51 protein-coding genes (1 of these 51 only partly in view) are annotated in these 57671 nt (G+C 40.6%); 44 read left to right on the top strand and 7 right to left on the bottom strand.

Annotated features, from left to right (window positions below):
* Positions 1-3 precede the first annotated feature (3 nt).
* The 4 genes from tig to yihA all read left to right on the top strand — a co-directional run bounded on the left by tig (position 4) and on the right by yihA (position 4962).
* On the top strand, positions 4-1287 hold the full coding sequence (gene tig, locus IGI66_RS07805) for a trigger factor (RefSeq protein ID WP_010780619.1): 1284 nt from the start codon (positions 4-6) through the stop codon (positions 1285-1287).
* A gap of 239 nt (positions 1288-1526) precedes the next feature.
* The gene (locus IGI66_RS07800) at positions 1527-2912 is read left to right on the top strand and encodes a GH25 family lysozyme (RefSeq protein ID WP_438848376.1); all 1386 of its coding nucleotides are present in this window, start codon (positions 1527-1529) and stop codon (positions 2910-2912) included.
* A 152-nt stretch (positions 2913-3064) separates the two neighbouring features.
* Positions 3065-4312, top strand: a complete 1248-nt coding sequence (clpX, locus tag IGI66_RS07795) for an ATP-dependent Clp protease ATP-binding subunit ClpX (RefSeq protein WP_010780621.1) — start codon at positions 3065-3067, stop codon at positions 4310-4312.
* 53 nt (positions 4313-4365) lie between these two features.
* The gene (yihA, locus tag IGI66_RS07790; protein WP_086303703.1) at positions 4366-4962 is read left to right on the top strand and encodes a ribosome biogenesis GTP-binding protein YihA/YsxC; all 597 of its coding nucleotides are present in this window, start codon (positions 4366-4368) and stop codon (positions 4960-4962) included.
* Here the strand turns inward: yihA and IGI66_RS07785 are convergent.
* Positions 4959-5111, bottom strand: a complete 153-nt coding sequence (locus IGI66_RS07785) for an SPJ_0845 family protein (protein WP_010780623.1) — start codon at positions 5109-5111, stop codon at positions 4959-4961. The two genes, yihA and IGI66_RS07785, sit on opposite strands and share 4 nt — an antisense overlap.
* 133 nt (positions 5112-5244) lie before the next feature.
* On the opposite strand from IGI66_RS07785, the gene IGI66_RS07780 reads away from it, so the two are divergent.
* Together IGI66_RS07780 and IGI66_RS07775 are read left to right on the top strand one after the other, a co-directional pair.
* On the top strand, positions 5245-6573 hold the full coding sequence (locus IGI66_RS07780; RefSeq protein ID WP_438848373.1) for a hypothetical protein: 1329 nt from the start codon (positions 5245-5247) through the stop codon (positions 6571-6573).
* Between the two features lie 101 nt (positions 6574-6674).
* Complete coding sequence (locus IGI66_RS07775; protein WP_010780625.1) at positions 6675-6860, top strand: hypothetical protein; 186 nt, start codon at positions 6675-6677, stop codon at positions 6858-6860.
* Between the two features lie 50 nt (positions 6861-6910).
* On the opposite strand, the gene IGI66_RS07770 is transcribed toward IGI66_RS07775, so the two are convergent.
* From IGI66_RS07770 to IGI66_RS07760, 3 genes are read right to left on the bottom strand one after another with little or no spacing between them, the layout of a single operon-like run.
* On the bottom strand, positions 6911-8836 hold the full coding sequence (locus IGI66_RS07770) for a PTS fructose transporter subunit IIABC (RefSeq protein ID WP_438848371.1): 1926 nt from the start codon (positions 8834-8836) through the stop codon (positions 6911-6913).
* Positions 8837-8892: 56 nt separating this feature from the next.
* On the bottom strand, positions 8893-9807 hold the full coding sequence (gene pfkB / locus IGI66_RS07765) for a 1-phosphofructokinase (protein ID WP_438848369.1): 915 nt from the start codon (positions 9805-9807) through the stop codon (positions 8893-8895).
* On the bottom strand, positions 9804-10556 hold the full coding sequence (locus IGI66_RS07760) for a DeoR/GlpR family DNA-binding transcription regulator (protein ID WP_367378006.1): 753 nt from the start codon (positions 10554-10556) through the stop codon (positions 9804-9806). The genes pfkB and IGI66_RS07760 overlap by 4 nt, the downstream gene beginning before the upstream one ends.
* Positions 10557-10712: 156 nt before the next feature.
* Between IGI66_RS07760 and IGI66_RS07755 the strand changes: the two genes are divergently transcribed.
* Entirely contained in the window at positions 10713-12173 is a 1461-nt protein-coding gene (locus IGI66_RS07755) for an alpha-amylase (RefSeq protein WP_438848367.1), read from the top strand.
* 133 nt (positions 12174-12306) lie between these two features.
* Here the strand turns inward: IGI66_RS07755 and IGI66_RS07750 are convergent, their stop codons facing one another.
* Entirely contained in the window at positions 12307-13881 is a 1575-nt protein-coding gene (locus IGI66_RS07750) for a ClC family H(+)/Cl(-) exchange transporter (protein WP_431378116.1), read from the bottom strand.
* A gap of 198 nt (positions 13882-14079) precedes the next feature.
* Between IGI66_RS07750 and pcrA the strand changes: the two genes are divergently transcribed.
* The 31 genes from pcrA to IGI66_RS07595 all read left to right on the top strand — a co-directional run bounded on the left by pcrA (position 14080) and on the right by IGI66_RS07595 (position 48000).
* Positions 14080-16335 (top strand): DNA helicase PcrA, encoded by a 2256-nt coding sequence (pcrA, locus tag IGI66_RS07745; protein ID WP_438848365.1) that lies wholly within the window; start codon positions 14080-14082, stop codon positions 16333-16335.
* A gap of 39 nt (positions 16336-16374) precedes the next feature.
* Positions 16375-18393 (top strand): NAD-dependent DNA ligase LigA, encoded by a 2019-nt coding sequence (gene ligA, locus IGI66_RS07740; RefSeq protein WP_438849284.1) that lies wholly within the window; start codon positions 16375-16377, stop codon positions 18391-18393.
* Positions 18394-18587: 194 nt separating this feature from the next.
* Positions 18588-18893 (top strand): Asp-tRNA(Asn)/Glu-tRNA(Gln) amidotransferase subunit GatC, encoded by a 306-nt coding sequence (gene gatC / locus IGI66_RS07735; RefSeq protein ID WP_114524504.1) that lies wholly within the window; start codon positions 18588-18590, stop codon positions 18891-18893.
* Entirely contained in the window at positions 18893-20362 is a 1470-nt protein-coding gene (gene gatA / locus IGI66_RS07730; protein WP_314581738.1) for an Asp-tRNA(Asn)/Glu-tRNA(Gln) amidotransferase subunit GatA, read from the top strand. The genes gatC and gatA overlap by 1 nt, the downstream gene beginning before the upstream one ends.
* Entirely contained in the window at positions 20362-21792 is a 1431-nt protein-coding gene (gene gatB / locus IGI66_RS07725) for an Asp-tRNA(Asn)/Glu-tRNA(Gln) amidotransferase subunit GatB (RefSeq protein ID WP_288228053.1), read from the top strand. The genes gatA and gatB overlap by 1 nt, the downstream gene beginning before the upstream one ends.
* A gap of 11 nt (positions 21793-21803) precedes the next feature.
* Positions 21804-22823, top strand: a complete 1020-nt coding sequence (locus tag IGI66_RS07720; RefSeq protein ID WP_010780636.1) for a diacylglycerol kinase — start codon at positions 21804-21806, stop codon at positions 22821-22823.
* A gap of 173 nt (positions 22824-22996) precedes the next feature.
* Positions 22997-24361, top strand: a complete 1365-nt coding sequence (gene rlmD, locus IGI66_RS07715) for a 23S rRNA (uracil(1939)-C(5))-methyltransferase RlmD (protein ID WP_086303713.1) — start codon at positions 22997-22999, stop codon at positions 24359-24361.
* 2 nt (positions 24362-24363) lie between these two features.
* A complete protein-coding gene (locus IGI66_RS07710) occupies positions 24364-24492 on the top strand; it encodes a hypothetical protein (RefSeq protein ID WP_010780638.1) in 129 nt (42 codons plus the stop codon).
* Positions 24493-24515: 23 nt separating this feature from the next.
* Entirely contained in the window at positions 24516-24929 is a 414-nt protein-coding gene (locus IGI66_RS07705; RefSeq protein WP_438848362.1) for a hypothetical protein, read from the top strand.
* A 50-nt stretch (positions 24930-24979) separates the two neighbouring features.
* Positions 24980-25648, top strand: a complete 669-nt coding sequence (locus IGI66_RS07700) for a 2,3-bisphosphoglycerate-dependent phosphoglycerate mutase (RefSeq protein ID WP_316406727.1) — start codon at positions 24980-24982, stop codon at positions 25646-25648.
* Positions 25649-25678: 30 nt separating this feature from the next.
* Positions 25679-26284, top strand: coding sequence for an HAD-IA family hydrolase (locus IGI66_RS07695; RefSeq protein ID WP_438848360.1), 606 nt, complete (start codon positions 25679-25681; stop codon positions 26282-26284).
* 110 nt (positions 26285-26394) lie between these two features.
* On the top strand, positions 26395-26778 hold the full coding sequence (locus tag IGI66_RS07690; RefSeq protein ID WP_010780642.1) for a DUF1149 family protein: 384 nt from the start codon (positions 26395-26397) through the stop codon (positions 26776-26778).
* A 240-nt stretch (positions 26779-27018) separates the two neighbouring features.
* On the top strand, positions 27019-28410 hold the full coding sequence (locus IGI66_RS07685; RefSeq protein ID WP_010780643.1) for an L-cystine transporter: 1392 nt from the start codon (positions 27019-27021) through the stop codon (positions 28408-28410).
* Positions 28411-28579: 169 nt separating this feature from the next.
* A complete protein-coding gene (locus IGI66_RS07680; RefSeq protein ID WP_086303716.1) occupies positions 28580-28951 on the top strand; it encodes a VOC family protein in 372 nt (123 codons plus the stop codon).
* 30 nt (positions 28952-28981) lie between these two features.
* On the top strand, positions 28982-29710 hold the full coding sequence (locus IGI66_RS07675) for a metallophosphoesterase family protein (RefSeq protein ID WP_438848357.1): 729 nt from the start codon (positions 28982-28984) through the stop codon (positions 29708-29710).
* 139 nt (positions 29711-29849) lie between these two features.
* The gene (locus IGI66_RS07670) at positions 29850-30752 is read left to right on the top strand and encodes a DMT family transporter (protein WP_438848355.1); all 903 of its coding nucleotides are present in this window, start codon (positions 29850-29852) and stop codon (positions 30750-30752) included.
* Between the two features lie 106 nt (positions 30753-30858).
* Positions 30859-33039: a Tex family protein gene (locus tag IGI66_RS07665; protein WP_438848353.1), complete on the top strand. Its 2181-nt coding sequence runs from the start codon at positions 30859-30861 to the stop codon at positions 33037-33039.
* Positions 33032-33481, top strand: coding sequence for a SprT family protein (locus tag IGI66_RS07660; RefSeq protein WP_010780648.1), 450 nt, complete (start codon positions 33032-33034; stop codon positions 33479-33481). Before IGI66_RS07665 ends, IGI66_RS07660 begins: the two co-directional genes overlap by 8 nt.
* Before the next feature lie 101 nt (positions 33482-33582).
* Complete coding sequence (murC, locus tag IGI66_RS07655; protein ID WP_010780649.1) at positions 33583-34917, top strand: UDP-N-acetylmuramate--L-alanine ligase; 1335 nt, start codon at positions 33583-33585, stop codon at positions 34915-34917.
* 137 nt (positions 34918-35054) lie between these two features.
* A complete protein-coding gene (locus IGI66_RS07650) occupies positions 35055-35534 on the top strand; it encodes a MaoC/PaaZ C-terminal domain-containing protein (protein WP_044926163.1) in 480 nt (159 codons plus the stop codon).
* Complete coding sequence (locus IGI66_RS07645; protein WP_438848350.1) at positions 35527-36210, top strand: Bax inhibitor-1/YccA family protein; 684 nt, start codon at positions 35527-35529, stop codon at positions 36208-36210. The genes IGI66_RS07650 and IGI66_RS07645 overlap by 8 nt, the downstream gene beginning before the upstream one ends.
* Before the next feature lie 213 nt (positions 36211-36423).
* Positions 36424-39063 carry a DNA polymerase I gene (polA, locus tag IGI66_RS07640; protein ID WP_438848348.1) on the top strand — a complete coding sequence of 880 codons (2640 nt, stop codon included), beginning with the start codon at positions 36424-36426 and terminating at the stop codon, positions 39061-39063.
* A 268-nt stretch (positions 39064-39331) separates the two neighbouring features.
* Positions 39332-40165: a DNA-formamidopyrimidine glycosylase gene (gene mutM / locus IGI66_RS07635; protein ID WP_438848346.1), complete on the top strand. Its 834-nt coding sequence runs from the start codon at positions 39332-39334 to the stop codon at positions 40163-40165.
* A gap of 2 nt (positions 40166-40167) precedes the next feature.
* On the top strand, positions 40168-40767 hold the full coding sequence (coaE, locus tag IGI66_RS07630) for a dephospho-CoA kinase (protein ID WP_438848344.1): 600 nt from the start codon (positions 40168-40170) through the stop codon (positions 40765-40767).
* 185 nt (positions 40768-40952) lie between these two features.
* Positions 40953-41426, top strand: a complete 474-nt coding sequence (gene nrdR, locus IGI66_RS07625; RefSeq protein ID WP_438848342.1) for a transcriptional regulator NrdR — start codon at positions 40953-40955, stop codon at positions 41424-41426.
* A gap of 11 nt (positions 41427-41437) precedes the next feature.
* Positions 41438-42751, top strand: a complete 1314-nt coding sequence (locus IGI66_RS07620) for a DnaD domain protein (protein ID WP_438848340.1) — start codon at positions 41438-41440, stop codon at positions 42749-42751.
* Entirely contained in the window at positions 42751-43677 is a 927-nt protein-coding gene (dnaI, locus tag IGI66_RS07615; RefSeq protein WP_010780657.1) for a primosomal protein DnaI, read from the top strand. The genes IGI66_RS07620 and dnaI overlap by 1 nt, the downstream gene beginning before the upstream one ends.
* 116 nt (positions 43678-43793) lie before the next feature.
* On the top strand, positions 43794-44507 hold the full coding sequence (locus IGI66_RS07610; protein ID WP_367377993.1) for a tRNA (adenine(22)-N(1))-methyltransferase: 714 nt from the start codon (positions 43794-43796) through the stop codon (positions 44505-44507).
* Entirely contained in the window at positions 44488-45609 is a 1122-nt protein-coding gene (locus IGI66_RS07605; RefSeq protein WP_438848337.1) for a Nif3-like dinuclear metal center hexameric protein, read from the top strand. The genes IGI66_RS07610 and IGI66_RS07605 overlap by 20 nt, the downstream gene beginning before the upstream one ends.
* 24 nt (positions 45610-45633) lie before the next feature.
* Positions 45634-46863 carry a peptidase T gene (gene pepT / locus IGI66_RS07600; RefSeq protein WP_010780660.1) on the top strand — a complete coding sequence of 410 codons (1230 nt, stop codon included), beginning with the start codon at positions 45634-45636 and terminating at the stop codon, positions 46861-46863.
* Positions 46864-46965: 102 nt separating this feature from the next.
* Positions 46966-48000, top strand: coding sequence for a lysylphosphatidylglycerol synthase transmembrane domain-containing protein (locus tag IGI66_RS07595; protein ID WP_438848335.1), 1035 nt, complete (start codon positions 46966-46968; stop codon positions 47998-48000).
* A gap of 18 nt (positions 48001-48018) precedes the next feature.
* On the opposite strand, the gene IGI66_RS07590 is transcribed toward IGI66_RS07595, so the two are convergent.
* The gene (locus IGI66_RS07590; RefSeq protein WP_438848333.1) at positions 48019-49029 is read right to left on the bottom strand and encodes a zinc-binding alcohol dehydrogenase family protein; all 1011 of its coding nucleotides are present in this window, start codon (positions 49027-49029) and stop codon (positions 48019-48021) included.
* Between the two features lie 157 nt (positions 49030-49186).
* Here IGI66_RS07590 and clpB point away from each other — a divergent pair, with 157 nt between their 5' ends.
* The 6 genes from clpB to tdcB all read left to right on the top strand — a co-directional run bounded on the left by clpB (position 49187) and on the right by tdcB (position 57061).
* Entirely contained in the window at positions 49187-51790 is a 2604-nt protein-coding gene (clpB, locus tag IGI66_RS07585; protein ID WP_438848331.1) for an ATP-dependent chaperone ClpB, read from the top strand.
* A gap of 271 nt (positions 51791-52061) precedes the next feature.
* Positions 52062-52931 (top strand): glucosaminidase domain-containing protein, encoded by an 870-nt coding sequence (locus IGI66_RS07580; protein ID WP_438848329.1) that lies wholly within the window; start codon positions 52062-52064, stop codon positions 52929-52931.
* A gap of 218 nt (positions 52932-53149) precedes the next feature.
* On the top strand, positions 53150-54070 hold the full coding sequence (gene cysK / locus IGI66_RS07575; protein ID WP_010780665.1) for a cysteine synthase A: 921 nt from the start codon (positions 53150-53152) through the stop codon (positions 54068-54070).
* Positions 54071-54172: 102 nt separating this feature from the next.
* The gene (locus IGI66_RS07570) at positions 54173-54610 is read left to right on the top strand and encodes a Fur family transcriptional regulator (RefSeq protein WP_010780666.1); all 438 of its coding nucleotides are present in this window, start codon (positions 54173-54175) and stop codon (positions 54608-54610) included.
* 334 nt (positions 54611-54944) lie between these two features.
* Complete coding sequence (gene ald / locus IGI66_RS07565) at positions 54945-56054, top strand: alanine dehydrogenase (RefSeq protein WP_438848326.1); 1110 nt, start codon at positions 54945-54947, stop codon at positions 56052-56054.
* Positions 56054-57061 (top strand): bifunctional threonine ammonia-lyase/L-serine ammonia-lyase TdcB, encoded by a 1008-nt coding sequence (tdcB, locus tag IGI66_RS07560; RefSeq protein WP_010780668.1) that lies wholly within the window; start codon positions 56054-56056, stop codon positions 57059-57061. Before ald ends, tdcB begins: the two co-directional genes overlap by 1 nt.
* Positions 57062-57198: 137 nt before the next feature.
* On the opposite strand, the gene IGI66_RS07555 is transcribed toward tdcB, so the two are convergent.
* Positions 57199-57671 carry the 3' portion of a magnesium transporter CorA family protein gene (locus IGI66_RS07555; RefSeq protein WP_438848324.1) on the bottom strand. The gene runs 445 nt beyond the window's last position, so the window shows 473 of its 918 coding nt (coding positions 446-918); its start codon lies off the right edge, out of view — the gene reads right to left on this strand; its stop codon occupies positions 57199-57201.

Genomic DNA, 57671 nt, shown 5'->3' with positions numbered 1-57671 from the left:
AAAGTGACTGCAAATTTTGAAAAAACAGGCGCCAACGATGGTGTGTTAACTTTCTCAATTGAACAAACTGAGATTCAAAAAGGATTAACAAATGCATTCAACAAAGTAAAGAAAAATCTTAACGTACCTGGCTTCCGTAAAGGAAAAGTTTCTCGCCAAGTATTTAACCGTATGTACGGTGAAGAAGCGTTATATGAAGATGCTTTGAACGACGTATTACCAGTTGCTTATGAAGCAGCTGTAAAAGAAGCGGGAATCGATCCAGTTTCTCAACCAAAAATCGATGTAGACAGCATGGAAAAAGGCGAAACTTGGGTGATCAAAGCAGAAGTAACTGTAAAACCTGAAGTGAAGCTAGGCGACTACAAAGAATTAGAAGTTCCTAAACAAGAAGTAGAAGTATCAGATGCAGATGTAGATGCACGTTTGAAATCAGAACAAGAATCTCAAGCTGAATTAGTCATCAAAGAAGACGAAGCTGCTGAAAACGAAGATACTGCAGTAATTGACTTTGAAGGTTTCGTTGATGGCGAAGCGTTTGAAGGCGGCAAAGGTGAAAACTATTCACTTGAATTAGGTTCTGGTTCATTCATCCCAGGCTTTGAAGAACAATTAGTTGGTCACAAAGCAGGTGAAAACCTAGATGTAACAGTTACTTTCCCAGAAGACTACCAAGCAGAAGATCTTGCTGGTAAAGAAGCTGTATTCAAAGTAACTATCCATGAAGTAAAAGCAAAAGAATTACCTGAATTAGACGATGACTTCGCAAAAGACGTGGATGAAGAAGTAAATTCTTTAGATGAGTTAAAAACGAAGTACCGTGATGAATTGACAAAACAAAAAGAAGAAGCTGCGAAAGAAGCAAAAGACGAAGCTGCAATCAAGCAAGCCGTTGAAAATGCTGAAATCGTTGAACTTCCACATGTAATGGTGCACGACGAAGTTCACCGTTCAATGGATGAATTCTTAAACAATATGCAACGTCAAGGAATCTCTCCAGAAATGTACTATCAATTAACTGGTTCTACTGAAGAAGATCTTCATACACAATTTGAAGGCGAAGCTGAGAACCGCGTGAAAACAAATCTAGTGATGGAAGCAATCGTTGAAGCTGAAAAAATTGAAGCTTCTGAAGAAGACATCGCGAAGGAAATCAAAGATTTGGCTGAAATGTACCAAATGCCTGAAGACCAAATCAAACGTGTATTGACAGAAGATATGTTAGAACACGATATCAAAATGAAAAAAGCTGTAGAGTTAGTAACAGGTACAGCAGTAGAAAAATAATCAACGAATGATTTTAAGCATGTAGCGCGTTTTGCGCTACATGCTTTTTTGTGTCTAAAGGCTGTAGATTGGGAGCCCATCAAGGGACAAAATTAGTTTTCTCTTTTTTATCGATAATTATAACGAATAACTTCAAAAAATCTCTTAAATTTGGTAAAATTGAATTATTAATGACTTTGGTTAATTGGTAATTTTATACTTTTCGAACTATTTGTGCTTTATACCTTAAGGAGGAGAAAATGAAGAAAAAAATTCTTGGATTAGGTTTTTTAACTATTTTGTGCTTAAATTTCTCAGTATCAGTCTTGGCTGAGGAAAATAAAATAGAGAGTAGTACTCAAACTACAGAAACAGTTCCTGTGGTTGATTCAAGCTCTGAGAACACACAAGAGAGAGACTCGGCGTCAACAGACTCGACAGAAAGTAGTTTGGAGCAAGACGAGGCAACCGAACAAACAGAAGAGGAGACAGCAGCTCCTGAGAGACAGATAGATACGCCGGAAGGAACGATGAACTTACCGACTGGACGCTCAGATCTTTATCCGTCGATTCAGCTATTTGCTTCATTGCCTTCAGTTTCAGCGACAAATACCAATACACCGAGTAAAAGCTTCGTAGATATTTCCTCTCATAACGGAAATATTTCTGTAGCGAATTTCCAAAAAATGATGAGTTATGGTGTTACCGGTGTGGTTGTAAAATTGACAGAAGCTACAAGCTACACAAATCCAAATGCACAATCTCAAATTAATAACGCCATGGCAGCTGGAATGAAAGTTTCGGCATACCATTACAGCTGGTTCACGAGTGATGCTCAGGCAGTAGCAGAAGCAAATTATTTTGCTGCGGCAGCGAAAAGATTTGGCTTGAGTGGCGGAACAGTCATGGTTAACGATATTGAAGAGCCTAAGATTTTAGGCAAAGGAAATCATACGAATAATTCACGAGCATTTGAAAATCGATTGAAATCACTAGGATATGGAAATGTTCGTCATTATGTTGGTTTGAATTGGTTGAATACGGGGAAAATCAATGCTGGAGTAATTGGAAATAAAAATATCTGGGTTGCTGCCTATCCGTATAATCTTTCGACAACGAATTTCTATACGCAATATGGTGCTTGGCAGTGGTCCTCTCAATTATCTTTCCCAGGCGTGAACGGGAATTTTGATATCAATGCTGATTACACCTCTACATTTAGTAATCCAACCCCCAAGCCGCCAGCAAATAGTATCCAAATGTACCGCGTCTATAATCCTAATAGCGGAGAACATTTCTATACACAGAATGTTGCTGAAAAAAACAACCTGGTTTCTAAGGGCTGGAGATATGAAGGGATAGGTTGGAACGGACCGACCTCAGGCAATCCGGTGTACCGTTTATATAACCCGAATGCTGGAGACCATCATTACACACTTCATGCCTATGAGAAAGATAACTTAATCAAAAAAGGCTGGCGCTACGAAGGGATTTCTTGGTATTCCGGTGGGCCGAATGCCTTGCATCGCTTATACAACCCAAATGCTAAAGCAGGCTCGCATCACTACACGTTGAATACAAACGAAAAAAATAACTTAGTGAAGCATGGCTGGAGATATGAAGGATTAGCTTGGTACGCAAAATAGATCAAAAGTTCTCGATTTTTCGAGAACTTTTTTCTTTAGAATTCCTTTCTAATTTCTTTTGGATTCTTTGTGTTTTCAACGCTTTATGTTATTATAGATAAAGACTGCAATCGTGGAAACACTTGTAGAGAAAGAAGCAAGAGGTGAAAGCCATGTATGAGAGCACAGGCGCAGGTGAAACAGTCCGCTGTTCATTTTGCGGAAAGACCCAAGAAGAAGTAAAAAAAGTTGTCGCGGGTCCAGGAGTATACATTTGTAATGAATGTATCGACCTTTGTAAAGAGATTATAGATGAAGAATTCCATGAAGAAGCGATTCGTGAATTTATTGATGTGCCAAAACCAAAAGAACTATTAGATGTGTTAAATCAATATGTGATCGGTCAAGATCGTGCGAAAAAGGCATTATCTGTTGCTGTGTATAATCATTACAAGCGGGTAAATACTGAAAACGACGGCATTGATGAAGTTGAATTGCAAAAGAGTAATATTTGTTTGATTGGGCCTACAGGGTCAGGTAAAACATTCTTAGCTCAAACATTGGCAAGAACCTTAAATGTGCCATTTGCTATTGCGGATGCAACGAGTTTGACTGAAGCCGGCTATGTCGGTGAAGATGTTGAAAATATTCTATTGAAGCTGTTGCAAGCTGCAGATTACAATGTTGAACGTGCTGAAAAGGGAATCATCTACATTGATGAAATCGATAAAATCACACGTAAAAGTGAAAATGTTTCGATTACTCGGGATGTTTCCGGCGAAGGTGTTCAACAAGCGCTCCTTAAAATTCTTGAAGGAACGGTTGCTAGTGTTCCGCCTCAAGGAGGACGTAAGCACCCTCATCAAGAATTTATCCAAATCGATACGACAAATATTCTATTTATCGTTGGCGGTGCCTTTGATGGTATTGAAACAATCGTCAAAAACCGTTTAGGCGAAAAAACGATTGGATTTGGTAAAAACAATAAAAAGATCAATGAAGAAGAAAGCATGATGCAAAAGATCATTCCTGAAGATCTTTTGAAATTCGGGCTGATCCCTGAATTCATTGGGCGTTTACCAGTGACCACAGCGTTGGAAAAACTAACTACTGAAGATTTGGTTCGTATTTTGACTGAACCAAAAAATGCATTGGTCAAACAATACCAAAAGCTGCTTTCTTATGACGACACAGAATTAGACTTCGACGCGGATGCTTTAAGTGCTATTGCGGATAAAGCTATCTCTCGTAACACGGGAGCACGTGGATTGCGTTCTATCATTGAAGATGTCATGATGGATGTTATGTTCGATATTCCTTCAGATGAATCCATTGAAAAAGTTGTTGTGACAAAAGACTCTGTTGAAGGAACAGGAAAACCTATCATTGAGTACCACAACGACAAGAAAAAAGCAGGTTAGTAAGTGAGGGTTCACAAAGTCATTTGTGAACCCTTTTTGAAAGGCGTGAAAGAATGAAAGTCCATAATGCAGAGATCGTTATTAGTGCGGTCTCACCAAAACAATACCCTGAGACGGAGCTGCCGGAAATCGCTTTGGCAGGTCGTTCAAATGTTGGAAAATCTTCCTTTATCAATACATTAATTGATCGTAAGAATTTAGCACGGACTTCCGGTAAACCCGGAAAGACCCAAACGTTAAATTTCTATCTGATTGAAGATGCGCTGCATTTTGTAGACGTGCCCGGTTACGGATACGCAAAAGTTTCTAAAACGGAACGTGCAAAATGGGGAGAAATGATTGAGACCTATATTACCAGTCGTAAGCAATTACGCGCGGTGGTCTCGTTGGTAGATGTTCGCCATGATCCTAGTAAAGAAGACGTACAGATGTATGAATTTTTGAAGTATTATAATATCCCAGTAATCGTGGTTGCTACTAAAGCGGACAAAATCCCTCGTGGAAAGTGGAACAAGCACACGAGTGAAATCAAAAAGAAATTGGACTTTGATCCCGATGATACATTCATTCTTTTCTCTTCCGAAACAAAAAAAGGAAAAGAAGAGGCATGGCAAGCGATTGAAGCAGCAATTGAAAAGGACCAGGCTTAAGCCTGATCCTTTTTTTTATCATTCTGTTCAGTTTTTGGTTTTAAGAACTTTTGAATATCTTCATCTTTTTGCACATCTTTAGTAGGATCTACGACAAATGATTCAAACAACTTGTCTAAATCATCGGTTTTTTCAAATTTTAAGCCCATTTGAACACCTCCATTTTAGTTTTAACACAATCCATTATAGTATACAATTTTTTTCTCCTTAGTAATCAATTTCATAGGGTTTTTTAAATCTTTAAGATATACTTATAATAGAGAGATGAGAAAGGGGAAAGCAATGGAAAGCAATCAGAAAATTTATAGTGTCAGCCAGCTTTATGATTTGAAGCAAGCCGATATCCAATCGAAAACCAATGATTGGTTAACGATGAGTCGCCTATTGCTGGAACCAGACATGATGATTATTAACGGGAAAGAGCAGGCGTTTGACTCGATTCAATTGAAACAAAAGATTGATGGTTTTGGTGAAAAAGAGGATTCTTGGCTTCAATTGAAAAATGCGGAAGAAGAAACCACGATCCATGTATTGGGAGATACGTTGTTTGAGAAGGCTATTCTTAAAGAAAAAAATTTCTATTTTTGGGAAACTGTTTATTTAGATTACTTAAAGACGCGATTGATAGAACATGGCTTCTTTTCATACATTCGGTCGTATGAAGAATATTTGTACCACAATACGAGTGATTTGTCTAAACGTCGATCATTTGAAACCGCTGAAGAGACGAATCTTCTGCCTAAAATGAAAGGGCTTAATGGAGATGTGGTCATAGATTGCAATGCATTTCCTGGATATGATGTCTTTTATAAAGGTGTATGCTTAACCGCGTGCTGGTGGCTGTTCCTAGGAGCGCCCTACAAAAAACTATTTGCAAAACAATTATTATTAGAGATCCAGCAGGTGGAACGAGTGGAGGCGCTTGGTGAGGGAGTTTTCTTCGAGCTATATAAAGATCCTTTCCAATGGAAGGAAGAAGCGAATCTAAGATTTCAGCAGCTATTTCGGGCGCAATTGGGGATCTCGCAATTGTCTTATACGAACGGCGTCGGATTGTTGAAGCAGCCGTATATCGAGTTTGCTTTTGAGGATACTGTCGTTCAAACGGTGCAATATCAAAATGAGCAGTTTCAGCCAACCGAGAAAAGCGAGGCATCCTACTTTGTGACTCGTACCTATAATTTTTTAACCAATCAATACCGCGTCAATCGCATGAAGGGTGGATTGAATGCACTGGCATATTTTCCTTGGATCGATGATGAAAGTGAACGAATGATGAATTATCATATTCTCTACCCGGAGCTGACCTTGGACAAAGGATTGGCCGCGTTTGAATACTACATTCGTGATTCCATCGAATTTGAAATTCAAGATATGCGTTATAAAGATTACACCGCTGTTTTACAATTATTTATCCCTAAAAAAGCTTTTCTGGATTTTCCTTTAGAGGAATTAAAATCGGTATTGAAAGATATGACGATTCATCAGGTTAGCCGAAAAAATGATTCTTTGACTTTTTCTTTAGAGAAAGAGGCGAAGCACTTAACCGTTTCGTTTATTGATCAAAAGAAAGTTTCTGCGAAGAATCAATTAGACATTCTCGAGATTTAAACGAGCAGTGTTTAAAAAGTATTCGTAGTTGTAGGAGAAGTTCTTGTTAGGATAGATAGTTTGAAAGTCATTCTTTAGTATGAAAAAAGGAGAGGTTAGTTATGGATCTGAGATACGTCAAAATTATGAGTAGTTGTTTACTGATTGTCGGAATGATTTTTGCTTTGCCCCTTTCGTCACTAGAGATTCCTTTAGCCATTTTAGTTTTCTTTATTGGGATGATTCTTTTTACGATCAAACCCAAACCACAGCCTGTTCGCGTTCATAGAAAAGATCGTTGGATGTAATGAACAAAAAAAACCCGCACTCTCATTGAGAATGCGGGGTTTTTGTATTTTTATTGTGCGGCAGGTTTTTTAACTAAACCATAGATAACGCCTGAAACGATTGCGCCGATGGCAATGAATAGAAGGTATAACAATGGGTGGCTTAACAATAGAACCACGAAGATCCCGCCATGAGGAGCAAGTAGTTTGATGCCGACAGCACCAACTAATCCGCCAGCTAAAGCAGATCCGACAACGAAACTTGGAATCACGCGAATTGGATCGGCAGCAGCAAAGGGAATGGCTCCTTCAGTAACGAAGGAAAGACCCATAACGATATTTGTTAGACCAGCATCCACTTGGCTCTTTTCAAATTTGTTTTTGAATAAGCGAGTGGCAACGAAAATAGCTAGAGGTGGAACCATCCCGCCAGCCATAACAGCGGCCATAACGATCGAACCGCCTTGTGCGACAGTAGAAGCTAGTGTTGCAGTACCGAATACATAAGCTGCTTTGTTGATAGGTCCGCCTAGATCGACAGCCATCATTCCGCCAAGTAGAGCACCTAACAAGATTGCATTTGAACCGCTAAGACCAGTTAAGAAACCATTTAAGCCATCATTGATTGCTTTCATTGGAATATTGACTAATAACATCAAGAAACCGGTAATCATCAAACCAAAGAATGGGTAGAACAGAATGGCTTTGATTCCTTCAAGTGACTTAGGCAAGTTCTTGAAGATTTTTTTCAAGAAAATAATGACATAACCAGCGACGAAACCACCGATCAATGCACCTAAGAACCCAGCACCACCAGCATTTGCTAAAGCACCAGCAGCAAAACCAGCGATGAGACCAGGACGATCAGCAATACTTGACGCGATAAATCCAGCAAGTACAGGAAGCATAAAGCCGAATGCTGCGCCGCCGATTTGGTTGAACCAGCTAGCTGCTTGGTTGTAATTCCCCAGGTTAGCAAGTTCTGATTGCGGAACACCCATAAATTGGTCGATCATGAATGACAACGCGATCATGATCCCGCCGCCGATAACGAATGGCAACATATGAGAAACACCGTTCATTAAATCTTTATAGATGCGTTGTCCAACAGTACCGTTATCACTTTTTTCTTCATTTGATGCGCTTTCTTCGCCGCTTCCACGGTAGATAGGCGCTTTGCCGCTTAATGCTAAATTGATCAATTCTTCCGGCTTACGAATCCCATCACTTACGGGACGATTCACCAATTCTTTTCCATTAAAACGATTCATTTCGACTTTTTTATCGGCTGCAACGATGACACCATCTGCTCGCGCGATTTCTTCATCCGTCAAACGATGTTTGATCCCTTCGGAGCCGTTTGTTTCAACTTTGATGTCTACGCCCATTTCTTTTGCTTTCTTTTTCAAAGCATCTTCAGCCATGTACGTATGTGCAATTCCGGTAGGGCAGGCTGTTACTGCGACGATGTACCGGCGATTGGTGTCTTTGATTTCTTCTTCTGCCGCCGCTTGCGCTTCGGCTTTTTCTTCCGCTTCTTTTGCTTTTTCTGCTTCTTCAAAAGTCGCTTGTACTTGATCTGGTGTTTCAGCAGATTTTAATTTAGCAACAAAGTCTGGATCGATCAAAAGTCTTGATAAGGCAGCCAATGCTTGCAAGTGCGTATCGTTCGCGCCTTCTGGAGCGGCGATCATGAAGAACAGGTAAGTGGGTTGACCATCTAATGATTCATAATCAACACCATTTTTGCTTTTTGCGAATAAAACAGTCGCTTCTTTTACAGCGCTATTTTTAGCGTGGGGCATTGCGATCCCATCGCCTAAACCAGTTGAAGTTTGTGCTTCACGGTTTAAGATACCTTCTTTGTAAACAGCAATATCTGAGATTCGGCCAGCGTCGTACATTTTTTGAACCATTTCATCAATTGCAGCTTTTTTTGTGGTTGCTTGCAAGTCCATGATCATGGCATCTTTGATCAACAAATCTTTAATATCCATTATAATTCCTCCAAATTCTAAATTGATACATATTTTTCAACAGAAGGGAGATCCTATTACTTAACTTTAGTGATCTCTACTTCTGGTAATAATTCTTGAATAAATTCTGCAGTGGCTAGGTCATCTGAAAAGGTAGTTGCACTACCGCAAGCAACGCCCCATTTAAATGCTTCAACAGGATCTTGACTCTTCGTATAGTTGCCGACGAAACCGGCGATCATGGAATCTCCTGCGCCAACAGAATTTTTAACGGAGCGTTTCAATACGTTGGAACGATAGATCCCGTCTTTAGTAAAGAGCAACGCGCCATCACCAGCCATAGAAACTAGCGCATGCTGCGCGCCTTCATCCAATAATCTTTGGCCGAATGGGTAGATATCCTCAACGGAGCTAAAGGTTGTTTGGTAAAGGTCGGCTAATTCATGGTTATTTGGTTTTACCAATAAAGGTCCTTTTTCTAACGCATCCATCAAGTCAGCTCCGGTGGTATCAATGACAAAAGAGGCGCCTTGAGACTTGATGATCTCGATCAATTCTTGATAAAAGCCGGTTGGAACACTCGCAGGCTTGCTGCCAGATAAAACAACAATGTCTTCGGGGGATAAATGACCCAATACTTTTTTTAGTTCATTCATTTCTTCCGCAGAAACTACTGGGCCTTGACCGTTAATCTCTGTCTCGTCTTTGGCTTTTAATTTGATGTTGATCCGTGTGTCATCGCTAACAGGTGTGAAGTTTGTTTGGATGGTTTCTCGTTCCATCCATTCTTCGATGAAGCGTCCGGTAAAGCCGCCAAGAAATCCTAGCGCGGTCGAATCATTATCAATACGCTTCAAGATTCGGGAAACGTTGATCCCTTTTCCGCCGGGTAGCTTAAAATCAGTTTTCATTCGATTGACATCACCAATCGTAAGTTTATCAACGTGAACGATATAGTCGATAGATGGGTTAAGTGTCACTGTATAGATCATACAGAAACCTCCTTCAGGGTAGTTTGTTCTGTGATTTGATCATGAATAACCAAAGGACAGGTATCTGTGAGGATTGAAGCCGCAGACAATGGAGCAACACTGACAAAGCTCGTTTGATTGAATTTACTATGGTCAACTAAAACAAAAGCTTCTTCAGATTGTTGAATGGCTGTCCGCTTAAGGATCGCTTCTTCAGGATCGGGCGTAGAAAATCCGCTATCGAGATGAATGCCATTCATTCCCATGAAGACCTTATTGAACCGGTATTGTTTCAACTGCTCTAAGGCTTGGGAACCAACAACGGCATCTGTTGTCAATTTTATCCGACCGCCTAAAACGATGGTTGCGATTTGCAATTCAACGAGCCGGGCAGCAAGACCAACGGAATTCGTGACGACAGTGATTGCTCGGTTTGTCAAATAGGGAATCATCTCAGAAGTCGTGGTGCCAGCATCCAAATAAATGACGTCGCCTTCAACAATACATTCTGCTGCTAACTGAGCAACAAGTTTTTTTTGTTGAACGTTTTTGGATGATTTTTCAAAAATCCCCAATTCTTGTTCCAAATGTTGAGGTCGCTTTGCGCCGCCATGAACGCGTTCCAATGTTCCCAAATCTTCCAACTCTTGCAAATCACGTCGTATAGTTGATTCAGAAGCGTCTAAATACTGGATCAAATCTTGTGATTTCACTAATCCATCACGTTCAAGCCATTCAATTATTTTACGGTGTCGTTCTTCTGTAAGCATTTTCAATCCTCCTTCACCTGAAATACTATCACAATTATTTTCTTTTTTCAACCATAAACAGCCATAAACAGTCAAAAACATTTAAAGCGGGTATTTAGGGCGTCATATTTTGAAGGATCTTTCACTTTCGGTATGATAGATATGGAGGTGAAGGTTATGAGAAAACAAACAATTTTACAAGGATTTGAATGGTATCTTCCTGCGGATGGAAATCACTGGAAAACACTGGCTGAAAAAGCAGAAGAATTACGCAACTTTGGTATCAATGCGATCTGGATGCCCCCGGCCTACAAAGGCTCAGAAGGTGCTAATGATGTAGGGTATGGAACTTATGATCTTTATGACCTGGGCGAATTTGATCAAAAGGGAAGTATCGCCACGAAGTATGGAACAAAAGAAGACTATTTGAGCAGTATTGCTGCATTAAAAGAAGCTGGCTTAAAGACTTATGCGGACATTGTATTTGATCATTTTATGGGGGCCGACGAAACAGAGGTTGTTTCGGCAGTATCCTATCACTTTGATGATCGAACCAAGCCAAGCTCTGGAGAAGAAGAAATCGAAGCGTGGACAAAGTTCACATTTCCTGGCCGCAAGGGGAAATACAATGACTATCAGTGGAATTGGAAAAATTTTTCTGGTGTTGATTACGACGCACGGGAAAAGGATCATGCGATCTTTAATTTCGCCGATAAGGGCTGGGAGCCAAAAGTAGATGATGAAAACGGCAACTTCGATTATTTGATGGGGTGCAACCTCGACATGGAAAATCCTGAGACCGTTGAGCAGTTGGACAAATGGGGGAAATGGTACCAAGAACTAACAGATATGGATGGGTATCGTTTAGACGCGGTCAAGCATATTCGTTTTGATTTGTTTGTTGATTGGCTATTGCACCGCCGAGGGGAAAAGGGAGAAGACCTATTCGTGGTAGGGGAATATTGGTCGGATGAATTGGATAAATTGCAGGATTATCTAGATTCATCAGGGAATTTGATTTCACTCTTTGATGTTCCGCTGCATTTTAATCTTTTTCAAGCATCGTCTACGATGGGAGAGTTTGATATGCGTCAGATTTTCTCAGGGACATTGATCGAGACGCGTCCAGACTGGGCGGTCACATTTGTTGATAACCATGATACTCAGCCTGGTCAAAGTTTAGAATCCTGGGTTGAAGGATGGTTCAAACTTCAGGCGTACAGCTTGATTTTGTTGAGAAATGAAGGAACACCCGTAGTATTCTGGGGAGACTTGTATGGAACAGAAAAAACGGAAGCCGTTGGTAACGGATTGAACCGCCTAATTAAATTACGCGACATAGCGAATTTTGGAAACCAAGCGGATTATTTTGATGACTCGAATGTCATTGGCTGGACCTTGACAGGAGCGTTTGACGATGAGGATTCTGGTGCTGCGATTATTATGACCAATGCGACAGGCGGAGAGAAAGAAATGACGATCAGTGCTATCCATGAAGGCAAGACCTTCGTAGACCTGTTAGGCAACAACGACGCACGGGTGACCTTGGATGAAAATGGACAAGGTGTATTCCCTGTCAATGATGGTCAAGTTTCTGTGTACATCAACGAAAACTTAGCCAAAAAGTTGCAGGATTGATACAAAAATAAGAAGATCCGTATTTACCTATAAAATACAAATGAAAAGTCAAACGATAATTTACTTAACAAATGAAAAGTAAAAAGTCGTTTGGCTTTTCATTTGTTAAGAATTTTATGGATTTACTTTCGATTCAATCGCTGATTGCTTTGTCTTGTTTCTTGGCAATTGCTGCATCGGATCGCTCACGAATTTGTTTCTTGATTTTCTGGGTATACCCTTCATCCGTTAAAATCATAAGCAGGTCACCGACTTTCATCACGGTATCTCCATGAGTGAGGATTTCAGAAGATCCTCGCCGAATCGAGATCAACAGCATTTCTTTCGGCCAGTTGAAATCTCTTACCATGGTGCCATCTAAGGTGCTTTCTGCCGTTACGGGAAATTCAATGATCGTCTTGTTTCCTGTGATGCTTGGAAGGTGCCCTTTTAACAGCCGCTCAAGTAACGATTCATAAATCGGATTTCCGCCTAACAAATCATTCACTACATATGCAGTAAGGGAACACACAGCTAAAGGCATCAGATGAGTGATGTTTCCAACCATTTCTGTCACTAAAATAATTGCCGTCAGTGGAGCTTTCCCAATCGCTGTAAAATACCCAGCCATTGCAAAGATCGCGAAGTCCCGAATAAATTGGGCATCTAGTCCGGCCCACTGATGAAGCATTGTTCCATAAATTCCGCCAATCAATGCGCCTAATGTCAAAATGGGAAGAAAAATACCCCCAGGAAGATTCGCACCATAGGACACCATTGAAAAAATGAAGCGCAATAAAAATAGAAAAATCAATAAATTCAATGAAAGATTGCGTTCGCCAAGTGCTAGAACAATTTGATTCCCGCCGCCCAAATAATGCGGAAAAAAGAAGGCGATAGGAACGATCAATAAGAAAGGAACGATCCCATAAAGGTATTCTGGAAGATGAGTATGTTTATACCAACGCGGTAGAGACAACAAAACTAATTGGTAGACATAACCTAAAAGTCCCAGGAGAACCCCCAGTCCAATTAACCAACCATATTCCTTCAACGGCAAAGACGGGACATTTGCGATAAACAGGACAGGTCTTAATCCAAAAAAGTTCAATGAAATTAAATTCGCTGTTAAGGCGGCAGTCAGAGATGTCAGCCAAATCAAAGGAGAGAAGTGATGGTGGACCTCTTCAATTACGAAAAGCAATCCGGCAATTGGCGCGTTAAAGGCCGCACCTAGTCCAGCCGCAGCGCCGCTAGATATGAAAATCTTTTTTTCAGAAGTAGAGGCCTGCGTAATTTCACTAAACCCTTGCCCAACCATCGCACCCAGTTGGATCGAAGGCCCTTCTCGACCTAAAAAGAGGCCTGAACCCACAGATAAGATCCCTCCGATAAATTTTTTCCACAAGACCGAAAACCAGCGCAACGAAATTTCTCCTTGAAGCGTTCCTTCTACTTGGGGGATACCGCTGCCTTTAATATCGGGTTCTGATTTGATCAAAAGCCCAACGATACACGCGAAGCTCAGCATTACGAGAATCCATGGGATCAGCCATAAAGGATTTTCTCGGAACCATAGATAAAAGGTCACTATATGAGCCATCATTTTCTCGATTGCGAGACGAAAAAGACTGACGATAATACCGGCAATCCCTCCGATAAGAATGCCTTTCAAAATAAAAATAACTTTCGTGCTATCTAAACGTTTGATTTCATGTTCTTTTTTCATGCTGTACCTTCTTAAGATGATTGTTTTTTTATGCCATAAAAAGTATAATTTCTGTTTACACCATTAATTAATTTAGCGCGATTTCACATGAAAAACAAGTATGAATGAATGAATCCGTTTTTTTAAATTGTTGCTAGTGTCGCGAAACTTTCCGAGATGCTATAATAAAAAAGATTGAATAGAGAAAGGACGTTTTGCATGCCAAACAAACTGGACTTGTTAGCAGGACTAAACCCTAAACAAAAAGACGCGGTTCTTCATACAGAAGGCCCGCTATTGATCATGGCGGGAGCAGGAAGTGGAAAGACACGGGTCTTGACGCATCGCATCGCTTATTTAATAGAAGAAAAAAACGTGAACCCTTGGAATATTTTGGCGATCACCTTTACAAATAAGGCAGCTCGAGAGATGAAAGAGCGGGTCAATGGTATTCTTGGCAAAGGCGGCGAAGATGTCTGGGTATCAACGTTTCACTCAATGTGCGTGCGCATTTTGCGACGTGACGTGGATGCGATCGGTTATGATCGGAATTTTACGATTTTAGATGGTTCAGACCAGCAAACCTTAATGAAAAGAATCTTAAAAGAATTAAATATTGATCCAAAAAAATATGATCCTCGATCCATCTTAGGTGCGATCAGCAATGCCAAAAATGAGTTGTTGTCACCTGAAACCTATGCAGAACGCCAAGGCTCATTTTTCGAGGAAATTGTTGCGCGTTGTTATGATGCGTATCAGAAAGCGTTACGGAACAATCAAAGCATGGACTTTGACGATTTGATCATGAACACGATCCGATTGTTTGAAGACAACGCAGAAGTATTGACATACTATCAAAACAAATTTCATTATTTGCATGTGGACGAGTATCAAGATACCAACCATGCACAATATACGCTAGTAAATATGCTGGCTGCTCGTTTCCGAAATTTATGTGTCGTGGGAGACGCGGATCAAAGTATCTATGGATGGCGCGGCGCGGACATGCAGAATATTTTAGACTTTGAAAAAGACTATAACGATGCGACAGTTATTTTATTGGAACAAAATTACCGGTCAACCAAAAGTATTCTGGATGCGGCCAACCAGGTGATTCAAAATAACAGCAATCGCCGAGACAAAAACTTGTGGACGGACAATCAAGCAGGGGAACAAATCACGTATTATCGTGCGGATAGCGAGAGAGATGAAGCACAATTTATCGTGAGTAAGATCAAAGAGGAAATCCAATCCAACAACCGCAGCTATAACGATTTTGCTGTATTGTATCGGACAAATGCGCAATCCCGTGTAATCGAGGATACCCTCGTGAAATCAAATGTGCCCTATACCATGGTTGGAGGTCATAAATTCTATGATCGTAAAGAAATCAAGGATATCATCGCGTATTTGAATATCATCAATAATCCTCGAGACGGCGTCAGCTTTGAACGAGTGATCAATACGCCAAAGCGTGGGATCGGTGCAGCTTCTGTTGAGAAATTACGTAATTTTGCAGCGATGCATGATTGGTCGATGGTGGAAGCCTCGCAAAATGTCGATTTAGCCAATATTTCTGGAAAAGCTGGTCGGATGATCGGTGAATTCGGTACGATGATTTCGCAGTTTCAAGAAATGATCGCCTATTTACCTGTGACAGATCTTGTGGATCAAGTTTTAGAACGAACTGGCTACTTGGATGAATTGAAAAACCAGCGAACGCTTGAAGCAGAATCCCGTTTAGAAAACTTAGAGGAATTCCGTACTGTAACGAAAGAATTTGATAAGCGGAATGAGACGCAAGAAGACGATGCAGCAAATGCACCAGAAGAAAAATTGGCGATTTTCTTAAACGATTTGGCGTTAGTCTCCGATTTAGACGATTACCAAGAGGATAGCGCACAAGTAACATTGATGACCTTACACGCGGCTAAAGGCTTGGAGTTTCCAATTGTATTTCTAATTGGGATGGAAGAAAAAATCTTCCCATTGTCTCGGTCTTTAATGGAAGAATCTGAATTAGAAGAAGAGCGTCGATTGGCTTATGTCGGGATCACCCGTGCGGAAGAAAGCCTGTATCTGACCAATGCATTTTCTCGGACGCTTTATGGGAAGACGCAATACAATCAGCCTTCTCGTTTTGTGGCAGAGATTGATGACAGCTTGTTAAATGCTGTGGGGATGCAGCCGCAGCCTAAAGCGACGTTTAGTAATCCTTTCAGTACAGCTACCACTCCTATGAAGCCTAAGTATCAGCATGCTACCCGAGAACCCAAAATGGATAAAACTGCCTCTGGCGGGGAGAACGAAAGCTGGAACCCTGGCGACAAAGTTCAACACAAAAAATGGGGTGTCGGTACTGTGGTGAAGGTCAGTGGGAATGCAAAAGATGTGGAGTTAGATATCGCGTTTCCTCAACAAGGGGTCAAACGATTGCTTGCCGCTTTTGCACCAATTGAAAAAATACAAAAATAATAATAGAAACCAATTTTAGGAGGGATATTCTTGGAAGCTATGACTTTTCAAGCAGCGGAAAAACGTTCAGCCGAACTTCGAGATGAACTAAATCAGTATTCCTATGAATATTATGTACAAGATCAACCCTCAGTGGAGGATTTTGTTTACGATAAGAAATATCAAGAACTTGTTGAAATCGAGACTGAATATCCTGACCTTATCACCCCAGAATCCCCTACACAACGCGTGGGTGGGAAAATTTTAGAGGGATTTGAAAAAGTGGTGCACGATATTCCTCTATACAGTTTGAATGATGTTTTTAACAAGGAAGAATTGATCGCTTTTGATGAACGTGTGAAAAAAGCAGTGGGACATCCGGTTTCTTATTGTGTGGAATTAAAAATAGACGGGTTATCGATCTCATTGAAATATGAGAATGGCGTGTTTGTTCAAGGGGCTACTCGTGGTGATGGCACTGTGGGCGAGAATATCACTGAAAATTTAAAAACGGTCAAGTCCATCCCCCTACGTCTGAAAGAACCCTTGTCCATTGAAGTGCGCGGGGAATGTTATATGCCTAAAGCCTCTTTTGTCAAACTCAATCAGCAACGAGAAGAGGAAGGAAAAGAAGTATTTGCCAATCCTCGAAACGCTGCTGCTGGAAGCTTACGGCAATTAGACACTCGTGTCGCAGCCAAAAGAAATTTGAGTACCTTTTTATACACACTAGCAGATTTTGGTCCTTTAGAATCAACAACACAGGATCATGCGCTCAATGAGATGTCTCGCTTAGGATTCCGAACAAATCCTGAGCACCGTGTCTGTGAGACTATTGATGAGGTTTGGGAATACATTGAGAATTTCCACGAAACAAGAGAGCAGCTGGATTATGAAATTGACGGTATCGTCATCAAAGTGAATGATTTTAGCATTCAAGATGAGTTAGGATTTACGGTGAAGGCACCGCGTTGGGCAACGGCCTACAAGTTTCCGCCAGAGGAAGCACAGACAACATTGTTGGACATTGATTGGACGATTGGCCGGACGGGTGTGTTGACACCTACAGCAATTATGGCGCCGGTTCGTCTAGCTGGCACCACTGTTGGTCGTGCCAGTCTTCATAATAGTGATTATATCGAGAAGAAAGATATACGATTAAAGGACACTATTTTAGTATACAAAGCAGGGGATATTATCCCTGAGGTTTCTCGGGTGATTCTGGAGAAACGGCCATCTGAAAGTGAACCCTACCCGATTCCGACGCATTGTCCGATCTGCGGCAGTGAACTGGTTCATTTAGATGAGGAAGTTGCTCTACGATGTATCAATCCAAAATGTCCCGCACAAATCAAAGAGGGGCTCAGCCATTTTGTATCTCGAAATGCGATGAATATTGAAGGATTAGGGCCTCGCGTGTTAGCACAAATGTTTGATAAAGGGTTGGTTTCAGACGTCGCCGACCTCTATTCTTTGGAGAAAGAGCAGTTACTCACATTAGAGAAGATCAAAGATAAATCTGCAGAGAATATCTTACAGGCCATTGACGCCAGTCGTGAAAACTCAGTGGAACGCTTAATTTTTGGTCTAGGAATTCGCCATGTTGGCGCAAAAGCCGCGGGCATATTGGCAGAGCATTTTGGCAGTCTTGAAGGTGTCAGTCAAGCGACGAAAGAAGAAATTGTAGGCTTGAATACGATTGGAGAAACAATCGCCGACAGTTTAGTGACTTACTTTGAGAACGAAGAAGTACATGAATTGATGCGAGAGCTGAAAGATCGGCATGTAAACCTTGACTACAAAGGCATCCGTGCCAGCCAATTAGCAGAAGTGGAGTCGCCATTTAAAGACAAAACGATCGTGCTGACAGGAAAACTCGTAGACTACACAAGGGAAGATGCAAAGGAAAAGATTCAACTGCTCGGTGGAAAAGTTACTGGTAGTGTATCTAAAAAAACAGATATCGTGGTAGCAGGAGAAGAAGCCGGAAGCAAGCTGACTAAAGCGCAAAATCTTGGAATTGACATTTGGGATGAGAAACAAATGATTCAAGCAATCGAAGAAAGTCATACAGATTAAGTATTTTTGTCTAAATGACGATTGACGATTGGATTCACGAACGGGTATTATAAAAAGCGTTACATCTATTAGAAGCTGTTTTATTTGTGTTTTATTGATGAGAGCGATTTTTCGAAAAATTTCAGGAAAAAAACGTGAATTCTAATAGAGTTATGATAAAATGATTGAAAATTGACAAAAGAAAGAGGGATATTATGGCAATCAATGAAGAACAAGTGAAACATGTCGCGAAACTTGCGAAGCTTTCTTTTTCAGAAGATGAATTGACCGGTTTTACGGATCAATTAGGCAAAATAATCGACATGGTCGAACAACTTGGGGAAGTTGATACAGAAGGCGTGCCATTTACTTCCAATGTATTAGAAACGATCAACGTCATGCGCGAGGATGTAGCTGATGAAGGCTGGTCGCGTGATGAGTTAATGAAAAACGTTCCGGAACACGAAGATGGCTTTATCAAGGTTCCGGCGATCATTGACAATGGAGAGGCTGGTGCATAATGGAAAAATTATACGATAAATCAATCGAAGAATTACACACTCTTTTGGTTTCAAAAGAAATCACGGCAACGGACTTAACAAACGAAACATTCGACCGGATCAAAGAGACTGAAGAGAAAGTCGATGCGTTCATTACTTTAAATGAAGAAAAAGCATTAGAAATGGCTAAAGCGATCGATGCAAAAGGGATCTCTGAAGAAAATGCTTTAGCGGGTATTCCAATCGGTATCAAAGATAACATCGTAACAAAAGGACTATTGACGACCGCTGCATCGAAAATTTTATCTAATTTTGATCCTATTTATGATGCAACAGTCATGGAGAAGGTTTACAGCTCTGACTTGATCCCAGTAGGTAAACTCAACATGGATGAGTTTGCGATGGGAAGTTCGAGCGAAACATCTTACTTTAAGAAAACGAAAAATGCTTGGGATCAAACAAAGGTTCCCGGCGGTTCTTCAGGTGGTTCTGCTGCAGCAGTGGCTGCTGGAGAAGTCCCTGTTTCTTTAGGGAGTGATACGGGTGGTAGTATTCGCCAACCGGCAGCATTTAATGGGGTTGTCGGATTAAAACCAACTTATGGACGTGTCTCTCGTTTTGGTCTGATTGCATTTGCTTCATCGTTGGATCAAATTGGACCCTTTACCCGCACCGTAAAGGATAATGCGTTAGCGTTAAACGCGATTAGCGGATATGACCCTAAAGATGGGACTTCCGCCGGTGTCTCTGTTCCTGATTTTGCTGCTGGTTTAACAGGAGATATTAAAGGAATGAAGATCGCTTTGCCAAAAGAATTTATGGCAGAGGGAATCGAACCGGGCGTCAAAGCAGCAATTACGAAAGCAGTAGAAACCTTCAAAGCACTAGGAGCAACTGTTGAAGAAGTTAGCCTGCCGCATTCAAAATACGGGGTAGAAGTCTATTACATCATCGCTTCATCCGAAGCAAGCTCTAATTTGCAACGCTTTGATGGTATTCGCTATGGATTCCGTTCTGAAGACGTTCAAAACTTAGAAGATGTGTATGTCAACACTCGGACTGAAGGTTTTGGTGATGAAGTGAAGCGTCGGATCATGCTAGGAACATTCTCACTTTCTGCTGGATATTATGATGCATACTTTAAGAAAGCTGGACAAGTTCGGACATTGATCAAACAAGACTTTGATAAGGTCTTTGCAGATTACGATCTGATCATTGGTCCAACCTCACCAACTGTGGCATTTGGCATTGGTGAAAATATCAATGATCCAATCACGATGTATTTGAACGATATTTTGACGATCCCTGTGAACTTGGCAGGATTGCCAGGTATGTCTGTTCCTGCCGGATTCTCTGAAGGATTGCCGGTCGGCCTGCAAATCATCGGCAAGCATTTTGATGAGTCAACGATGTACAAAGCCGCCTATGCCTTTGAACAGGCAACGGATTTCCATAAGCAAAAACCAGTGATTTTAGGGGGGGACAAATAATGAACTTAGAGACAGTCATTGGACTTGAAGTCCATGTAGAATTAAAAACAAACTCTAAAATCTTTTCACCTGCGCCCGCTCACTTTGGTGCGGAAGCAAATACAAATACAAGTATCATCGATTGGGGCTATCCAGGTGTGCTGCCAGTTATGAATAAAGCAGCAATCGAATTTGGAATGAAAGCCGCCCTGGCGTTAAACTGTGAAATTTCAAAAAATATGCATTTTGACCGTAAAAACTATTTTTACCCAGATAATCCGAAGGCCTACCAAATTTCTCAATTTGATGAGCCGATCGGCCATGATGGCTGGATCGAGATCGATGTCAACGGGAAAAAGAAAAAGATTCGTATCGAACGCGTCCATTTAGAAGAAGATGCAGGTAAAAATATGCATGGTATCGGCGGCTATTCCTTTGTCGATCTAAACCGTCAAGGCACGCCGTTGATCGAAATCGTATCTGAAGCAGATATGCGTTCACCGGAAGAAGCAAATGCTTATTTAGAAGCATTACGTTCAATCATCCAATTCACTGGCGTTAGTGATGTGAAGATGGAAGAGGGTTCTATGCGTTGTGATGCCAATATCTCTCTACGCCCCTACGGACAAGAAGAATTTGGTACAAAAACAGAGTTGAAAAACTTGAACTCTATCAGTTTTGTTAAAAAAGGCTTGACCTTTGAAGTACAACGCCAAACCAAAGTATTGTTATCTGGCGGAACGATCCAACAAGAAACACGCCGCTATGACGAAGGAACGAACAAGACCATCTTGATGCGTGTCAAGGAGGGCTCTAGTGATTATCGTTATTTCCCTGAGCCAGATATTCCTCGCTTTGAAATCGATGACGAATGGATTGAAAAAGTTGGGAAAACATTGCCTGAAATGCCCGCTTCGCGTCGCAAACGCTATGTGGAAGAACTTGGGTTGCCTGAATACGATTCTATGGTCTTAACGTTAAGTCGCGAGATGTCTGATTTCTTTGAAGAAACATTAGCAGAAGGCGCAGATGCGAAACAAGCGTCCAACTGGTTAATGGGTGAAGTGTCAGCTTACTTGAATAGTGAAAAGCTGGAATTAGCGGATACTAAATTAACACCAAATAATTTAGCAGGCATGATCACGTTGATCTCTGATGGAACAATCAGTTCTAAGATCGCGAAGAAAGTCTTCCGTGAATTGATTCAAAACGGCGGCGAGGCCAAAGAAGTCGTTGAGGCGAAAGGACTTGTCCAATTATCTGATCCTGCACAATTACTTCCGATGATCAATGAAGTGCTTGATAACAACGAACAATCAGTTGAAGACTTTAAAAATGGGAAAGACCGAGCTGTTGGTTTCCTTGTTGGACAAATCATGAAAGCAACTAAAGGGAAAGCAAACCCTGGTGTTGTAAATAAATTACTTCAAGAGGAATTAGCGAAACGGTAAGGGGCTTGAACATGAGAAAAGCACGACTGATTTATAATCCAGTATCTGGAAAAGAGATCATGCGCAATAATTTGGCAGATATTTTGGATGCCATTGAAAAAGCAGGTTATGAAGCAAGTGCCTTTGCGACGACCCCTGAACCGAATTCAGCGAAAAATGAAGCGACTCGTGCCGCAAAAGCTGGTTTCGAACTAGTGGTTGCGGCAGGGGGCGACGGAACGATCAATGAGGTAGTCAATGGGATTGCCGGGTTAAAAAAACGGCCTAAAATGGCGATTATTCCTGCCGGAACAACAAATGATTATGCGCGCGCGTTAAAAGTGCCTCGCAACAATGTTAAGGCAGCTGCAGAAGTTATTCAAAAACAGCAAACAGTCAAGATGGATATTGGGAAAGCCGCGGAGACGTATTTTATCAATATCGCTGCTGGCGGCTCTCTGACGGAATTGACCTACGAGGTGCCATCTGAATTAAAAAGCATTTTCGGTTATTTAGCTTATTTGGCTAAAGGAGCTGAAATGCTTCCCCGTATTAAGCCAACAAAGATGCGCTTAGTCTATGAAGGCGGCGAATACGAAGGAAATGCATCGATGTTTTTCCTTGGGTTGACCAATTCTATCGGTGGCTTTGAGACGATTGCCCCCGACGCAAAATTGGATGACGGGAAATTCTCGTTGATCGTAGTGAAAACGGCGAATTTATTTGAAATCGTTCGTTTAATTACGCTTGTTTTGAATGGTGGAAAGCACGTCAATGACTCAAAAGTACTGTATGTTAAAACGAGTTTTTTAGATGCTAGTCTAATTGATACGGATAAAAAAATGATGATCAATTTAGATGGCGAATACGGCGGCGATGCGCCAATGCGTTTTGAAAATCTTCATCAGCACATTGAATTTTATGCCAACACGGATGAAATCAATGATGACGCAATTTTAGGTACAGGTGACCAAGACGATCAAAAACGCGAAGCAGGCATCGAGCTCGTGAAAGAATACGAAAAGATCCAAGACGAAGATCTAGAGAAATAAGACAAAAACGTTTCTGTCAAAATGGATAGAAACGTTTTTTGTTTGCAAGAGTATTCACTGTAAGAAAGTTATTAGTCGCTTATGCAACTCTTAAGATTATAACTCTCGGTGTTACCTTGCTTTTTCTAGTAGAATTCATTAGAATAGGTGAATCAGCCTTGAAGGAGAATATAATGACCACAGTAGAAAAAAATAAAACATATACGGTCTCAATCGACGATTTGTCCCATGAAGGACTCGGTGTCGCTCATATTGATGGCTATCCCCTGTTTATCGAAAATGCTTTACCAGATGAAGAAATGACAGTTAAAGCAGTTAAAGTTGGAAAGAAATTTGGTTACGGAAAAGTAATCGAACGATTCACTGCAAATCCTGAACGTCAAGATGTGAAGGATTTAGACTTGTTGAGAAGCGGAATTGCACCGTTAAGTCACATGACTTATGACTATCAATTACGATTCAAGCAACAGCAGGTTGAAAAAGTATTGAAAACAATTGCAAAGTTGCCGGATTTGTCCGTTGCTCAAACATTAGGAATGGATAACCCCTTTGAGTACCGCAATAAAGCACAGATTCCTGTACAAAAAGTCGACAATCAATTAATGACGGGTTTTTACCGTAAAAATTCACATAACTTACTACCGATTGAAGATTACTTGATACAAGATCCAAAAATTGATCAAGCGATTCTAGCTGTTCGTGATATCTTACGACGTTTCAATGTGAAAGCTTATAATGAACGTGAAAATACGGGCTTTATCCGCCACATTATTATTCGTCGTGGGCACTACAGTCATGAAATGATGGTCATTCTGGTAACAAGAACCGAACGTTTCTTTAAAGGAATGGAGATCGCCGAAACGATTAAAAAAGAGTTGCCTGAAGTAGTTTCAGTGATCCAAAATGTAAATCCAGAAAAAACCAACGTGATCATGGGACGAGAAGAGAAGGTATTGTTTGGGAAGTCGACGATCAACGATACATTGTTAGGCAAGACATACCGCATCTCTCCTCAATCATTTTATCAAGTAAATACTCAGCAAACAGAAGTACTCTATCAAACAGCAATTGATTTTGCGGAGTTAAGTTCAGAAGATATCGTAGTAGATGCATACTGCGGAATTGGAACAATCGGTCTGTCACTAGCAGAAAAGGTGAAGCATGTTTATGGCGTTGAGGTTGTCCCTCAAGCAGTTGAAGATGCAAAAGCCAATGCAAAAATGAATGGTATCGAAAATGCGAACTATGAAATCGGAAAAGCTGAAAAAATTATGTCTCGCTGGGCACGCGAAGGGATCGAACCTTCTGTAATTTTTGTTGATCCGCCAAGAAAGGGACTAGATGAAAAATTCATTGAAGCCTCTGTTGCGGTAAATCCTGAAAAAATCGTTTATATTTCTTGTAATCCAGCCACATTAGCTAGAGATTTGAGACGATATGAGGATCTTGGCTATCATGCTGTGAAAGTTCAACCAGTGGACATATTCCCACAAACTTATCATGTGGAATCAGTGACTCTACTGGTAAAGGCGGTGTAAAAATGAATCAAAAAGAAAAAATGCTAGAATTAATAAAGAAGAAACAAGGCGGCGGTCGTTCGGAAAAAATGGAAAAACCGAAAAACGATCGTAAAAATATGCGTAAAGGACCAAAGATCTACAACAAGTAATTTTTTAGAAGGGAGCTTCTCCATTGGGAAATATCTGGATGCAGCGAGTAACGAAGCTTTATCAAAAATATGCACATTTCATGCGTGGGCGCTACGGTCGTTTCGATCAAATCAATAAAGCATTGTTGGTTTTATGGGCTATAATGATGATTACAGATCGTTGGATCCCGTATTATATTGGAAACATTTTGGCAGTCGCGGCATTTGCACTCGTACTTTATCGATTTCTTTCAAAGAAAATCTATCCACGAAGCAATGAGAATCAGAAATTTATTCAATGGATTGCTCAAATGAAAGACGTTTTTAAAGGGGAAAAAGCTACCTATAGCTATTTTAAGTGTCCAGAGTGCAAACAGAAAATGCGTGCTCCAAAAGGACGAGGAAAAATCAAAGTGACATGTAAAAATTGTCATACGCAATTCACGAAAAAGGTCTAGTTTTTAAAACTAGGCTTTTTCTGATATCCTTATAACAAGAGGGTGAGAGAATGAAGTTGATTTTAGTTCGTCACGGAGAGAGTGAAGCCAATTTTCAAAATTACTGGACAGGTTGGTTAGATGTAGATCTGACCGAGAAGGGCATCGAACAAGCAAAAAATGCTGGAAAAAAAATAAAAGATGCAGACCTGTTCATAGATGTTGCGTACGAGTCCGTATTAAAACGTTCGATCAAAACAGCAAAAATGATCTTGCAGCAAGCGGATGCAAGTTTTGTTCCTGAATTTAAGACATGGCGCCTAAATGAGCGTCACTATGGTGCATTAGTTGGAAAAAATAAAGAGACTATCGCCCAGCATTTTGGAAAAGAGCAAGTAAAAAAATGGCGAAGAGGGTTTGATGAAGTGCCGCCATTGACTAAGGACAATCATTTTGATCGCCGCTACGACCAATTAGATCCTAGACTGATACCGACAGGAGAAAGTCTGCATATGACGTTGAAGCGTGTAATCCCTCTCTGGCAGGAGTGTATCGCTCCAGATTTGCTGGATAATAAGACTGTTTTAGTTTGTGGTCACGGCAATAGCTTGCGTGCATTGGTTCAGTTTTTAGAAAATGTGCCAACAGATCAAGTGGATCAAATTGACATTCCTAACGCCGCTCCAATGGTTTACACGATGGACGCACAATTAAGAATTATAAAAAAAGATATTTTATAAAATTATTATGTTTACTTAGAAAGGTTTACGATGAATTATATTTGGGATTTTGATGGGACACTTTATGATACATACCCGATTATGTTAAAGGCATTGATGAAAACTTTTAACGATTTTGATCTTCAAAAAGACGAAAAACTTGTATACAAGAAAATAAAGGAAGAGTCTATTCGTCAAATGATTCTTGATTGGAAGTTGCCTGCACCGGAATTTGATAGAGTTTATCATGCTTATGAGGCGCAGGACAATAAAGATTCCTATCCTTTTGAAGAAACGAAAGACATGCTAAAAGAATTACAAGAAAAGGGCGTGCAACATTTCATTTTGACACACCGAACCGTGGACTCCACTTGGGATTTGTTGAAACGCGATGGGCTGGATTCTTTTATTGTGGATATTATTGGGAGTGACTCCGACTTCCCTAGAAAACCGGACCCGTCTTCCGTTAAATATTTTTTAGATACTTACCAGCTATCCCCGGAAAAAACGGTAATGATCGGGGATCGAAAATTAGACGTAGAGGCTGGAAACAACGCAGGTGTACAAACCGTTTTCTTTGATATCGATCACTTCAATCAAGCAATTCATGCCACTTATTTTATAAATAATTTAAAAGAAATGGTACAAAAATTCTAAGCAAAAAGCTATAATTAAGATAAGCAATAGAAATTTATTTGAGAATCATGCAGACATTAATAAATATTTGAAAATTGATGGATTATTTCTTATGAATGAGGAGTTATGAAATGGAATTACAGCGTGATCCGGAAGTCGTAGAGTCGTTTAATTATGGACTTCCTCCAAAAGACCAAGTGGTCAAACAAAAATTATTGATTAATTTCAGTCCGTTGGAAGCAGTTGATCCAGGGTATCCGGCTGGAAATAGCATCATGGGTGTACGAATTGAATTCGTTATTCCCTTTGAGAAGTTCATTATCGGTGGGGTGTTTTCGCAGGTGATCCACGTCATTGGACGAGAAGTCAAACAGCAAAGCGACCTAACTGAAGCAGAAGCGAACGAGATGATCCGACCAATCTTGCGTTTAATCGAACGAATGGTTTACGAAATAACCGAGATTGCCTTAGATCAACCTGGTGTAAAAATAAACTTCTCCTCCAACACCATCTAACTGTTAAAAACCTCCATTTTTAAAATGGAGGTTTTTTTATGAATATCATTATGAAAATTTCTATGGAACAGTGCAAATCATAAGACAGATTATTTTTTCTAAGTTATAATTTAAAGGTCACTAAAATTTAGGAGTCGCGCAGCTATATTTTAGGGTAGGTCGCTGAAGAGCGGATACCGGGAACCTTTACTTCCTTTGACAGACTTGTCATTATAGAAAGTTATTTTAAGGAGGAATACAATGACAACTCTGTTCACTGTATTAGTGATCTTAGCTTTCGTTGCCTTGCTTGTAGTTTTCTACCAAATGCAAAAGAAACATGTGAAATTTTCTAATCGTGTATTTGCAGGATTAGGAGCCGGGATTCTTTTTGGCGGTATTTTACAGCTTCTTTTAGGAAATGGTAGCAAAGTTATTTCTCAAGCGATGGAATGGATCGGGATCGTTGGTAATGGTTATATTTCATTATTACAAATGTTGGTTATGCCGTTAGTTTTTATTTCAATCGTCGGTGCATTCACCAAGATGAAATCAAGTAAAAAACTAGGGAAGATCAGCGCCAATGTATTAGTTACTTTATTAGCAACAACAGCAATTGCTGCGTTGATCGGAATCGTTGCAGTGATGGTCTTTGGCCTTGATGGTGCAACATTCACCAAGGGTGCGGCTGAAACTGCTCGAATCAACGAGTTGGCGGAACGTCAATCAATGGTTCAAAACTTTTCGATTCCGCAACAAATCTTATCGTTTATTCCAACAAACGTTTTTGCTGATTTTGCTGGAACACGCCCAACAAGTACAATCGGCGTGGTAATTTTTGCGGCCTTTGTCGGCATCGCCTTCTTGGGTGTACGCCGGAAAGCACCAAAAGAAGCAGAATTCTTTTCCAATTTAATTGAAAGTCTTTATAAAGTTATTATGCGTATCGTGACTTTGGTCTTGCGTCTAACACCTTATGGCGTGTTTGCTCTGATGACCAACGTTCTAGCAACAAGTGATTTCGAAGCAATCGTTAACTTAGGTAAATTTATTCTGGCTTCTTATAGTGCGTTGATCGTTGTACTATTGGTTCATTCGTTGATATTGCTCGGCGTCAAAGTAAATCCAGTTACTTTCTTCAAAAAAGCTTTTCCAGCTTTAAGTTTTGCCTTTACTTCTCGTTCAAGTGCCGGAACATTGCCAATGAATATTGAAACGCAAACAAAAGCATTAGGCGTTGATGAAGCAACAGCGAACTTTGCGGGAAGCTTCGGTATTTCAATTGGTCAAAACGGCTGTGCGGGTGTTTATCCAGCGATGCTTGCAACGATCGTGGCGCCAACAGTCGGGGTAAACGTATTTGATTTGAAATTTATCATCATGTTGATCGCAATTGTGACTATCAGTTCCTTTGGTGTTGCAGGTGTCGGCGGTGGGGCAACCTTTGCTTCATTGATCGTCCTTGGTGCCATGAACTTGCCGGTTGCTATCGTAGGATTGGTCATTTCAGTTGAACCTTTGATCGATATGGCACGTACCGCGGTTAATGTTAGCGGCAGTATGGTCGCTGGTGTTGTAACGAGCGAACGTATTCATGAATTGGATCGAGAGATGTTAAAAGATGAGAATGCTTCAATCGAAGTGAATTCTTAATCATAGAAAAGACTTGGCTAGCGCGACCAAGTCTTTTTTTGTTACACTCACTATAGCAGCGCAACTTTGTGCAGATTGTTTTTAAGGCTATGAATTAACAGTCGCTTCAAAAGCTTCTTTTTGTTATATTAACTATATATTTTTAGAAATTTTTCGAGGAGTGGATACCGTGTTCAATGAACAAGTAAAAGTGATTTTGTATGCAAATGATGTAAAAAAAGCGAGCGCATTTTGGCAAAGTCTTGGTTTTGTCGAGATTAGTTTTGAAGAATTAGATGGCTCGCAGGTTGCGGAAGTAGCGATGAGTAAGGAGAGTACGACGCATTTAGTTATTTATGATCGCGCGTTTATTGAAAATAATGATGACGAACTATCTGAACCAGCCCCTGCACTGATTTTCGGAAGTGACGATGTTGTTTCACTATATAAGAAATTGCAAGAAGTGAATGTTCAGTTGGGAGATCTAGCGCAAATCGGTGAAGAATATGTCTTCAATTTTGTCGATACTGATGGAAATTATTTTGTCGTTTCTGGAAGGTAAGATAGTCCTTGGTTGAAGGGGGCAAATAAAATGGATCAAGTTTTTGTAATTGGTGATATTCATGGTGAGTATGAAATGTTTCAACAAGTATTGAAATATTTTCAACCTGAGAAGCAGCAGCTCGTGCTGATTGGGGATTTGAATGATCGTGGACCTAAGAGTAAAGACTGCTGGCTTTTAGGTATGGAACTGGTTGAAAAGTATCAAGCGGTCTACTTAAGGGGAAACCATGAACAATACTTTTTAGAGTTTATGGAAAAACCGGAAGATTGGTTTCCTAGTTATCTTCATAATGGTGGAAAAGAGACCATCGAGAGCTTGCTTCATAAAGGGGCGACAGATGAGTATTCCTCGACTGAAATCGCGATGATGATCCGCAGCCGCTATCGATCATTGGTTTCTTTTTTATCCGAAAGGCCTTTTTATTACGAATGGGGCGACTACCTTTTTGTACATGCGGGAATAGACTTGACGAAGAACTGGAAAGAAACTTCGGAATTTGATTTTCTATGGATTCGTGAGCCTTTTCATGAAGGAAAAAATCGCACGGGAAAAACAATTGTGTTCGGACACACGATTACTCCTATGCTTTACGACGACATGCAAACGACTTCTCTGTGGGAATCAGATGGAAAGATCGGTATTGACGGAGGGGCTGTTTTTGGAGGAAGCTTGCATGGTGTAGTTTTTGACACTAAAGGCATTGTTCAAGATTATGAGCTTCCAAATGAGCATGGGCCGTGGCAGCCTGATTTTTAGCAGCTAAGTGAGATTCGACTAGAATCTCACTTTTTTTTGAATTTTCTTGCATGGTCATTTCTTAAATGGCATAGTGGTTAAGTATACAGAGATCAAATGAATTAAAATATTACAACTGATTGAAAGAAGGAGGGAAAGAATGTCAGAGACGGTCAAAGGGCATTTATCCGCAAGTGTAACGGTCATGATTTGGGCATTAACATTTATCTCTACGAAAGTATTGCTAAAGGATTTTTTACCTATTGAAATTCTTTTTATTCGTTTTTTGATCGGTTTTTTAGTTCTAACGGTTGTTTCGCGTAGGCGACTTTCATTCAATGGATGGTCAAAGGAAAAGTATTCTATGATCGCTGGTTTATTCGGTGTTTTCTTGTACTACTATTTGGAAAATGTCGCGTTGACCTATACGCTAGCAATGAATGTGGGAATCATAGGCTCGGTCAGTCCCTTCATGACTGCGCTGATTAGCCGATTTGTGCTGAAACAAGGAACGATTCCAAAAATTTTTGTTTTAGGATTTATTTGTTCCATGATCGGCATTTCATTGATCAGCTTATCGGGGACACTAAATGTTGACCCCATTGGCGATGGGCTGGCTTTAATAGCAACAGTTTGCTGGGCCTCCTACTCGCTAATCGTTAAAAAGATCAGTACTTTTGGCGAAGGAACGATTGCAGCAACGCAGCGAATATTCTTTTATGGACTGTTATTCATGCTTCCTGTTCTATTCTTGTCGATAGATTCTTTTGATGTTTCTAGATTTGCTCAACTAGGAAACTTTAGCAATTTATTATTTTTAGGCGTGGGTGCATCTGCGTTGTGTTTTGTCACTTGGAACTTTTCAGTCAAAACCCTCGGCGCCGTTCGAGCAACAGTTTATATTTATACGATTCCTATGTTAACAACGATCGCGTCCGTAGCTATATTAGGCGAAACGATCACGATTAAAACAGTTTTTGGTATTTTATTAACTTTAACCGGACTGATTTTATCAGAATTACCAAACCTGTTGAGGCAACGTAAGAATATCATTTCTAAATGACCCTTCACTGCGGATGAACGTGAAGGTTTTTCTATGGATGGATAGAAGCAAAGTTCGCTGAACTATGATAAAATAGATAAGATTTTGGATGAAAAGAGGAATGGAAATGGCAGAAGGTTTAAACCAAGAAATCATTCAATTACTGAATAAAGAATTAACGGATTACCGTCCACAGCAAATCACTGTTGTTTTAACTTTATTGACAGACGGAAATACGGTGCCTTTTATCGCCCGTTACCGAAAAGAAATGACAGGCAGCTTGGATGAAGTCCAGATTCGCGAAATCGAAGAACGTTATAATTATTTAGAGAACCTAGAGAAGCGCAAACTGGAAGTACTGCGTTTAATTGATGAACAAGGAAAATTGACGGAAGAACTAGCACAAAAAATCCAAAAAGCAGTCAAAGTACAAAAAGTAGAAGATTTATATCGTCCGTATAAACAAAAACGTCGGACAAAAGCAACGATCGCCAAAGAAAATGGATTGGAACCTTTGGCTGAGTATTTAGTAAGCTTTCCGCAAAACGGGGATGTTTATACAAAAGCGGAAGAATTTATCAATGAGAATGTCGCCAATGCAGATGAAGCCTTGCAAGGCGCGCATGAGATCGTAGCCGAACAAATCAGTGACAATCCGGATTTCCGTACATGGATTCGCACCTTCACGAAAAATAAGGGCGTCTATCAAAGCAAAGTCAAAGATGCCGAGAAGGATGAAAAGGGCGTCTATGAAATGTATTATGATTTCGCTGAGCCTATTAATAAAATGGTCTCCCACCGTGTATTAGCGTCTAATCGTGGGGAAAAAGAAGAGGTTCTAAAGGTTTCAATCGTCGTTGAAGAGGACAAAGTCTTTGACTACTTGGAGCGCCAACTGGTACAAAATAGTCGTTCAATCACCGCAGAATTTGTTCGAGAAGCCTATAAAGACAGCTACAAACGGTTTATTGGCCCGGCTATTGAGCGAGAGATTCGAAACGAATTGACCGAAGATGCCGATGAACAAGCCATCAATATCTTTGGCGAGAATTTACGCAACTTGCTTTTGCAACCTCCTTTAAAAGGAAAAGTCGTGTTGGGCTTTGACCCCGCGTACCGTACTGGCTGCAAACTAGCAGTCGTAGATGAAACAGGGAAAGTGTTGGCCATCGAAGTGATCTATCCCCATAAGCCAGCACCTCAAGCCAAACGCCAAGCAGCCGGCCCAGCCTTTCAAGCGTTGATCAAAAAGCACGGCGTCGAAATGGTTGCTATTGGGAACGGGACAGCAAGTCGTGAATCTGAATTATTTGTTTCAGAGCAGTTGAAACAAGTACAACAAGAAGTGTTTTATGTCATCGTGAATGAAGCAGGAGCTTCCGTGTATTCTGCCAGCGATGTAGCACGCGCAGAGTTTCCAGAATTACAAGTAGAAGAGCGCAGTGCAGTCAGCATCGCGCGACGCTTGCAGGACCCTTTATCGGAATTAGTGAAGATCGATCCAAAGGCGGTAGGTGTAGGGCAATACCAACACGATGTTTCGCAAAAACGGTTATCTGAACGACTTGATTTTGTCGTTGAAACAGCCGTTAACCAAGTGGGTGTCAATGTCAATACAGCGAGTCCGCAGTTGCTGCAATATGCTTCTGGACTAAATAAGACCACTGCGCAAAATATTATGACGTATCGTGAAGAAAATGGCGCGTTTACATCACGTCCGCAATTAAAAAAAGTGCCGCGCTTAGGACCGAAGGCTTATGAGCAAGCCATTGGATTTTTACGGATTCCCGATGCAAAAAATATTTTGGATACAACAGCGATCCATCCGGAGAGTTATGCTAGTGCGAAAGAGATTTTGGCTCTAGCAAATGTGGAGCTTAAATCTTTAGGCTCTGAAGAAGCAACAGAGAAAATCAAAGGGTTGCAGTTAAGCCAATTGCAGCAAGCGCTGGAAATCGGAAAAGAAACAATCAAAGATATTCTTCAAGCGTTGCTTCAGCCTGGTCGTGACATGCGTGATGAAATGCCCGCACCGTTATTACGCCAAGATGTTTTGACAATGGAAGATTTACAAGCAGGGATGGAACTGCAAGGAACCGTCCGCAACGTAATTGATTTCGGTGCATTTGTCGATATCGGCGTAAAACAGGACGGGTTGGTCCATATTTCTAAATTGAGCAAAAAATTTGTTAAACACCCAACGGACGTTGTATCGGTCGGAGATGTGGTAACTGTCTGGGTTGAAGCGGTGGACGTCAAAAAAGGCAGAATCAGTTTGACAATGGTTCAAAGTGACAATCATGACTAATCAAGAATTACAGGTTCTCGTCGAAAAGATTTCTCAGGAATTTTTTCGACGTCCCTTTTGTCATCGAGCAACATTTAACAAGCGATTAAAAACAACAGGTGGTCGTTACCATCTAAATAGCCATGATTTGGATTTCAATCAGTTGGTCTTTCAAAAATATGGGGAAGAAGAATTGATCAAAATCATCAAGCATGAACTTTGTCATTATCATTTGCATATAGCTGGACGAGGGTATCAGCACAAGGATAGAGAATTCAAACAACTGTTGAAGCAGACAGGAGGTTCACGGTTTACACCGCCGCTAGCTGTGAAAACGTATCAAGTGTACCAGTGCTTAAAGTGCCAACAAGAAGTCATTCGTCGTCGAAAACTCGACACGAAAAGGTATGTATGCGGAAGATGCCAAGGGGAACTAAAATTTTTGAAGATGATTGAAAAATAAGGAAATAAAAACATCTTGAAGAATAAAAGATTGCTATTTTTACGGATTTATATGATAATGTGAACCGCAAACAATTTTGTACATATAAGGAAGAGGATTAAATGAATAATAAAGATACACTTTATCATTTTGTTGGAATCAAGGGTTCTGGAATGAGCTCATTAGCTTTAGTTTTACATGAAAAGGGCTATCGTGTACAAGGTTCCGACGTTGAAAACTATTTCTTCACTCAACGTGATTTAGAAAAAGCTGGCATTACTATTTTGCCATTTAGTAAAGACAACATTAAAGAGGGTATGAAAATCATTCAAGGAAATGCGTTTCCTGATACCCATGAAGAAATTGCTCGAGCGAAAGAACTAGGTCTGGAAATCGTTCGTTACCATGACTTTATTGGAGAATTTATCCAGCCTTACACGAGTATCGCAGTGACAGGGTCACACGGAAAGACGAGTACAACAGGCTTGCTTGCCCATGTATTAAATGGATTGGCGCCTACGAGCTATCTAATCGGTGATGGGACTGGACACGGTGTACCAGATGCGACCTTCTTTGCATTTGAAGCCTGCGAATACCAACGCCATTTCTTGGCCTATGCACCAGATTACTCCATCATGACGAATATTGACTTTGATCATCCTGATTACTTCAAGAGTATCGGTGATGTGTTTGAAGCTTTCCAAACATTGGCATCACAAGTTAAAAAAGGTATCTTTGCTTATGGTGATGATGAATACCTGCGTAAACTAGAAGCGGATGTTCCTATTTATTATTATGGACTGTCAGAAAATGACGACATCCAAGCACGGAATATCGTTCGTACGACGAATGGTTCTGCATTTGATGTGTACCATAAAGAAAAATTTATCGGACGTTTCTCCGTTCCTTCATTTGGAAAACACAACATTCTCAATGCGTTGTCAGTTATCGCTGTTGCCTATTTCGAAGGACTGAACATGGACAAGGTGAGAGATGAGATGCTGACTTTCTCTGGTGTGAAACGCCGCTTTACTGAAAAGAAAGTTGCAGATATGATCATTGTCGATGATTATGCGCATCATCCTGCTGAAATCAAAGCGACGATTGACGCCGCTCGTCAAAAATACCCTGAAAAAGAATTGATCGCCGTGTTCCAACCACATACATTCACACGGACGATTGCCTTAATGGACGATTTCGCTGAAGCGCTGGACCGTGCGGATAAAGTATATCTATGTGATATTTTCTCATCTGCCCGCGAAGTTGCTGGAGATGTAAAAATTGAAGATCTAGGTGCGAAAATTCAAAAGGGCGGACAAGTAATCAAAGAAGAAAACATGTCGCCGCTTTTAGACCATGAAAATGCAGTAGTTATATTTATGGGCGCGGGGGATGTACAAAAATTTGAACGTGCTTATGAAAACCTATTAAGTAATACGACACGCAACGTGTTATAGTAAGTGACCCTCGGCAAACCATTGTCGAGGGTCCTCTTCTTTTTTTAATCTTCGCAAAAAATTAATACAAAAAAGGTACAAGCTTGTGTTTTACTTGCTTTCTGATAAAATAATGAGTAGAACAATACACGGAGGGAATGAATTTGTATACTATGAAAGCTCGGAAAATAGGCAAATCGATTGATGAAATTGAGGAAGGTGACTCGTTATCGTTAACGGAATCAATCGAAGATAATCAGATTCTTTTATATTTAGGATTAACAAACGATGCCAATCCTTTGTATATCCAACATGATTACGCAAAAGAAACTGAATATGAACAACCACTTGTCCCATCGGTTATGTTAATGGGGATCATAACAAGTGCGATTTCAAAACATTTACCAGGACCGGGTTCTCATGTCGTGAATTTTTCTATCAATTTTATTGATCCAGTTTTCCATTACGAAACGTTGACCTTTGAGTTTGAAGTGATCAAAGTGGATAAAATGAAAGATGTTGTTACGATCTCTGTTGAAGCGGTGGAGTCCACCGACAATGAAGAGAAACGCATTTTAGATGCAGTGGTAATGGTGAAACCGCCACAGGCACATATAGGAGATGATTTGAATGAATAATCAAGAAACACAAGTTTATGGCTTGAATCGTTTTTATGGAAAGATTTATGCCTTTCTAGCGATGGGAATCGGTATTAGTGCAATGATTTCATATATGACATTGAATGTTTGGAGCAGTCAAGTCGCACGCTTTATCAATAATTTTCCGCTAGGTTTTTGGGGAATCTGGATCGCTGAGATCGCCTTAGTTATCTTTTTAGGTGTGAAAGCACAAAAAAATCCCACGTTAGCAATTGGTGGATTTATCGTTTATTCTGCGTTGAATGGATTGACGCTGGCAGTTACTTTGGCAATGTATGATATTGGTACCGTCACTCAGGCATTCGTTACAGCATCTGCTACATTCCTAGTGATGTCACTGATAGGTTCATTTACTAAACGTGATTTATCGGGCGTTGGACGAGCAGCATTGAGTTGTCTGTTCGGGATCATTATCGCCATGCTGCTAAATGTGTTTGTATTACGTAGTGGTGCGGTAGATTTCTTCATTTCCATTTTAATGGTAGTGGTCATGTCAGGGATCACGGCGTATGACAATCAAATGATTCGAAAGATTTATCAAGGGACGAACGGTGAGGCAGGAAATGGTGTGGCCGTCTTTATGGCGCTACAGCTTTACTTAGATTTCATTAATCTGTTCATTTCATTCTTAAGAATTTTTGGAAGTAGTAAATAGAAAGAGACGAGCGATCGTCTCTTTTTTTTGCATTAAAGAAAGAATCCGAGAAAAAATGGCTCCATTCTTTTCATTTCATAGATTACTTTGTTAAAATGAGGGGTGGAAGATCATCGCCATAGAAAAATGGCTGGAACATGATGACTGATGTGCTGAAAAACGCATTTATTTTGTAAAAATCAACTACATTAATAGAAATTAGGGGTCGAGTATATGAGTGAAAAGAAATTATTATTAGTAGACGGCAATAGTGTTGCGTTTCGTGCCTTCTTTGCTTTACACAATTCTTTGGAGCGCTTTAAAAATAAGAATGGGTTGCACACGAATGCGATCTACGCGTTTAACAACATGTTTGAAAATGTAATGGATCGAGAAAAACCGACACATGTATTAGTAGCTTTTGATGCGGGAAACACGACGTTCCGTACAGCCATGTACTCTGACTACAAGGGTGGGCGATCAAAAACACCGGGAGAATTCCGAGAACAGATGCCCTATTTACGTGAATTATTAGTAGGCTTAGGAGTAAAGCACTACGAGCTCGATAATTATGAAGCGGACGATATTATTGGTACACTCGCACATCGCGCAGCCGAAGAGGGATTTGACGTAGTTGTCCTATCTGGTGACCGCGATTTGACTCAGTTAACGACGGATAAGATCAAAGTAGATATCACTGTTAAAGGGGTAAGTGAGATCGAATCCTACACGCCTGAGCATGTAGCTGAAAAATATGATGGATTAACGCCTCATCAAATTATCGACATGAAGGGCTTAGCGGGAGATACTTCCGATAATTACCCTGGTGTAACGAAGGTTGGAGAAAAGACAGCGATCAAGTTGTTGAAGCAGTTCGGTAGTGTTGAAGGCGTTTATGAAAATATTGACGAATTGAAGAAAAGTAAAATGAAAGAAAATTTGATCAATGACAAGGATCAGGCGTTTCTTTCTAAAGAATTAGCGACCATCAAACTAGATGCACCTGTGGATGTTTCGATTGATGATTTAGCGTACAACGGGAAAGATTTAGACAAGTTGATCCCATTCTTCAAGGAAATGGATTTTAAAGGCTTTTTGAGCAAATTAAATGTTGAAGAAGAAGAAGTTGAATTAGAGGACATAAAGTTTGAAGTGGTTGATGAATTTACAGAAGAGATGTTCACCGCTGATTCAGCTTTATATGTAGAAATGTTAGAAGACAATTATCACCTATCGGATATTGTGGGTGTTGCTTGGGGAACCAAAGAAAAAATATATGTGACCGACGAGTTGGCGCTTTTTGATAGCGATGTGTTTAAAAAATGGCTGGAAACTGCAAACGGTAAAAAAGTTTATGACGCAAAACGCACGTATGTTGCATTAAATCGTTACATTACTAAAACAGAAGGTATCAATTTTGATGTTTTACTAGCGGCGTATCTTTTAGATACCAACGATAATAGCAATGACATCGCAGGAGTCGCTCAATATTATGGCTATACTGAGATCCAAACAGACGAACAGATATACGGAAAAGGCGCTAAAAAAGGTCTCCCTGAAGATCGTGAAGTCTTCTTTGGACATTTGGCACGGAAAATCAAAGCGATCCATTTCTTAAATGATAAATTGGAAAAAGAATTGGAAGAAAAGAAACAGGATGATCTGTTTTATCAAATGGAACTGCCGCTTTCACGTATTTTGGCTGAAATGGAAATTACAGGGATCACTGTTGATGCGCAACGGCTGCAATCGATGCGTGGAGAGTTCTCCAAACGTTTGCAAGAGATCGAAAAGAAGATTTATCAAGATGCGGGAGAAGAATTCAATATTAATTCACCGAAACAGCTGGGCGTTATTTTGTTCGAAAAAATGAATCTGCCAGTAATCAAAAAAACGAAGACCGGTTATTCCACAGCAGTCGATGTGTTGGAACAATTACGAGAGCAAGCGCCAATTGTGGAGCATATTTTAAACTATCGTCAGATTGCTAAGATTCAATCAACTTATGTAGAGGGTCTTTTGAAAGTGATTCAAAGCGACAACAAGATCCATACTCGCTATATTCAGACATTAACGCAAACGGGACGATTGAGTTCAGTGGATCCGAACTTACAAAATATCCCGATCCGTTTAGAAGAAGGAAGAAAAATTCGTCAAGCGTTTGTGCCGCGAGATGAAAACTGGTTGATTTATTCTTCTGACTACTCTCAGATCGAGTTACGCGTTTTGGCACATATTTCTGGAGATGAACATTTGAAGCAAGCCTTCCGTGACGGAATGGATATTCACACGAGTACCGCGATGCGTGTCTTCAATGTTTCTGAAGACGAGGTAACACCGAATATGCGCCGCAATGCAAAAGCAGTGAACTTTGGTATCGTTTATGGGATCTCTGATTACGGCTTGTCACAAAATTTAGGAATCACCAGAAAAGCAGCTCAAGAATATATCGATACGTATTTCGAAAATTATCCAGATGTAAAACGGTACATGGAAGAAAGTGTTCGAGAAGCAAAAGATAAAGGCTATGCGGCTACCTTATATAATCGTCGACGGTATTTACCAGACATTAATGCCCGCAACTTCAATCTTAGGTCCTTCGCTGAGCGAACGGCGATCAATACACCTATCCAAGGGAGTGCTGCAGATATTTTGAAGTTGGCAATGATCGAAATGGCAAAGCGTTTGAAAGAAGAAAAATTACAAGCAACGATGCTGTTGCAAGTACACGATGAATTGGTATTTGAAGTCCCTGAGAGTGAATTAGAGCAGTTAGACGCACTCGTAAAAGAAGTGATGGAAAATACTGTCCAATTAGATGTGCCGCTTTTGACGGACAGCAATTGGGGCAAAACATGGTATGAAGCAAAATAGTGAGAAGCTGGAAGAAATTCTAGCTTTTTTACTTCATTTAAATTGCTGCGGGCATGTTAGAATAAGAATGATTGCTTGTTCTTTCTAGAGAAAACAAATTATTTTTCGCTTTTTTAGAAAAATGGTACCGTTAATACGAACTTGCGCCTTTTTTGCGAGATAAAGATACGTACCGCTTCACTGTTAATATACCCAGAAATGTGAAGGGCGTACCTGGCTCAAGCAAGTTCATAAAATCGAATAAAAGAATAGAGTTAGGATGATAGATATGCCAGAATTGCCAGAAGTTGAAACAGTAAGGAAGGGGCTAGTTTCTTTAGTCAAAGGAAAGACGATCGCAAAGGTCGATGTTTATTGGCCAAGAATCGTTGAATTCCCAGAAGTAGAAATTTTCCAGCAGCAGTTGATCGGTGAGACCATTGAAACTGTCGAACGTCGGGGGAAGTATTTAATTTTTCAGTTTACTCATTATGAAATGGTTTCCCATTTAAGAATGGAAGGCAAATATGAATACTTTAAACAGCCGACACCACTAGATAAGCACAGCCATGTACGCTTTATTTTTTCAGATGGTTCAGAACTAGTCTATCATGACGTTCGAAAATTTGGCCGAATGGCGCTGCTAAAAAAAGGGACAGCCAAGGAGTACAAAGGTTTGGCCCAATTAGGACCGGAGCCGACAGATGAAGACTTCGATCTAGCGCTTTTTAAACAGCAGTTAAAAAAATCCTCAACCGTGATCAAGCCATTATTATTAAATCAAAAAGTGGTTGCAGGTTTAGGGAATATTTACGTGGATGAAGTGTTATGGTTGGCAAAGATTCATCCAGAGCAGCCTGCCAATACATTGAGTGCGCAATCTGTTCGTCGTTTACGAGAAGCCAGCATTGAAGTGATTGGAAAAGCCAAAGAAGCAGGCGGCACCACTATTCGGACGTACTTGAATGCGCTGGGAGAAGCAGGTCATTTTCAACAAGAGCTGCATGTCTATGGACAAACGGGTATGCCTTGCTCTCGTTGCGGCACACCAATTATAAAGATCAAAGTTGCTCAGAGAGGAACGCATCTCTGCCCACATTGTCAAAAATTGAAGAAGGTGTAAAGATGAGCTTTGTTTTAGGCATTACTGGAGGAATCGCTAGTGGAAAATCGACGGTGGTAACTCTTTTTAAAGAGCAAGGATTCCCTGTTGTCGACGGGGATATTGTTGCTAGAGAAGTGGTTGAACCGGATACGGAAGGACTTCAGGCTCTAAAAAAAGTTTTCGGCTCGGAAATCATCAAAGAAAATGGCGCTCTAGATCGAAAAAGATTAGGAACGATTGTTTTTCAAGATGAAGAACAGAGAAACCTGTTGAATGGAACATTAGACTCTTTTATTCGGAAGGAAATTACGAAACAAACAGAAGAGGCTAAGCGCGTAAGCCCCCTTGTGATCGTGGACATTCCTTTATTATATGAAGGAAAGTATGAAGCGATGATGGATCAGGTCGCGGTAGTTTATGTCACTCCAGAAATACAATTGCAACGGTTGATGATGAGAAATGATTTTTCAGAAAAAGAAGCCTTGGAACGAATCAACAGTCAGCTTTCTTTAGAAGAAAAGAGAAAACGAGCAGATGTAATCATCGATAATTGTTCCTCGAAAGAAACAACGCAGCGGCAAGTCCTTGATTGGCTAAAAAAAAATAAATTTGTTTCTTAAAGAATTCGGTGTCGTAGCAGTACGACGCTTTTTTTAGCGCGCTGGTTATGGTAAACTCATGTTATATAAACAAATAAATTTAATGTCACAGCGAATCGTTGTTTTTAAAAAATTGTTCTATATAACAAAATATATTTCACAAAATCAGTGAATTTAACTAAACGTAAGAAAGTGTGGGTGAAGCAATGCGTTGTCCAAGATGTAATCATAATAATTCTCGAGTGATCGATAGTCGACAAACTGATGACGGACGAGCGATTCGCCGTAGAAGAGAGTGCGAAAGCTGTGGGTTTCGGTTTACAACCTTTGAGCGGATCGAAGCAGCTCCTTTATTAGTTGTTAAGCGAAACGGGGATCGTGAAGAGTTCAGCCGTGATAAAATTTTACGCGGATTGATCCGTTCGGCGGAAAAACGCCCAGTCGCGATGGAGCAAATGGAACAAATCGTTGATCACGTGGAAAATCGCGTCCGCAGCTTGGGAGAAAATGAAGTTCCAACGAGTCAGGTTGGCGAATTTGTCATGGAAGATTTGATGGAAGTGGATGAAATTGCGTATATACGTTTTGCAAGTGTGTATCGACAATTTAAAGATATGTCTGTGTTCTTGAAGGAATTACAGGAGATCGTTGATAAAGCGAAATCAACGGATGAAGAGTAGGAGGCTTTTTAGTGGCAGAAGAACTAAAACCCAGCACCTTTTACACGGTCTTTGGAGAGCCACAGCTTGATCAAAGTAAGCAAGAGGCGTTGCTTTATTTGTATCAGCCGATCATTGGCAGCGCCGCATTAAGTCTCTATTTAACCTTAGCAAGTGATATTACCATCGAAGGAAAAAGTCCTAGTTTGATGCATACAGACTTGCTGGCTGCTGTCGATACTGGACTGATGAATTTGATCAAGGCACGAGAACAGCTTGAAGGAATAGGTCTGCTAGACACGTATCAGCAAACGGATGATGAGATAGGCTTGAGCCTGCTGTATCGTTTACGGACACCGATGTACCCAGTTAAATTTTTCCAAGATCCATTAATGGGTTATTTATTATTAGAAAAAATTGGCACGCGACGGTATGAACGTTTGGTGGAGCGTTTCAAGCCAAAGGATTTTGACACAACCACTGCTAAAAATATCACGAAGCGTTTTCGCGATGTTTACCGTTTTGATGAGAAAATCTTTGACAGCCAGAGTGAGCTGCTGGAAAAAACACAGGATGATTTTTCAGATTCCAGAGACTTTGATTGGTCATTGTTTAGCCAACAATTGAAACGATTCAATCTTATTTTATCTGTTGATGAACGTGAAAAATTACAGACCTTCCAGACCCTTTATGGTTTGGGGGAACTGGACCTTGCAGAATATGTTGCCAAAGCTGCGGCGGGTGAGAAGACAGGCGTTAATTTTACTTATTTGCGACAATTGATCAATAAAGAGAAACGGCCGATTATTCCGACTGCTTCACCGGAAGCTGTTACTGAAAATAAAGAGACGACGGGGACTTTCTCACCGCAAGAGTTAGAAATTATTACACAAAGCAAAAAAATCGCGCCGGTCACTTTCTTAAGAGCGATAAAAAGAGAAAAAGGCGGATTTGAAACAAATACGGAAGTTCGATTGCTTGAGGAATTGATCGGTAGAAATTTACTCCCTAAGAGCGTCATCAATATCATCATCAACTATATCTTGGTGATCCAAAATCAAGCTGTAATCAATGCGAATTATTTAAATGCGATCGCCAACGATTGGGCGCAAAAGAAGATCACAACGCCGGAAGCAGCAATCGCGCATGTCCGACAGAACAATCAAAAATTGGTTCGTAAGACTCAACCCACGCGTTCAAATTACCAAAAGCGTGGAGCGGGTCGTAAAGAGGCGTTGCCGGAACATATCAAGCAACCGCCAAAAGAAACAAAATTGACGCCAGAAAAAGAAGCGGAATTGAACCGTAAATTAGCAGAATATTTGAGTAAAGAAGGTGACGATTGATGGAAGATGTAGGAAAAGAATTGAATCGCATCATTAGAAGCCGCGGAGTTGATGGCCGTTACCGTCAAATGATGGAAGAAGTTTTGGCTGATCCGGATGTTCGTCAATTTATTGAAGAACACAAAGAAAAATTAACGCAAGAGGACATTGAAAAATCTTTTGCGAAGCTTTACGAATTTGTGCAAGAAAAGAAAAAATTCTTGGCCTCTGATCCAACCATGATCGCACCAGGCTACGAACCGCAATTAAGCTTGAATTTTCATTTTATTGACGTTACTTATGTACCTACCGATGAGTTGTTGCGTTTGAAGCGCGAGGAGGAAATCCGTAATCGAGTGAATTCTTTGGATATGCCTAAAGATATTCGTAAAGCCTCTATCCGTACTTTTGAGGTCACTTCAGGACGAAGCGAAGCGCTGGAGGCTTCCTTAGATTTTATAAATCAGTATGAGGGCAGCCCTAAGTCGTTTCATAAAGCGTTGTATTTAGTGGGGACATTTGGTGTAGGGAAAACCTACTTGTTAGGAGCCGTGGCCCATGAACTGGCTGTCAAAGGATTCGAAACCACGCTGTTACATTTTCCAACCTTTGCTGGAGAAATGAAACAAGCCATTTCAAACGATAAAGTGGGCCCTAAATTGAATGAAGTGAAGCGTGCGCCAATTTTGATGATTGATGACATTGGTGCCGATTCTATGAGTGCATGGATTCGTGACGAAGTTCTAGGTGTTATTTTGCAGCACCGTATGCAAGAACAGCTCCCAACATTCTTTTCTTCAAATTTCAATATGGATGAGTTGGAAGAACATTTGTCTGTCACCCAACGCGGGGATGAAGAGCCGTTAAAGGCTAAAAGAATCATGGAACGCATTCGTTATTTGAGTAAGGAAATATTCGTGATTGGTGAAAACCGTCGAAATGGTTAAAAAGCGAAAAGTTTCTTAGAAAAAGAGAAACGCCCTATTAAAAAGCGCTGTCATTTAGCTCTTTTTAAGGGCGCTTTTTTTAAGGAGTGTTATAATTATTTTTAGGATGTGAAAAAATGAACGCGAAAGATTTATCCCTTCGTTTACAAAAAGCGGCGGAATTTGTTCCGCAAAATGCCCGATTAGCCGATATCGGCTCGGACCATGCCTATCTTCCAGTGGCACTGATGCTTCAAAATAAAATTTCTTATGGTATTGCCGGGGAAGTTGTTGTAGGTCCCTATAAATCCGCTCAGAAGCAAGTAGCAAAAAACGGATTAGAAAACAAAATTGATGTCCGACTTGCAGATGGACTGGAAGCCGTAAAACTGGAAGACCATGTTTCAGCCATTACTATCTGCGGTATGGGCGGTGTATTGATCCGCGATATTTTACAGCGGGGAAAAGAAAAAAATCGTCTATCTGGAGAAGAACGACTGATCTTGCAGCCAAATGTTGGTGAACGGCAATTACGAAAATGGTTAGTAGATGAGGAATATACGATTACTGACGAGTCGATCCTCGAGGAAAATCAGAAGGTCTATGAGATAATCGTTGCAGAAAAGAAAGAAACCATTCCAGAGTACACGGAAAAAGAGTTGTTCTTTGGGCCGATTTTGTTGAGAGAAGAAAATGAAGTATTTTTAGAAAAATGGCAATATAAATTATCTAAGAGTGAGAGAATTTTGAACAGCTTACATCAGAGTGATCAAGATGTAGCGGAGAAAATCCGTGAAGTCGCACAAGAAATCGAATGGATCAAGGAGGTACTTGCACATGCAGGGAAATAGATTTATTCAACGATTCAACGAGTATTGTCCTGAGTGGTTAGCTGAAGATGGCGATCCTGTTGGCTTACATATCGGCACCTTAGATAAAGAGGTCGATCGCATTATGATGAGTCTGGATGTTCGTCCAAATGTTGTTGAAGAGGCAATCGCTAAAAAAATTGATCTGTTGATCGTGAAGCATCCTCCGATATTTCGTCCAGTTTCTCGCTTGACGACGGATGAGGTGCAAACGAAGATGTATGCAGATTTACTTAAGCATGACATCGCAGTCTATGCGGCACATACCAATATGGATATTGTTTCTAATGGATTGAATGATTGGTTTTGCGAAGCCTTGGATGTTTTCAATACGAGTTATTTGGTCCAAACGCACACGATCTCCATGAAAAAAATGGCTGTTTATGTTCCGCAAGAAAACGCAAAAGAAATGCGTCGAGCATTAGCTGAAGCTGGAGCGGGGGAACAAGGGAATTATCAAGCAACCTCGTTTACAGTAAATGGGACAGGTCGTTTCACACCAACGGAGGAAGCGAACCCGGCAATTGGATCGAAAAACGTGCCGGAACAGGTTCAGGAAAGTAAAATCGAAGTTATTTTTCCTGAAACGAAACAAGCAACGGTTGAACAAGCAATGCTCGCTGCGCACCCCTACGAAGAACCGGCTTATGATATCTACTCGTTAGATAATCTCACTGAGAAATTTGGGATTGGCCGAATTGGTGAATTGAAAGAAGCACTGCCGACGGAAGATTTCATTGAGAAGGTAAAAGAAACATTTCAATTGGAAGGATTACGGGTCGTTTATCCTCACACGGGGAAGAAAACGATCAAGCGAGTGGCTATTTGTGGCGGAAGCGGTGAAAAATTTTATCGCGATGCTTTGGCTGCGAAAGCGGATGTATACATTACTGGAGATGTCTATTACCATACCGCGCATGACATGCAGGAAACAGGGATGATGGTGATTGATCCGGGGCATTATATTGAGTCATTGTGCAAAGAAAAGATGGTGGCTCTATTTGAACAATGGAAAAATGAAGAAGAATGGACAGTCGATTTCTTCGTGTCTGAGACGTCCACGAATCCTTTTTCATTTAAATAAATAAGCATTAAAGGAGAGAGTAAGATGTACGAAAATTTATTACCACGTTTTTTAGACTATGTGAAGACAGAAACTCGTTCTGATGCGACAAGCACCACAACACCCTCAACACAAACACAGGTAGCATTTGCCAAAGAGCTGATGAAAGAATTAGAAGAAATCGGCATGAAGGATGTTGCTTATAATGAAAATAACGGCTATGTGATTGCTACTTTGCCAAGCAATCTTGACAAAGAAGCGCGGACGATCGGCTTTATTTCTCACATGGATACCGCAGACTTTAATGCAGAAGGCGTCAATCCTCAAATCATTGAGAAATATGATGGCGAATCAACGATCAAACTTGATGCTGAAGGCAAATACACATTGAACGTAAAAGATTTTCCTAATTTAAAAAATTACAAGGATCAAACCTTGATCACGACGGACGGATCGACGTTGCTTGGCTCTGACGACAAATCTGGGATCGCTGAAATTATGACAGCGATGGAATATTTGATCGCTCATCCTGAGATCAAACACGGTGAAGTTCGTGTTGGTTTTGGTCCGGATGAAGAAATCGGTATCGGTGCGGATAAATTTGATGTAAAACAATTCAATACGGACTTTGCTTACACGATGGATGGCGGGCCAATTGGTGAATTGCAATATGAAACCTTTAGTGCGGCTCAAGCAGAGATCACGATGCACGGCAAAAACGTGCACCCAGGAACAGCGAAAAATACCATGATCAACGCGTTGCAAATGGCAATCGATTTCCATAATCAATTACCAGAAAGTGATCGTCCTGAAAAAACAGATGGACGTGAAGGGTTCTTCCATCTATTAGCATTAGATGGCAATGTGGAAGAAGCGAAAATGACCTACATCATTCGCGACCACGACCATGATAAATTTGAAGAACGCAAACAAATGATTACGGACATCCAATCAAAAATGAACAGCCAATTTGATCAAGAGCGTGTGGAAATCAACATGTACGATCAATATTACAATATGGGTGAAATCATCAAGAAAGACATGAGCATCATTGATCTAGCGAAGCAGGCGATGGAGGAAGTAGATGTAAAACCTGTCATTGAACCTATCCGCGGAGGAACAGACGGTTCGAAGATTTCTTTCCTAGGAATTCCTACACCAAACATCTTTGCCGGAGCAGAAAATATGCACGGGCGCTATGAATTTGTTTCATTACAAACAATGGAAAAAGCGGTCGATGTGATTGTGAAGATTATTGAGAATAACGCAAAATAATTTTTTTCAGAGAAAAGCTTTGAGGAAACTCGAGGCTTTTTCTTTTTTTGGTTACGTGCATGTGTTAGGGTAGAACAATAAAGATAAAAATGAGGCTAAAAAATGAACGTACCAATCAATCGTAAATTGATTTTAAATATCTTCTTGTTTGTTGTGATGATCGGCATTATCATTTTTGTGATCCGTGATTCCTTAAGCGATATTTTTACTGAACTTGGAAAGACATCCTTGCCGGTACTTATCGGTGTAACAGGTCTAGGGATCGTCAGTCAGATCATTGAAGGCTACACAATCAAAAAAATTGCTGGCGAATTCAATCCAGACTTTACTATCCGTGATGGGTTCTTTGCTTCCGCCTATTCGACGTTTTATCGTGTCATTACGTTTGGTACAGGTTCGATCGTCGCGGAGGTAATTTATTACCACAAAAAGGACTTGAAATATTCAGAGGGCACAGGGAGCAGTGCATTACGCATGATCACTTATAAAATGGCATTGATCGTGTGGGGCGTCTTCTTTTTGATCGTTAAAAGCGATGCGATTCAAGATGTTATTGCAAACGGCATCTTTTGGGTATTAGCGGGTATGCTGGTCACGTTGCTGATTATGGCGATTTTGTTACTTTTAAGCTTGAATATCAACGCGCAAGTCGTATTGGTGCTGATTTGTAATCGCATATTTAAACGGCAAAAGCTTCGCGACATTGTTGATAAGGTGAACAATCAGGTCTATTCGTTAAGAGGCGCGATCCAAACATTTATTCGTGATCGAAAAGCAGTGATTCGTGTTTTTTTCTCAAACATGGCAAAGTTGGCAGCTTGGTATTTTCTGCCTTACTTTATTCTAGTTCAGGATTATCCGGATATTGATATTTGGTTAACTGTGGCGCTGATCAGCTTTACGGTGATACTCGGGGGGGTTTTACCCGCTCCGGGAGGGATCGGAGGCATTGAATTTGTCTATGTGCTATTATTCAGAAATGTCGTAGGCAGAGTAGATGCTGTATCTTCATTGTTGCTGTACAGGTATGCCACCTATTTGCTGCCATTTCTGATCGGTATGGTTTATGTACTGTTTAATAAGCAAAAAGAAATTAATCATGAAATAAAAGAAGCAAAAAAAGAAGTGAACGATTGAATTCGTTCACTTCTTTTTTTAGTAATGTACGACAAGTTTGCCGATCATATTGTTTTCTTCAACAAATTGATGCGCTTGATAAAAAACATCTGGTGAGAATCCTGGGATAATTTTGGTCAACGTGCTTTTGATTTTTTTCTCTTGAAGCAGGTGAATCATCAATGCTAAAATTTCACCTTGAGAAGCAATGTTGTAATCGTAATCTGTCTTAGCGAACATGTACTCCCAATCAAAGCTGCCGGATTTATTTTTTAACTTAGCAATATTCAGATCCTTACTGGATTCTACGATGGAGCCTAAGTGTCCGAAGGGTTCAAGCAGGTCACTCATCTCATCAAAATAACGGTCTGTAGAATGAAGAATCATGATATAAGGCAAAGAATTGTAGTTGATTCTTTTTAATTGCTTTGTTAAATCCTTATGATGGTCGATGACATGATCAGCTCCCATTTTTTCGGACCACTCTTTGCTCTCTTTACGTGAGGCAGTAGTAATCACTGTCAATCCAGCCCATTTCGCTAATTGGGTCGCCATTGAGCCGACACCACCCGCGCCATTGATGATAAGAATGGCACCGTTGTTTTGGTTTTCTTCGGGAACCAACTTCATTTTTTCGAAAAGCAGTTCATACGCCGTCAAAAAGGTCAAAGGCATCGCGGCAGCTTCGTCCGTTGAAAAGCCGTTTGGTAATTTCGCAACGATTCTTGAATCGACCACCTGGCTTTCGCTGTAACTGCCGAATCGTTTTGTTGTACCTGCGAATACCACGCGATCACCAATCTCGATAGATGAAACTTCGCTGCCGACCTGAGTCACAATGCCAACGCTATCAAAACCTAACACGTGAGGCTGTGGTGTGCCTTTTCCAGTTTGTCTGAGCTTTGTATCTACTGGATTGATGGAGACCGCCAGATTCTTTACGACAAGGTCAAATCTATTTAATTTAGGAAGCATTACTTCGTATGTTTCAAAATGGTTTCCGTTCGAAAGGGGGAACCCTTTTTCGAACCCGATGACACGAGAAATCATTGAATCACTCTCTTTCTGATAATGAGAAAATTGTAGCATTTTTTTGTTTTTCTTCATAATAATAAACGTTGATTTTGATGAGTATATCGTTTGACCTTTACTGACCAAAAGAATATACTAGTAGATGTAAATGAATAAATCTGTCGGAGGTATGACTATGAATATCGAAAAAATGACGACAACTTTACAAGAAGCAATTGCGGAAGCGCAACAAATCGCTGTGACAAGAAAACATCAGGAAATCGACATTGCGCATCTATGGAAAATATTTTTGCAACCCAATCACTTTGGGCGCAACTTTTATACGGATGCAGGAATCGATGTTGATCGATTCGAGCAAGAAGTAGACAAGGCATTAGATGACTACCCAACGGTTAATGGTGGTAATGTCCAATATGGGCAAAACCTTAGTCAAAATTTATTTAACCTGCTGAATGAGGCAGACAAACTACGCGAGAACTTTCAAGATGATTTTCTATCAACGGAAATTGTCATATTAGCATTGATGCAATTGAAAAATTATTCCTTGACGAAATATTTGATTGCGCAGGGATTAAATGAAAAAGAAGTACGAAAAAACATTGAAGACATACGAGGAGGAGATCGAGTGACCTCACAAAATCAAGAAGAAACCTACAAAGCGTTAGAAAAATACGGTGTGGATCTAGTCCAGCAAGTAAAAAATGGAAAACAAGACCCTATCATTGGCCGAGACGAAGAAATACGAGATGTGATTCGGATTCTCTCACGTAAAACTAAGAACAATCCTGTCCTGATCGGCGAGCCAGGTGTCGGTAAAACGGCAATCGTTGAAGGTCTTGCCCAACGAATCGTAAGAAAGGACGTACCAGAGAATTTGAAGGATAAGACGGTCTTTTCTTTAGATATGGGTTCCTTGATCGCTGGAGCGAAATTCCGAGGAGAGTTTGAAGAACGTCTGAAAGCTGTATTGAAGGAAGTTAAAAAATCAGATGGGCGTATTTTATTGTTCATCGATGAGATTCATACGATCGTCGGCGCCGGAAAAACAGAAGGCAGTATGGATGCTGGAAACATATTGAAGCCTATGCTGGCTCGCGGTGAACTTCATTTGATCGGCGCTACAACATTGGATGAATACCGTCAATATATGGAAAAGGATAAAGCGTTGGAGCGTCGTTTCCAAAAAGTTCTTGTTAAGGAACCTACTGTTGAAGATACGATCAGTATTTTGCGTGGGTTGAAGGAACGCTTTGAGATCCATCACGGTGTAAACATCCATGACAATGCATTGGTGGCAGCCGCTACTTTGTCTGATCGGTATATTACGGATCGATTTTTACCGGATAAAGCAATCGACTTAGTGGATGAGGCAAGCGCAAGTATTCGTGTAGAAATGAACTCGATGCCAACGGAATTGGATCAGGTGACGCGTCGGCTGATGCAACTTGAAATCGAAGAAGCTGCTTTGAAAAAAGAAAGCGACGATGCAAGTAAGAAACGTTTGGCTAGCTTGCAAGAAGAGTTGGCAGATCTCCGTGAAGAGACCAATGCCATGAAGTTGCAATGGGAAACGGAGAAAGAGGAAGTAAATGTTGTTTCGAATAAACGGGCTGAAATTGATCAAGCCAAGCATGAATTAGAAGATGCTGAAAACAATTACGATCTCGAACGTGCAGCAGTACTCCGTCACGGCACCATTCCTAATTTAGAAAAAGAACTGGCCGATCTAGAAGAAAAAAATCAAAAAAATGACATCAGAATGGTTCAGGAAGCCGTGACCGAAAACGAAATCGCACAAGTCGTCGGACGTTTGACTGGTATTCCTGTGACAAAATTAGTCGAAGGCGAGAGAGAAAAACTTCTAAGCTTGAATAGTACGCTCCATAAGCGTGTCATCGGACAGGAAGAAGCAGTGGACGCAGTAAGTGATGCGGTCTTACGCTCACGTGCAGGCTTGCAAGATCCTAATCGCCCCCTAGGCTCGTTCCTATTTTTAGGACCAACAGGGGTCGGAAAAACAGAGCTGGCAAAAGCGTTGGCAGAAAACTTATTCGATTCAGAAGATCATATGGTACGAATCGATATGAGTGAGTACATGGAAAAGCATTCGGTGTCTCGTTTAGTAGGAGCGCCTCCAGGCTATGTCGGTTACGAGGAAGGCGGCCAATTGACAGAAGCGGTTCGTCGCAACCCGTACACGATTATCTTATTAGATGAAATCGAAAAAGCCCATCCAGATGTATTCAACATTTTGCTACAAGTCTTAGACGATGGTCGTTTGACAGATTCTAAAGGACGTTTAGTGGACTTTAAGAATACTGTTTTGATCATGACCAGCAACATCGGGTCACAGGTATTGTTAGAGGGTGTGACGGCAGATGGAGAAATTCCAGAAGCGACGAAAGAGCAAGTACTAAGTCTATTACGCGGACATTTCAAACCAGAATTCTTGAATCGGATTGATGATACGATTCTCTTTACACCATTGAGCTTAGAGGACGTAAAAGGGATCGTTGAGAAAATCGTTCAGCATTTGTCTCAGCGATTGGAGGAACAAGACATTCAATTGGCTATTACGGAAGATGCGAAAAGCTGGATTGCTGAAAAGGCGTATGAACCGCAATACGGAGCGCGTCCTTTAAAGCGGTTTATAACGCGTGAAGTAGAGACACCTTTAGCAAAAGAAATAATTGCGGGGCGTGTTATGCCGAAAACAAAGGTCTCCATCGAATTATTCGATGACCAACTAGTCTTTCAAAATGAACCAATGAACGACTAAGCGTTATACAAACAACGATTAAAAGAACAATAGGAGCGAATCATCGAGAAATGATATCTTGATGATTCGTTCTTTTTTTTATAATTAGACAGTTATAAAAAAAGCAAGTGTATTCAAACAGAAATATAACAACTATTTCATTACGGATGTTACGAAGTAATGACAAATTAGTGAATTTATGGTGTTTAAATTGTTTGTTAATTGTGATTGCATTATACTTTTAAAGTAACCAAAAATGAGGAGCTCTGCAAAAGTTTCCTGGAGGTATATAATGAATCAATATAAAACACGTACCGAAAAGTATAATTATATAAGAACGCAGCAAAAGGAAAAACGGATAAAGACTGCCAAAAAAACAGTGCCGTTATTAGGAACAGCCATGATTCTTTCTCCCGCTGTTTTAACGATGAATACCGTGAAAGCAAATGCTGCTGAGATGGGTCAAGTACAAAACCAATCAGCATTCATCGAGCAACTCGGCGCTTCTGCGATGCAAGTGTCTGCATCCAGTGATCTCTATGCGTCGATCATGGTAGCACAGGCATTAGTCGAAACAGGCTTTGGCTCTTCTCAATTGTCTTCTGCGCCGTATTACAATTTGTTTGGCGTTAAGGAATATAGCGGCGGCCCTTCTGTTACCATGAGCACGAAGGAATATTTAAACGGCCAATGGGTCACAATGAATGAACCTTTTGCCGTATATAGCAGTTATGCGGAGTCTTTCCAAGCACATGCCAGTCTTTTAGCGAGTTCGTATTACGCTGGAGCGTGGAAAAGCCACACGAACAGCTATCAAGATGCCGCTGTCTACTTAACGGGTCGATATGCGACAGATCCAGGTTATGCAGGGAAATTAATTTCTTTGATTCAGACGTACAACCTGACTCGCTTTGACACACCAGGAGCCGGGACAGCAGTCCAAATGACCGATCAAGCACAATCGGCAGCGGCTCAAAATACGGCTCAATCAACAGAAACTGCCAGCACATCGCAAGCAAGTGGTCAATCCTACACGGTACAATCTGGAGATTCGATCTGGGGGATCGCAGAGAAATTTAATATCAGTGTAGATCAGTTATTAGCAGATAATGGTTGGAGTTCTGATTCAACGATTATGCCTGGTGACACGATCGTCATTTAATCAATTAGAGATGGAGCAGCTTGCTCCATCTTTTTCTTGCATCAATTTTGTCATAAATATCAGTATGTTTTCTGTTAAGATTCAGAATAGCTCTTCTTTCTTTCTGAAAAGCGAAAAAATCGAAGGGATTCACAATTTTTAAAGGCGAAATTCTCGCTTCTTTGCCCATTATTCGTTAGTATAAACTTACATAAGGTAAGGAATGGAGCGAGGAAAAAATGACAAAAATTTATAATTCAATTTTGGATACAATCGGTGAGACGCCTATCGTAAAACTCAGAAATATGACGACGGATGATATGGCGCAGGTTTATGTTAAACTGGAATCATTTAATCCTGGCGGAAGTGTGAAAGATCGTATTGCTCTGAGAATGATCGAAGACGCAGAAAAATCAGGAAAATTAACACCAGGTATGACGATTATCGAGCCTACGTCTGGAAACACAGGCATCGGGTTGGCGATGGTAGGTGCAGCTAAGGGCTATCCTGTTACACTTGTTATGCCCGAAACCATGAGTATTGAGCGTCGCAAATTGATGAAGGCTTATGGTGCTGATCTTGTCTTAACACCTGGTCCAGAAGGAATGAAGGGCGCAATCGCAAAAGCGTCGCAATTAGCAGAGGAAAATGGTTGGTTTGTGCCAGCTCAATTCGACAATCCTGCGAACCCAAAAGTGCACGAACAAACGACAGCAAGAGAGATCGCCAATGCATTTGAAAAAAATGGATTGGATGCTTTTGTGGCTGGTGTGGGCACCGGCGGAACAATTACAGGTGTCGGTAATGAACTAAAACGTATGTATTCAAACATCAAAATTTACGCGGTCGAGCCTGAAGAATCTCCAGTTTTAGAAGGCGGTGCACCAGGTCCCCACAAGATTCAAGGAATCGGTGCAGGATTTGTTCCGAAAATTTTAAATACTGACATTTATGATGACGTGTTGCCGGTCAAAGCTAGCGATAGTATGGAAACGGCACGAGAGATCGCCAAAAAAGAAGGGATTCTTGTAGGGATTTCTTCAGGTGCAGCATTGTTTGCAGCGATCGAAGTAGCGAAGAAGATGGATCGTAATCAGAAGGTATTGGTTCTGTTGCCAGATAATGGCGAACGTTACTTGTCTACCGAGTTGTTTGAATAAAACCAATATGTTTATGAAAGTCATTAATTTTTGAATCCAACTAGTATTTCCCCTCAGATAATAGTATCATTTTAATAGATAATCCAAACAGGAGGGGCTTATATGGTAAATGAGGCAGTAGATCAGGCGGTCAGAGAGTTAAAGACCGGCGGAGTTCGTATTACGCCACAACGTTATGCCATTTTGGAGTATTTAATCCAGTACCGTAATCATCCGACAGCTGATGAGATTTTCCGTTCGCTAGAAAGCCGCTTCCCAAATATGAGTGTGGCTACAGTGTACAACAACTTGAGAAAGTTCGTAGAGATCGGCATCGTTCAGGAGATGAATTATGGGGATGCAGCAAGTCGTTTTGATTTCACGAACAAGCAGCATTATCATGCAATTTGTACAGAATGTGGAAAGATTGTTGACTTTTTCTATCCTGGATTAGAAGATGTAGAAATGGCATCAAGTAAATTGACAGGTTATCAAATCAATAAGCATCGTTTAGAAGTTTATGGTTTGTGTCCAGATTGTCAAACAACGGCTGAGGAATAATTCCTCAGCCTTTTTTTTCATTCAAATGCACGATTCAAATACTACGACAAATGAGAAAAATCACACAATAAAGTGCAAGCGATTGCACGTTTTTTTATTAAAAGAACTTTTTAAAGAGAATAAAAAAATACAAAATGAAAGTATTCTTATTTAAGAATGCTGATTTAACAGTGTTTTTAGAAAAAAATAGTCGGTAAAATGAACGGGGTTATTGAAAAGATGAGATATCAATAACACTTGAGTCATGTTTGTTGTTTAAAAAAGGCATTGTGATATATTAAACATGTTCTGAAGTTAAAGAACTTCAATAATAATTTTGTAGGAGTGATTTACTGTGAAAATCGGCGTAATCAAAGATCCAAAACAAGGTGAAGCTCGTGTAGGTATGACACCTGAAAATGTAAAAATTTTAGTAGAAGCAGGCAACGAAGTATTGGTCGATGACCATGCGGGTGCTGGATCAGGTTTTACTAATGAACAATATGTTGAAGCTGGCGGAAAGATCGTAGACACAGATACAGCGTGGACAGCGGATTTAATCGTAAAAGTAAAAGAACCAATGGAAAGTGAATATCACTATTTCAAAAAAGGTCAAATCATATGGGGCTTCTTGCATTTAGCTGCAAATAAAGCCTGTGTTGAGAAAATGATGGAAGTTGGCGTGACCGCTTTATCTGGTGAAAACATCTCAATCAACGGTGTATTAGAATTATTGAAACCAATGAGTGCGATCGCTGGACGACGTGCAGTAAACTTGGGTCAATATTATTTAGAAAAACAACACGGCGGAGAAGGCATCTTGCTTCCTGGTATCGAAGGTGTTGAAGCAGGAACTGTTGTGATCTTAGGCGGCGGGAACGCTGCGGAAAACTCAGCAGATATGGCTGTTGGGATTGGCTGCCACGTCATCATTCTTGAAGTCAACGAAAACCGCATCAAACAATTGCAAGAGCGCTACAAAGATCATAATGTAGATGTACTTGTTTCAAATACTGAAAACTTGGAAGAAAAAATCAAAGAAGCAGATGTATTTATCTCAACAGTCTTGATTCCAGGAGCAAAACCACCAAAATTAGTGAAAGAATATATGGTTGAATCGATGAAACCAGGTTCTGTGATCGTGGATATCGCGATCGACCAAGGTGGTACAGTTGAAACGATCGACAAACCAACGAACCATGCCGATCCAGTATTCACGAAACACGGAGTCATCCATTATGCAGTTCCAAATATGCCAGGTGCTACACCAAGAACAGCAACGATCGCATTAGCGAAAGGAAATATTTCTTTCCTTAAAGATGTTAGTGTGAAAGGCTTAGACGAAGCATTGAAATCAGATGAATCATTAGTATCAGGATTAAGTGTTTATAATGGAAAAGTTGTTTCCAAAGCGTTAGCAGATTCAATTGACGTACCTTTTACTGAAATAGGAGATGTTTTATAATGACGGACACAATGACAAAGCTGCCTGTATCTATCGAAGATATTCATGAAGCAAAAAATGTCGTAAAACAATATGGACGTGTCACACCGTTGATTCAATCAATGTTCTTGACTGCAAACACTGGCGGACAAGTTTTCATGAAATTAGAGAACATGCAATTAACAGGGTCCTTCAAATTCCGCGGGGCGTTTAACAAAATCGCACATTTGACACAAGCGGAAAAAGACAAAGGCGTTATCGCCGTTTCTGCTGGGAACCATGCACAAGGCGTAGCATTGACTTCTAAATTATTAGGAATCGAAAGCACGATCGTTATGCCGGAAACTGCACCAAAAGCGAAAGTGGAAGCAACAGAAGGTTACGGCTCAAAAGTGATCCTTCACGGTTCTGGTTTCGACGATGCGAAAGCTTATTGCGAAAAAATCGTTGAAGAAACAGGCGTAACTTACATTCCTCCTTACGATGATGAATATGTCATGGCTGGTCAAGGAACGATTGGTCTTGAAATTTTGGATTCAATTTGGGATGTGGACACTGTTATCGTACCTGTCGGCGGTGGCGGCTTGATCTCTGGTATTGCAGTAGCAATGAAAACATTCAATCCAAACATCAATATCATTGGGGTCCAAGCAGACAATATCCATGGGATGACTGCTTCATTCCGAGCAGGGAAAAAAGTTGGCTATAAAAAAGCCGCAACGATCGCTGACGGCTGTGCAGTAGAATTTCCAGGAAACTTGACGTTTGAAGTTGTTGAAGAGTTAGTGGATGATATGGTTACTGTATCTGAACAAGAAATCGAAGTAGCGATGAAAGACTTGATCCAACGTACAAAAATTGTCGTTGAGGGTGCGGGCGCTTTAGCAACGGCAGCGATTCTTTCTGGAAAAGTAGACAAGTATGTAAACGGCAAAAAAGTGGTTGCTGTCGTATCCGGCGGGAACGTAGACTTGAACCGTATTACAGACGTTATCGGACACTTCTCAGTAGCGAACGAATTGAAATAGAAGAAACCATTAAAATTTAAGTGTAAAGTTTTTTAGAGAAATACTTTACAAATGTAAAGCCGATCGACGATTTACTATGTTTTTGAATAGTAAAATGCCGATCGGCTTTTTATTTGATTTTATAACGTAGGGATCAGTCAAGCATCGTAATCTTTTTTGAACAGGTAAACGCCGCTGACAATGGAGACGATCAATGCTAAAAGGACGACCATGATTGAGCCTATTTCAGAATCATGCCATAGGAGTCCGCCTGTATTGATCCCCCATAGACTGAAGATAAGTGTGGGCAGTGCAAGAAGCAAAGAAGCCGTATTTAAAAACTTCATTAATTGGTTTAGTCGGTTGTCCATCATGCTGTCGATCAAGCCGCTGATCGAACTCAGCATTTCGCGGTAGATCTGCACAGAAGTGGTTGCTTGCTTTGTCTGCAATTCGATTTCGATCGCTAAATCTCTATCGGATGAGACAAGACGTGAATCTAGTAGCTGGTTAATGGTTTTCCGCTGCTCTTTTAAGAGGTTGTCGATATAGACAAGATTTTTCTCAGTATGCGTCGTTAATTCGAGAATGTTTTTATTGGAGCCGTTGGAGGTCCCTTGGCTGATTTCTT

The organism is Enterococcus sp. AZ048 (assembly GCF_051715125.1).
GTDB lineage: Bacteria > Bacillota > Bacilli > Lactobacillales > Enterococcaceae > Enterococcus_A > Enterococcus_A gilvus.
Note: the sequence above shows the minus strand (reverse complement) of the source record. Positions and strands in the feature narration are given on the sequence as shown.

Coding starts and splice junctions, on each gene's coding strand:
- pcrA (WP_438848365.1), top strand. CDS start 14,080: ATGCCAAACAAACTGGACTTGTTAGCAGGACTAAACCCTAAACAAAAA.
- cysK (WP_010780665.1), top strand. CDS start 53,150: ATGACAAAAATTTATAATTCAATTTTGGATACAATCGGTGAGACGCCT.
- IGI66_RS07660 (WP_010780648.1), top strand. CDS start 33,032: ATGACTAATCAAGAATTACAGGTTCTCGTCGAAAAGATTTCTCAGGAA.
- IGI66_RS07755 (WP_438848367.1), top strand. CDS start 10,713: ATGAGAAAACAAACAATTTTACAAGGATTTGAATGGTATCTTCCTGCG.
- IGI66_RS07590 (WP_438848333.1), bottom strand. CDS start 49,029: ATGATTTCTCGTGTCATCGGGTTCGAAAAAGGGTTCCCCCTTTCGAAC.
- IGI66_RS07770 (WP_438848371.1), bottom strand. CDS start 8,836: ATGGATATTAAAGATTTGTTGATCAAAGATGCCATGATCATGGACTTG.
- IGI66_RS07570 (WP_010780666.1), top strand. CDS start 54,173: ATGGTAAATGAGGCAGTAGATCAGGCGGTCAGAGAGTTAAAGACCGGC.
- IGI66_RS07645 (WP_438848350.1), top strand. CDS start 35,527: ATGAATAATCAAGAAACACAAGTTTATGGCTTGAATCGTTTTTATGGA.
- IGI66_RS07580 (WP_438848329.1), top strand. CDS start 52,062: ATGAATCAATATAAAACACGTACCGAAAAGTATAATTATATAAGAACG.
- IGI66_RS07650 (WP_044926163.1), top strand. CDS start 35,055: ATGAATTTGTATACTATGAAAGCTCGGAAAATAGGCAAATCGATTGAT.
- tdcB (WP_010780668.1), top strand. CDS start 56,054: ATGACGGACACAATGACAAAGCTGCCTGTATCTATCGAAGATATTCAT.
- clpX (WP_010780621.1), top strand. CDS start 3,065: ATGTATGAGAGCACAGGCGCAGGTGAAACAGTCCGCTGTTCATTTTGC.
- IGI66_RS07595 (WP_438848335.1), top strand. CDS start 46,966: ATGAACGTACCAATCAATCGTAAATTGATTTTAAATATCTTCTTGTTT.
- gatC (WP_114524504.1), top strand. CDS start 18,588: ATGGCAATCAATGAAGAACAAGTGAAACATGTCGCGAAACTTGCGAAG.
- IGI66_RS07800 (WP_438848376.1), top strand. CDS start 1,527: ATGAAGAAAAAAATTCTTGGATTAGGTTTTTTAACTATTTTGTGCTTA.
- IGI66_RS07685 (WP_010780643.1), top strand. CDS start 27,019: ATGACAACTCTGTTCACTGTATTAGTGATCTTAGCTTTCGTTGCCTTG.
- dnaI (WP_010780657.1), top strand. CDS start 42,751: ATGGAAGATGTAGGAAAAGAATTGAATCGCATCATTAGAAGCCGCGGA.
- yihA (WP_086303703.1), top strand. CDS start 4,366: ATGAAAGTCCATAATGCAGAGATCGTTATTAGTGCGGTCTCACCAAAA.
- nrdR (WP_438848342.1), top strand. CDS start 40,953: ATGCGTTGTCCAAGATGTAATCATAATAATTCTCGAGTGATCGATAGT.
- IGI66_RS07710 (WP_010780638.1), top strand. CDS start 24,364: ATGAATCAAAAAGAAAAAATGCTAGAATTAATAAAGAAGAAACAAGGC.
- IGI66_RS07690 (WP_010780642.1), top strand. CDS start 26,395: ATGGAATTACAGCGTGATCCGGAAGTCGTAGAGTCGTTTAATTATGGA.
- IGI66_RS07675 (WP_438848357.1), top strand. CDS start 28,982: ATGGATCAAGTTTTTGTAATTGGTGATATTCATGGTGAGTATGAAATG.
- gatA (WP_314581738.1), top strand. CDS start 18,893: ATGGAAAAATTATACGATAAATCAATCGAAGAATTACACACTCTTTTG.
- pfkB (WP_438848369.1), bottom strand. CDS start 9,807: ATGATCTATACAGTGACACTTAACCCATCTATCGACTATATCGTTCAC.
- IGI66_RS07750 (WP_431378116.1), bottom strand. CDS start 13,881: ATGAAAAAAGAACATGAAATCAAACGTTTAGATAGCACGAAAGTTATT.
- polA (WP_438848348.1), top strand. CDS start 36,424: ATGAGTGAAAAGAAATTATTATTAGTAGACGGCAATAGTGTTGCGTTT.
- IGI66_RS07785 (WP_010780623.1), bottom strand. CDS start 5,111: ATGGGCTTAAAATTTGAAAAAACCGATGATTTAGACAAGTTGTTTGAA.
- IGI66_RS07780 (WP_438848373.1), top strand. CDS start 5,245: ATGGAAAGCAATCAGAAAATTTATAGTGTCAGCCAGCTTTATGATTTG.
- IGI66_RS07775 (WP_010780625.1), top strand. CDS start 6,675: ATGGATCTGAGATACGTCAAAATTATGAGTAGTTGTTTACTGATTGTC.
- IGI66_RS07695 (WP_438848360.1), top strand. CDS start 25,679: ATGAATTATATTTGGGATTTTGATGGGACACTTTATGATACATACCCG.
- IGI66_RS07700 (WP_316406727.1), top strand. CDS start 24,980: ATGAAGTTGATTTTAGTTCGTCACGGAGAGAGTGAAGCCAATTTTCAA.
- rlmD (WP_086303713.1), top strand. CDS start 22,997: ATGACCACAGTAGAAAAAAATAAAACATATACGGTCTCAATCGACGAT.
- clpB (WP_438848331.1), top strand. CDS start 49,187: ATGAATATCGAAAAAATGACGACAACTTTACAAGAAGCAATTGCGGAA.
- gatB (WP_288228053.1), top strand. CDS start 20,362: ATGAACTTAGAGACAGTCATTGGACTTGAAGTCCATGTAGAATTAAAA.
- IGI66_RS07670 (WP_438848355.1), top strand. CDS start 29,850: ATGTCAGAGACGGTCAAAGGGCATTTATCCGCAAGTGTAACGGTCATG.
- IGI66_RS07665 (WP_438848353.1), top strand. CDS start 30,859: ATGGCAGAAGGTTTAAACCAAGAAATCATTCAATTACTGAATAAAGAA.
- mutM (WP_438848346.1), top strand. CDS start 39,332: ATGCCAGAATTGCCAGAAGTTGAAACAGTAAGGAAGGGGCTAGTTTCT.
- murC (WP_010780649.1), top strand. CDS start 33,583: ATGAATAATAAAGATACACTTTATCATTTTGTTGGAATCAAGGGTTCT.
- ligA (WP_438849284.1), top strand. CDS start 16,375: ATGACTTTTCAAGCAGCGGAAAAACGTTCAGCCGAACTTCGAGATGAA.
- IGI66_RS07760 (WP_367378006.1), bottom strand. CDS start 10,556: ATGCTTACAGAAGAACGACACCGTAAAATAATTGAATGGCTTGAACGT.
- pepT (WP_010780660.1), top strand. CDS start 45,634: ATGTACGAAAATTTATTACCACGTTTTTTAGACTATGTGAAGACAGAA.
- coaE (WP_438848344.1), top strand. CDS start 40,168: ATGAGCTTTGTTTTAGGCATTACTGGAGGAATCGCTAGTGGAAAATCG.
- IGI66_RS07610 (WP_367377993.1), top strand. CDS start 43,794: ATGAACGCGAAAGATTTATCCCTTCGTTTACAAAAAGCGGCGGAATTT.
- IGI66_RS07720 (WP_010780636.1), top strand. CDS start 21,804: ATGAGAAAAGCACGACTGATTTATAATCCAGTATCTGGAAAAGAGATC.